Source organism: Mucilaginibacter aquaedulcis (assembly GCF_030409325.1).
GTDB lineage: Bacteria > Bacteroidota > Bacteroidia > Sphingobacteriales > Sphingobacteriaceae > Mucilaginibacter > Mucilaginibacter aquaedulcis.
Map to the genome: position 1 here is coordinate 575864 of NZ_JAUFPR010000001.1, position 55990 is coordinate 631853.

Genomic DNA, 55990 nt, shown 5'->3' on the forward strand with positions numbered 1-55990 from the left:
CGCTTTCAAAGGTAACGTCAATTGATGGCTTTGAGTACCAAACCGCTTCAGAAACATCCAGGCTAAAATACCCGTCTGTTTCAATAAGGGTATGATAGTTTGCCGGCGCTATATAAATAGTATTCTTTTTAAGAATATCCTTATCCTTTATTTCGCGCAGTAACATACGGCTGTTCTCAGCAAATAGTTTTTCTATTTCGCTAAAAAAATTCTTTTTCCGGTGGATAATAATGATCACAATTTTATCAAGATCAGCAGGCAGCAGTTTTACTATCTCAAACATGATTTTAAACGAACCGGCCGAACCACCTAACAATAAAATATCGGTAGTACGCCAGCGTTCGATCAAGTTTTTATCAGGTCCCAATTTTTTGATAAATATTTTCTTTCTGGTTGATCACCTTAAACTTCTTTTTAAAAACGTCTGACCGTATGGTTTCCTTGCTGCCCAGGCATAAATACCCTAATGGGCATAAGCTTTTATAAAACAGATCCAGTATGCGCTCCTGCAACTGTGTTTCAAAATAGATGAATACATTTCGGCAGCTGATGAGCTGAAACTCATTAAACACATCATCTGAAACCAGATTATGCACAGAGAATAAAGTATTCTGCTTTAACTCATTATGTATTGACGCCGCATCGTACAAAATGGTAAAGTTATCAGATATGGAACCCTTTAACCCTGTGTACTGGTAATTCTCTGCATAACTCTTTATACTGCGCAGGCTGTATATCCCCTTGCGCGCCTCTTTTAGTACCTCGGTATTAATATCGGTACCGTATATGAACGATTTTTTACTGAGCCCTGCCTCGCGCAATAATATGGCCATTGAGTAAACCTCCTCGCCTGTTGAACAACCCGCGCACCAGATTTTGGCATGCTGATAGGTTGAAAGGTAAGGTATTACCTGTTCATTGAGCGCTTTGTAAAACGACGGGTCACGAAACATTTCGGTAACGTTCACCGTGATCTCCTCTAAAAAATCCTGAAAAAAGTGCGGATCATTCACCAAAACATGTTTCAGATCATAAAACTCCAGCTTTTTAAGCTGCATGATCCTTACTATGCGCCTTTTTAATGAGGCCTTTGTATAACCTGAAAAATCAAACCCATGTACTCTTTTTACCAGATCAATGAGTTCAGTTATTTGCAGGGATGTTATAATAACTGCAGTATCACTCATAGTTAACTTTCAAGCCACAATTGCATTAACGATATAAGCCTGTCCATATCAACCGGTTTGGTGATATAGTCATTGGCGCCAGCCTCAATGCACTTTTCACGATCATCTTTCATTGCTTTGGCTGTTAATGCTATTACGGGTAACTTGGCCCATTTGTTTTGCTTACGGATATATCTTGTTGCTTCGTAACCATCCATCTTAGGCATCATGATATCCATCAGTACAATATCAATGTTACTGATCTCTTCCAGTTTGGCAATGGCCTCTTCACCGTCGTTGGCAATCTCTACATTAAGGTCATAGCTTTGAAGGGCGCTGCTCAGGGCAAAAATGTTGCGCATATCGTCGTCAACAATCAGTACTTTTTTGCCTTTGATGGCATCCTTACCTTTGGCAGGTGCCTTTGCCTTGGTAAATGCCGGGGCCTGGTCATTTTGATTCACCGCTGTTTCGCTGATCTTGTTCAGGAACAGATTTACCTCATCAATTAACCTATCGGCAGATTTGTTGGTTTTTACCACCATGGCATTGGCATACTGCATTAGCCTGTTAACAGATGTTTTATCAAGCTCCATAGCAGTATTCACAATTACCGGGAGCGATGCAAAACGATCAACCTGTTTGATCTTATCTAACAGATCAAGCCCTGAAATATCAGGCAGGTTAAGATCAAGTATCACACACTGGTACTCGTTTTCATGCAACATCCTGAAAGCCGATTCGCCGTCAAAGGCCTGATCAACGGTGATACCCTGACCCTGCATCATATCTTTCAAAGCCTGGCTTTGGGCCTTATGATCTTCAACCAGTAATATTTGTGTAAAGCGGGTGCCGCTTTGCAGCATAATATCACCAAAAAGCTTATCAAGGGTTTCTGTATTGATCGGTTTTTTGAGGAAGCTGATGGCGCCCTCTTTACGCACGCGGTTGGCAGCAGCCTCACCGGCCGACATCAGGTGAACCGGGATATGCATAGTTTGCTCATCTGCCTTCAGCTCTTTCAATATTTGCCAGCCATCTTTACCAGGTAGCATAATATCCAGTATCACGGCATCGGGCATGGTTTCTTTTACAGTTTCAACCGCGCCGGTACCTTCATGCACCATGACTGATTTATAACCATGCTCGCGGGCATAATCCTGCAATATGTTGGCAAAGTTTTTATCATCCTCCACAATTACCACCAGTGGCTCACGGTTATCTTCGCGGGTAATAGTTTTGGCCGGTTTTAAAAACTCACCGTTTGATTTAAATGTTTTCGGCTCCGGTAATACCTCCGCCTCAACAACAGGAACATGTTTTGCAGCAAAAGGAATGTTAAGCACAAACTCGCTGCCAACACCCTGTTCGCTGGTAAGGCTGATGGTACCGCCCAACAGCAGGGCCAGCTCACGGCTTATTGACAGGCCAAGACCCGTACCTCCGTACTTGCGGCTTGTTGAGCCATCGGCCTGTTGAAACGCTTCAAATATGATGCGCTGCTTTTCGGCAGGTATGCCAATACCCGAATCTTTAATGGCAAAGCTAATGCTATCCGGATTTTCGTCTGGCCTGGCGGTGATTGAGATTGAACCGTTTTCTGAGGTAAACTTGAACGCGTTGGAGAGCAGGTTTTTAATAACCTGTTCAACCCTTACCTTATCGGTAAATATGGTTTTAGGTAAACTTTTGTCAACGTTGGTGCTGTAATTGATTTTCTTGTTTGTGGCAAATTCGGCAAACAACATTTCCATATCGCCCAAAATTTCGGCTACCTTGATATCCTCATTTTGCATATCCAACTTGCCCGATTCAATTTTTGAAAGGTCAAGAATATCATTGATCAGGGTAAGCAGGTCATTACCGGCGTTAAAAATCACGCTGGCATATTTCACCTGATCTTCGGTAAGGTTGTGCGGTTTGTTATCCTTCAGGATACGGGCCAGTACCAGGATACTGTTAAGCGGTGTGCGCAGCTCATGGCTCATGTTGGCCAAAAACTCCGATTTATATTTACCGGTAGTTTCCAGCTCATCAACCTTAAGGTTGATGGCGGCGCGGGCCTGTTCAATAGCCTGGTTCTTTTCTTCGAGCAGGCTGGCTTTTTCTTCCAGTTCGGCGTTAATGGTGCGCAGTTCTTCCTGCTGTACCCGAAGCTCCTCTTCTGATGCCTGCAACATTTCTGTTTTGTTCATCAGCTCTTCGTTGGTAACGCGCATTTCTTCCTGTTGTGCCTCCAACTCCTCGGCCTGTTGCTGAGTTTCCTCAAACAGATCATGCATGATGGTACGGGCCTGCGCGGTGTTGATGGCTATACCAATGTCATTAGCGGCAACACGAATGTATTCGCTGTCATTAACCGCCAGTTCATTGGTGTAAGCTATTTCCATTACACCCTTCAGTTTTTTATCAAAAAAGAAAGGAACTATAAAAGTTTCGGTAAGGGTTTCTTTTAATACGGATGATTCAAGGTCAAACCTTTCATTCAGTTTGCCTTTAACAACTTTTGCTTTTTTGTCTTGCGCCACCTGTCCCAGCCAGCCTTCGGCAAGCTGAACGGTTTTCTTTAAAAAGTCGGGGTTATGGAAAGCGTACGAAGCGTAAAGCTCCAGGCGATGCTGAGTTTCATTGAATAAATAGAAAGTACCGGCTGATGCTTTAGTGTAAGTACAAACCTCGGTCAGTATATTTTCTGAAAGTTCCTTTTCACTTTGCTGGCCCTGCATTTTTTCGTTAAGGAAACCAGTGCCGGTAAGCAGCCAGTTTTTAGCCTCGTTTTCGGCCAGTACCTTGCCCAGTTCAATATTGGCTACCTTGATTTCTTCCTCAATTTTTTTCTGCGTATCAAAAGTAGTTTGAATGTAGAAGAACAATACAAGGATAATCACCAGGAATATCAATGAGCCGCCAACCAGGATAATAATGGTTGTACTTGATGCCGACTCCGAGCTATCCTTACGTACCTGAAGCACGTTATTTTCAGAATCAATGATATGAGTAAGCAAGCCCCTGATCATATCCATGTTTTGCTTACCATCAAAAAACATGCGGTTGGCAAGCATAAATTCAAGGCCCTTGGCTTCGCGGGTATCAATATTATTTTTAAGGATGATGCGCTGCGCGGCAACGTATGATGTTAACGAATCTATTCGCTTTTGCTGTAACAGGTTATCCCTGGTAAGATCACGTAATGATTGCAGATCAACACTGATACGCGGCAGCGCCTCATTGTAGGGGTCAAGAAATACCTTGTTGTTGGTTGCCCCATAACCACGCATACCGGTTTCGGCATCAATCAGGTGCTGCAGCAGGCTATTTGATGATTTGATAACATTCTGGGTATGATCAACCCAAACGTTATCCTCTTCAAACTGGCGAATACTTTTATACGACAATATACCCACCGTTAAAACAAGTATGATGGATACAACAAAGCCCGCTAAAACCTGCTGGCGGAAGGAGAATTTAAACATGCAGACGTATTAATTGTTTTGATACAAATATGTTTAAAAAAAACCTTTTACTATGTAAAAAGCTTAATAAACATTTGAGGAATAATTTCTTAGCTACTAAACTCGGCGTTTTGGATATAATTTTTAGGTTTGCTTTTTAAGGCTCCGCCTACCGAAAACGCTACTCCGGCAAACAGCACATACCATCCCCATTTAAATTTAACCTGCCTTGCCAAAAATGATTCAAACTTATGAAAAGGTATAAAGCTAAAAGTAAAGTGAATTTTCAGGAACGCGGCAATAAGCAGCATTACCACCAGGCCGGCAGACACCCAGGCAGCTGCCTGTATAATTTTAGGCTGATTTAAAAACGACGCCGCGATACCTATAATGGCCACCAACAGCATCACCAAACCGTAAGGCTGGTTAAGCTGGTAAACATTCCAGTTAAACAAACCGAACGGCCGCAGCAGCGGGCAGTACGTACCGGCAAAAATCAATACAAAGCCTACAAATGATAAAATAGAACTTATACGCATAAGGTGAATGGTGAGTAGTGAGTTTGTGGGTGCTGAGTAGTGAGTAAGCAGTAGTGAGTTATTTATCAAGAATAATAAAACTCATCACTCATTACTCCAAACTAAAAACTCAATACTGAAAACTCAGAATCTGAAACTAAAATTATTGCTTTATCTCCATTTTATCGGCAAAGTGGGCACAGTAGTCGCGCAGGTCTTCTACAATGTTTTTTTCGCCGGTGGCACGTAAAAAGCTGTCGCCCATGGTTTGCAGGGTTTCATAAAAAAAGCGTTTCATTTCGTCAACCGGCATATCTTTTGTCCAAAGATCAATACGCAGGGTATTTTTATAGCTCTGATCCCAAAGGGCCAGCATGAATGATTTTACAGGCAACGCCTCTTTGTTGTTTGAATCGGTTGATTCCCACATAATGGTTTCCGGAACATTGTTATCGTCAAGGCTAACGGTTAGTTTTATTTCAGCAGTTTTCATTATAAATTCTCTTTTATATCAGTAATTATTTCAACCCGCAAGTATCCCATTTTTAGTCGGACCGGTTTATAATGGTTTTGTAATTTTTAAAATCATAATAAACCGTGGGCCAAAGCTTAGGTAATATTTATTTAACGATCAAAAATATGATGACAACCAGGGCTATAAAGCAAAGCTCAACAAGCCATAGTTTTTTAAGCTCGGCAAAAAAGTTGCGGAATATCAGATCGAGGAAAAACACCACAAACGCAAACAGCAAAAATATCCAGCCAATGGTACCGCTCCAGTTTTCGAGCGGGCGGCCTATAGTGTGTGCGCCGTATATCCAAATGTATGCCGCTACTAAAATGAAAAAGGTTGTAGCAAAGTTTAAAGGTGTAATGCGGAGTTTCATCCGGGATAATTATTGATTTATTGATTTATTGAATTATTGAGTTATTGATTTTATCAGATGGATTTCTTTTGGCAGTATCATCTGCACATCCGAAATCCGCACATCCGCATATCCATTTATCGCTTTTTTCTTGATGATGACGACCTACCCTTTGAGCCGGCTTTTGAACCGGGCTTGCCGGCTTTGCCATACCTGGCTTTTTCTTTGGCGGCATCAAATTTTTTACGCTGGTTCAAAGTCTTTTTTTCGTGAAAGGCACCTTTAAAATCCGGATCTTCCTTTCGCTTTTGCATGTCTATTTCTTTATTCTGCTCCTGGCGCTCATCGTACCCGGTTTCTTCAATAAACACATCATCGGGTATAGCAGATACCGGAATAGTTTGCTTGATCAGCTTTTCTATCTTTTTAAGATAATACTCTTCAGCAGGGCCGCAGAAGGTAATAGCTTCGCCCGATTGCAGGGCTCTGCCTGTACGGCCTATCCGGTGCACATAATCTTCAATAACCACGGGCACATCAAAATTGATCACATGGCTCACATCGCTCACATCAATACCGCGCGATGCCACATCCGTAGCCACCAGTATTTTCACCTCATCGTTTTTAAACGAATTGATGGAGTTGATGCGGGTGTTTTGCCCTTTATTGGCATGCAGCACACGTACCTCATTTTCGCCAAACTTACGCAGCAAAAACTTATACACATCTTCGGCCGCTATACGGGTTTTGCAGAATATAATTAGCTTGGTAATATCGCCTTCCTGATCAAGCAGTTTTTTGAGCAGGTTTATCTTAGTCTTGTTATTGGGCACATGGTACAAATGCTGATTCACCGTTTGTGCCGGGGTAGCCTGCGGGGTTACCTCGATAACCGTTGGGTACTCCAGAAAATTGTTCGACAATTCGTGAATCTTATCACTCATGGTAGCCGAAAACAACAGGTTTTGCCTTTTAACAGGAACAACTTCCAGTATACGGTTTATCTGGGGCATAAAGCCCATATCCATCATTTTATCGGCCTCATCAAGCACCAGCACCTGCAGGGTTTTGGTAACTATATGGCCAGCCAGGTAAATATCCATAAAGCGACCCGGAGTGGCCACAATAATATCAACTCCCTTGTTAATTTGCTCTATCTGCGTTTTAGGGCCTAAACCGCCGTAAAGCACCACCACACGCAAATCTGTATTGGCGGCAAAGGTTTTTACGTTTTCCTCGATCTGCATGGCCAGTTCGCGTGTTGGCGAAATAATGAGCGCCCGCGGACTCTCGCCCTGGGCATACTTCAGCCTCATGATGATGGGCAACACATAGGCAGCCGTTTTACCGGTACCTGTTTGCGCTATACCCATAACATCCTGCCCGTTTAAAATTGGGGGGATGGCCTTTTGCTGTATAGGAGTGGCTTCGGTATAACCGGCATCGGCTATAGCGTTCAGTATTTGCCGGTTAAAATTAAATTCTTCAAAAGTTACAGCCATGGCGCAAAGATAGGCTTTTTGTTGAAAGAGATTTGCGATGTGCGATTTTGTATGAACAAGGGTATTTTGTCTGGTTCAGACAAAATCTCAAGCCTCGTTTAAAAACCTCACCCAACCCTCTCCAAAGGAGAGGGCTTTAAAAAATATTTTCAAGTCTCCCCCTTTGGGGGAGATTTAGAGGGGGCTTATCACTTCGTACATCAATGATGCGCATTTTTCCCAATCCCTCTTTCCGGCGAAGCTGAAGAGAGGGGGATCCAGCGAAGCGCAGATCGGGTGAGTTGAATTACCTCCCCAAACCAACTTCTCATTTTTATATCCTAAATTTGCCCCATTAATAAATCCGAAATCAACTTATGTCAACAATCCTCATCAAATCAGCTACCGTAGTTAACGAGAATAAACAATATGTTACCGACATTCTGATCAAAGATGGACTTATTGAACGCATTGATACCAGCATTGATGCTCACGCCGATGAGGTGATCAATGCGGAGGGCCTGCACCTGCTGCCCGGCTGCATTGACGACCAGGTGCACTTTCGCGAACCGGGATTAACACACAAGGCTAATATCCATTCAGAATCACGCGCGGCAGTGGCCGGAGGCATTACCTCCTTTATGGAAATGCCAAACACTGTACCCAACACGCTTACTCAGCAATTGCTGCAGGATAAGTACGATATAGCTGCCCGCAGTTCGCTGGCCAATTACTCGTTTTTTATGGGTGCATCAAATGATAATCTCGACGAGGTGCTGCGTACCGATACTGCCAATGTTTGCGGCATCAAAGTGTTCATGGGTTCATCTACCGGGAACATGCTGGTTGATAATCCGCGCACACTGGATAACCTGTTTGCACAAGCGCCCATGCTTATCGCGGTGCATTGTGAAGATGAGGCCACTATTCAAAGCAACCTTGCCCATTACAAACAATTACTGGGCGATAATATACCGGTGAAACTGCACCCCAAGATCAGGAGCGCGGAGGCTTGTTATCTGTCGTCGTCGCTGGCGGTTGAACTGGCTAAAAAACACAATACAAGGCTGCATATTCTGCACATATCAACCGCGCTTGAGCCGCACCTTTTTGATAACAAAACACCGCTAAAAGATAAGCGCATTACTGCCGAGGCCTGCGTGCATCACCTGTGGTTTTCTGATGCCGATTATGACACCAAAGGCAACTTCATTAAATGGAACCCGGCAGTAAAAACAGCCGACGATCGTGATGCTGTTTTGCAGGCTGTACTGGATGGCCGCATTGATGTAATTGCCACTGACCACGCCCCACATACCCTGGCCGAAAAAGAGCAGCCATACCTGCAGGCACCATCCGGTGGGCCGCTGGTTCAGCATGCACTGCCGGCCATGTTAGAGTTGTATCACCACGGCAAAATAAGCCTCGAACAAATAGCTGAAAAAATGGCCCATAACGTGGCTACCTGTTTCCAGATTGACAAACGCGGCTTCATCCGCGAGGGCTACTGGGCCGACCTTGTGCTGGTGAATTTGAACAAACCATGGAACGTAAATAAGGGCAATATTTTATATCATTGCGGCTGGAGCCCATTTGAAGGGAGCACTTTCCGCTCACAAATTGCCTACACCTTGGTTTCGGGAAATATCGCCTACGCTAACGGAAGTTTAATTGAAGGTAAACCCGGCAAACGCCTGAATTTTAACAGGTAATAAATTTTTAATTTTTCAATTACAGAAATTTCTGTATAGGAAAAATACCCATTTTGCCATTGCAAGGAGGCTTTGAGGAAGCAATCGCAAATTTGCCTGAACCAGGATTAAACAGATTTAGGGATCAAAGGATTTTACTTTACCTTTCATAAAATCCAAAAATCCACCAATCCCCAAAATCGTGGTTCAGACAAAGTTCGCAATGATAAAAATCTTAAACTGCTTTTTTTTGTCATTGCGAGGAGGCACGACGAAGCAATCGCGAACTATGCAAGTTCCCCATGTAAAGTGCGCGATGCCACACTTCGTTCGCAATGACAAAAATGCTTAACTCCCCTCTTACGCCACTCCAACATATATCTCCACCCGGGCATCTTCGGGGTTGTGCGCCTTAATTCCATACACATCAAAATCGGCAATATACTGGCGGTTGCGGCAGGTGTTCCAGATGTGCTGCCAGGTTTCGCCAACGCGGTTTGGCATCCAGCTTTTGGCGGTATATTTTACATACGTTCCAGGCGATACTACATGGCTCACCAACCCGAGCGGAATGTTATCAAGCGAGTTTACCCGGCAGCCCAGCAAGGCCGTGTAAGGCCCTGTATGGTCAGTTTCATAATCGGTATAAACACAGTACACCTCATCGCTCGTTCTGTCCACTATCTGCGTTAAAATATTGTTATCCATAAAGCGACACCAAAGCTCCTCAATATCCTTTGCCGCCTGGCCATTATGGTTAGTGGTACGTACCGAAATTCCCAGTAAAAAGAAACCGTTTATGTGCATCCTGTTCATTATCCTAAAGTTATCATTTTGGCACCTATATACAAACTTAAACTATCTAAAATAGTGCCCGGTATTGTATATGGTTTCCATTGTTTTTTTATTAAATTATTAGTTTGTAGATTGTGTAAAGTCAATTAAACCCAATTGTCATGGATGAAATAAAATTTGATAGTCCGCATGCTTACCGCGGCTATTTAATTAACAAGTTTTGTGAGTTGGAGATCAAGATATCAAACTACCTGGCCCTCACATTTGGTAATGGCAATGATGATATTTTAACCATACTGGTTGATAGGATAACTTTTGAGGCCAAAAGGTTAGCCTATAAAGATCTGTTAAACCGCCGCGAAATTGCCAATGGCTTTGTTAAAACAAAAAGCAATAAATATCCCCACACCTTTTGGATGAACGAACTGCGGGAACTGATCGAGATCAGAAATCAGTTTGCCCACTTTATTCTGGCTCAGGATAATGAACGCGAATGTGTTATTGCCCTCATTGAATTCCGAAACTCGGCCGGTGTTATCATTTATACCAAAGATATGTACGATGCTATTTTAGAGCGGATAAATCACGTTGAACATTTTATTGAAACAACGTATAGCCACTTCAACAATCACCCTTAAAAGTCGGTTATATCACTATCACTTTTTGTTATATTGATTTTTAAATGGTTTTATACCAAAAATTTATAAGCTTTATATAAATAAATTATTTAATATATCAATTACTCTATCATTTTCCTCAAGCCATCAAAAACACCCTGCCAGTTTTGTTCAGAATGGTGCTTGGCTTCTTCATCCTTAATGTTATCCTGTGTAATGATCAGTGTGGTTATACCATCATTTTCATCTAACGAATAAGTAATGGTTGCATAGTTTTCGGGCTTATCTTCTGTGCCCGACATGCTGCTCCAATACGTATATTTTAAAAACCAACCGGGGTCTATTTCCAGTATCTTGCCATGGTCTTCATACTTTTTGCCATCCCACTCACCGCTGAAAACTATGGGCTCCCCTACCCTCCAGCTCGATTGTAAATTGGTTCCAAAAAAGTACGCTTTTACCATTTCCGGGTCGGTAAGGCCTTGCCATACTTTTGATGCAGGTGCCTTGAACTTTAATTCGGTGGTTAATGTCAGCTTTTCCATAATGCAGTTTTATTGATGGTTTAATTTAAAAACATGCGCAAAAACATGGCCACAAAACCATGATCTGCCGTTCATGTTCAACAAAGTAAACACTGCCGAATGACAGCCCTATGTCAGCAGGAAAAAACTGTTAATTATTTCTTTGGGCAATGGCCGCCGCAATGTTTTTAACGCGGCCTGCCAGCTCCTGCGGTTTCAGGATTTCGGCCTGGTCGCCAAACATCATGAACCATCGCGCAAAGCCTTCTAAGGAGGCGCTCAAAAACGTCATTTCAATTTTATTACCGATGGCTTTTTCAGATACGAAACCGCAATAATATTTTTGATAATCCAGGTGGTGGGCTATCTCCTTATCAATCCGGATCACTACTGTTTCCAGTTGTTTTTCCTGAGCGGTTTGAGCTATGTAAGCTTTTAATGTGGGGTGCTTGCTGCCGTTATAATTAATATCGGTGATCACTACTTTGCGCATTCGGTCAACCCTGAAATCGCGGTAGTCGTTACGTAAACGGCAAAAGGCTATCAGGTGCCAAAAGCTGTCGAGAAAGAATACGCCAACCGGCTCTACATCGCGCTTGGTAAACTCCTGGCTATGGCCTGCGAAATAATCAATACACAGCAGCCTTTTTTGCACAATACTATCCAGTATGGTTTGGATGTGATCGGTATTGTTATCTCCCCGCTTTTGGCTAAAACCCTTTAATACTTCAATGCTACCGTCAAGGTTTTCCAGCGCATCCTTTTCAGCGGTTTTTAAGATGGCCCTTACCTTGTACATGGCCGATTGATGATGCTTCATGGTGGTGCTATCGGTAAGCTTCTCCACAAATTTTTCGGCAGTTAAAAAGGCGGTGGCCTCCTCGCGGGTAAACATTACCGGGGGCAGGCGGTAACCATCCATGATAGAATAGCCAACCCCGGCCTCGCCAATAATGGGTATACCGGCCTCTTCCAGGGTTTTCACATCGCGGTATACGGTACGTAAACTGATATCAAAGCGCTCGGCAATGTCAGAGGCTTTTACCACCCTGCGCGACTGGAGCTGTATTAAAATAGCCGAAATACGATCGATGCGGTTCATGCCATCAAATTAAGCAAAAAACAAGCTACCTTTGGTAGATTATTTCGGATTTCGGATGTTCGATTTGGGATTTAGTAATTTGAATTTGTCTGAACCACGATTAAACAGATTATGAGATTATGGGATTTCTCAATTTATAATTTCGGGTTTTAGCCGTTCGATCTGAAATTCGTTTTTATTTTTTAACCATGCTAAGTTTTCTAAATCCGAAATCGAACATCCGAAATCCCAAATCAAAATAAATCAAAAATACACTATGGCTACCGAAAACAATGATAAGATCATCACATTAGAAACCTATTATGATGTGATGCTGGCTCACATTATCCGCACCAAGCTGGAAGATAATGGCATACCCTGCTTTATTGCCGACGAGAACACCATAGGCGCCAACCCCTTATATAACCAGGCTGTAGGCGGCGTTAAATTGAAAATTTTTGAACGCGACCTGGAAAGATGCCGCGAGATACTGGCCACCCAGGGCGACCTGCACGATCAGGATCATGTAGAGATTGATGAGGAGCTTGACCAGGTGATTATTTGCCCTTACTGCGCATCAACCAACATCGGCCCTGCCGATCCGGGTAAATTTTCATCTTTTCTATCGGCTGTTTTTCCTTTTCACAATACCAAGGCCTGGCACTGTTTTAACTGCTTGCAGGATTTTGAATAAGGCCGTTATCAGGCCCTGCCTTTTATAGCTGATTTTTCTATATTAGCGGTATGTATAACCGCCGTAAGTTCATCAAACTATCAGCCGCCGGAGCCTCACTGGCAGCACTCTCTAATTCAGCGTTAGCAAACACTATTATAGCAAAACCCGAAGCCACCCTGCCCATCGTAATATCTACCTGGGATTTTGGCATTATAGCCAATAAAGGTGCCTGGAAGGTACTTTCTGCCGGTGGCCGCGCGCTTGATGCCATTGAAGCCGGTGCAAGGATTCCAGAAGCTGAAGATATTACCAACCATACCGTTGGCCGTACCGGACTGCCTGACCGTGACGGCCATGTTACGTTAGACTCCTGCATTATGGACGAACTGGGTAACTGCGGTTCGGTTGCCGCTATGGAAGATATAGCACACCCCATTTCAGTAGCCCGCTTGGTAATGGAAAAAACCCCGCACGTAATGCTGGTTGGCGATGGCGCTACCCAGTTTGCAGTTGAACAGGGCATGAAGAAAGAAAAACTACTTACGCCCGAATCTGAAAAGCTATGGAAAGAATGGCTTAAAACAGCTAAATACAGCCCGGTTATGAACATTGAAAATGGCAACAAACCAGGCAATAAATACAACCACGATACCATTGGCATGCTGGCCATTGATGCCAAAGGCAATATATCAGGCGGGTGTACAACCAGCGGTATGGCCTTTAAACTTCACGGCCGTGTTGGCGACAGCCCTATCATTGGGGCAGGTTTATATGTAGATAACGAAGTGGGCGGCGCTACCTCAACCGGTGTTGGCGAAGAGGTGATCCGCAATGTAGGGAGCTTCCTGGTGGTTGAACTTATGCGCCAGGGTCTGTCTCCGGAGGATGCCTGTAAAGAAGCTGTTCACCGTATCATCAAAAAGAAACCCGAAACTGCCAAACAGATACAGGTAGGCTTTTTAGCCATCAACAAAAAAGGCGAATATGGTGCCTACGCCATACAAAGCGGCTTTTCTTTTTCGGTTTGTAATGAGCACCAGCAGGATCTGCTTATTAAGGGGAAAAGTTTTTATTCTTAAGGGGAGCGGGGAGCGAGGTTCCGGGAGCGAGGGGTGTGAGAAACAGGGAGCGAGGTTCCGGGAGCGTGGGGTGTGAGGAGCAACTACACTATCCCTCAATCATACTGATTTAAACTTTGCATATATCGCTAATTTTCAATAAATTACAATCAACAAAAACTTCTATACCGAATATTTTAAAACTATGAGCAACCCTGTTTCTCTTGAGGTTTGCGCCAACTCTTTGGCTTCGGCACTGGCGGCCCAGGAAGGCGGTGCCGTACGGGTTGAGCTGTGCGAAAACCTGAAAGAAGGCGGCACTACACCATCTGCCGGGCAAATACTGCTGGCCCGCAAATTACTTCACATCAAACTTTACGTACTGATACGCCCCCGTGAAGGCGACTTTTTATATAACGATCTCGAATACCAGATCATGCTGGCCGATATCCGCTATTGCATTGAGGCCGGCTGCGATGGTGTGGTAATAGGCATGCTTAATGCCGATGGCACCATTGATAAGGAACGCTGCGCAGAAATGGTGAGCCTGGCCAAACAATGGGGCTTAGGGGTAACCTTTCACCGCGCTTTTGATATGTGTGTTGATCAGTTAAAGGCCCTTGAAGACATTATTGAGATAGGATGCGAGCGCATACTCACCTCGGGCGGCAAGAGTACCGCCATGGAGGGTGCAACCATCATTAATCACCTGGTTGAGCAAGCTGCGGGCCGCATCAGCATTATGCCCGGCAGCGGCGTAAGCGAGGCCAACGTTGCCGACCTTGTACACTTTACCGGCGTAATCGAAGTACACTCCTCGGCACGCGGCCGTGTAAAAAGTAAAATGCAATACCACAATGACCACATCGTGATGAGCACCGTTCCCGGCGATGAGTATAGTATTGATGTAACAGATACAGGCAGGGTTATAGAGCTGATCAGGCTGGCAAATAGTTAGTTTTTTGTGTTGGTGGCAACACCATTCCTGTTCGGAAGTTTTTTCAGTTCCCTCCTTCGGGAGGGGCGCGAGGGAATTGTGTAGTGGCAGGGAGGGGTTTATACGTGTACCTATTGATCAAACCCCTCCCTAAACCCTCCCAGGGGAGGGAATCGCACAATCCTAAGCTTTTTTATTTATTTCGAACACTATGGTGATAACTCAGTTACCGCGAGATTAGCGAAGCGTATCTCGTGGTTGGCATATAGTAAGCTTTCAGCTTACATCAGCTGAAAGCTGTGGCCATAACATGTAACGAGCTTTAAGCTTGCTGCAGCAACAGATTTATTAGATTAAAGGATTCTACTTTGGTTTTTAGATGAATCGTGGCAATCTTTTAATCTTAAAAATCGTGGTTCAGACAATTCCCCCCTCCCCTAAAAAATCGTAACCGGCAATACCAGTTCAATGCGATTGCGGCCAGTGCCCCCGAAGAAATCATTATCAAGCAAGCGGCTGTACCTTATGCCGAATGAGATACTGTTCTGGTTAAAGAATTTGGTATCAAAAAACACCGCGGCACCTGTTGAACGGAAGTTTTGCTTAAAGCTGCTGCCGTTGGTGAAAAAGTTATTGGCCGTGGCGTGGGTATAATCAAAAAACAAAGCTCCACGCAAACGCAGCAAATAAATCAGGTTGCCAAAACCAGCATCAGGGTAGGCAAAGGGGAAATGATAGTTTACGCCAACCTTATTCATATCATCCAGGTTTTCGGCCGTGTAACCCTTACTGAACGGAAAATTATTGGAGAAACTGATCACATTGTTTTTGCCCTTTTCCTGATGCGCCACATTGATCACCAGGCTGTGGTTGGTAACCAATCCGGGGAAATAAAACGTACCTAATGCCAGCAATTGTGTTGAGCCAGCCCCGGTAATTGACGACTTATAATTTACGCTGATACTCTGCGCCAGTTGAGGGTATATATTTTGTTTGGCAGCCTGTGTTTGGTTGCTGAACGAGATATAGTTATTCAGATAAGTATAACTGCGGTCGGCAATTTTCAACAAGTTCCGCTGCTGAAAACTGGTACTGTTAAAATATACGTCGGTACCAAAGCTGAGACCGGTTATATGTTTGCCTCCGTTAAAGTTGAGGGGTACCTGTAAACCGCCATGCAGCGAAGTTTCGTTCCAATACACGTAGTTGCCCCGGTAAAACTGGCGCCGATCTAAAGTATAATCGGCTCCTGCTGATATATAGGGGAATAAGGCTCCGTAAATAGCATCAAATCCAAACTGCTTGTAACCTTCATTGGTGTTATAATCAAATGATAACTGCGACTGGAAGGTATTCAGCACATTTTCGCCGGTAATGGCAAAGGAGTAATTAGGATCGCTGATGTTGGGGATAATACTGTGAAAGTTAAAAAGCCCATGCGTCTTGGAATAAGGAGTAACCGGTAAGGGGTTATCAACCACACCGGCCAGCATATTGGCAGACGAATCACGTGCCAGTGCCGGGATCTTCATATCCGGCAAACTATGAGGGTACTCCTCCCGGGCATCTATCCATTTCAAGTCTTTTTTATCAGCCTCTGTTATCTGGTACCCAAACGCGGTAAAACCTACCCAGGCCAGTTTATGATTGCTGATGGCAGGCTGGTAATGACCAATACCCGCATCGTTACCTGTTGGCAATAGTTCGTAAAAACGATTGTCGGTATGCTTGAGCACAAACAAACGATCATTAACATCCTGGGTTTGGGCAAAGTATATATCCTGGTTTTTTACCTTGGTAAAACCGATAGGCCTGAAACTGAAAGGCATCGAATATTTGGCACTTCCGGTTTCTATATCAATCAGCGCGAGTGTCATTTTACCTTCCGGGTTGCGTACGGCAGCTACCAGTTTATCATCGCCATAAAACTGCGGGTAGGTGTAAAACAGTTTCAGCGGGTTGGGGAGCATCTTAATTACCCTTCCCTCTGCATTTAATATATGCAACTGGCTTGCTCCCGATGGGTTAACCTGTACCACCACAATCTTGGAGCCATCGGCACTAAAGGCGGGCGAAAAATATTTGGTTTTGCGGGTAATGCTATGCTCCTTACCGGTGCTCACATCTAAAAGCATCAGTTCGCTGTAATTACGGTAGCTCCAGCGCAGGTCGGGCCGGTAGGCTGCGTAAACTACCCTGCCATTGTTGTAATTAAAATAATTATCAAGTGATGATGAACGCGTGCTGATCTGCCTTTCATGATCACCCGTTTTTATCACAAATGCCGGGATATGATCATAAGTACTCTTCATATAAATGAGCGTACTATCATTGATGTATTCAGGATATTCCCTGTCGGCCTCAAAATGTTTAGCCGTTTTCGGGATAGCTTTTACATTGGCATCGGTGCCGCTAAACTGTTCCCGAAAATGATCGAGCCCTTCGTTTCTAAATGTATTGAAATCGGTACCTGCGTATTTTTTCACCGCGCGTTGAAATGGGTAAAAACCACCCTTAAAGGCAGCCGCATTGTGCGTTACATTTTTCCAGAAATCATCGCCATATTGCTGCCGCCCGTAAGCAACCAGCATATAGCCCAGCGGGTAATGATCGGGCGTATAATCTACATATGATCCGTTCCGCAGCTTCATGTAGCTATAGTTCCTGTCGGCAGCCCACAATGCCCTGTAACCGTTAAAAAAATAAGGCAAGCGACCCCTACCCTGTTCGCTTACATGGGTTTCGTTAAAAACGGCATCGCCCTCAAAAAACCAGTTGGGTACTGATAGATCGTTACCCAGCGCCTGCCCGCCTTCGCCAAACAAAATGCGTAAAGCACGTGAAAGGCCTACGTTAAAGTTGTTATACTGCTGCACATGCCTAAACTCATGTATGGCCAGTTGCTGCGCCCATGGCAGGCTGCCTATGTCGAAACTGTTTTGTTCGGGTGTTAAAAAAAATTCGCTCCGGAAAGGTGCCAAGCCCACATAACCATTGGCAATAGTGGTTTGGTTTTGCAAAACAATGTTCACCTGCCTTTGCTTAACACCAATTGTTGGCTTTATTAACCCGTTCATTTGCTGCACAATATTGGCCACACGGATACCGGCAGAATCCATGCCGGCAGGGAATATGATACGCGCCGGCAGCGTGTTTACCTGTTTCCACTTTAACGATGGCGGATTGCCCCCAAACTGCTGTGCCCTGGTGATGGTTGCCATTAACAGCAAAGCCGGTAGCAACAGCTTTTTCAGCGTTTTATTAACAACGGGGTACTTGTTCATTAAGGGTTCAAAGTAAGTATATTTTTGGGACTTTTGAGACTTGGGTACTGTGGGATTATGGGATTTTGGCACGAAAGGACTTGGGGATGAAAAGATAATGGACATATGCCTCACCCACCCGTTGCTACGCTTATGCCCCCTCTCTTCGGCTTCGCCGGAAAGGAGGGTGCAGGAACAACTTTACAATTGCGAGGAGGAACGAAGAAGCGATCGCGAACATTGGCAAGTTTTTACTCACCCTTCCACATAATTCACTTAATTATTATGCTTACCATAAGTTTTCATGGTATAAACAAAGTGATAAGTACCTGAGCCGATGCTCATTTGTGCATCGTTTCCTGTTTTTTGAATATCGGTAATTTCCTTCACGGTATTAATATCCAAGCCGCCTTCGGTTATCTGATCAGTTACTGATGGTAGTAAAATACTGGCCGTAGTATTTGGAGGAATAATAACATCCAGTGTAAATATGCCATTATCAATACTCCAGGCAGATTTCACCTTGCCGTACAATGTTTCCAACTCGGCCTGCGCGCTGCTTAGTTTACCACCCGGCCTTGGGGCAATCAATATGCTGTGGAAACCGGGATCGCTCTCATCAGTATTTATACCGGCTATAACGCGGTACATCCAATCGCCAATAGCACCGTAGGCATAGTGGTTAAAGGAGTTCATTTCCGGGTCCTCAAAACTACCATCGGGCTTAATGCCGTCCCAGCGTTCCCATATGGTGGTGGCCCCGTTTTTAACAGGATACAGCCATGACGGATACGATTCTTTCATCAACAGGTCATACGCAATATCGGTATGCCCGAAACGACTTAGAACATGGCATATATAAGGTGTACCCAAAAAGCCGGTGGTGATATGCTCATCGTAATCCTCAATATTATGCACTAACCTCTTAGCCGCCGACTCGCGCAGGTTTTCGGGCAGCATATCAAAATTAAGTGCCAGTACGTATGATGTTTGTGTGCCTGATATCATACGCCCGTTAGGAGTCACATACTCGGCCATAAAGGCTTTTTTGATGTTATAAAGCAGCAGTGTATATTTCTGCACATCATCGTTCCGGCCCAGAATTTTAGCTGTCTTGATGAGCAATTGGGTTGAATAGGCATAAAACGCCTGCGCTATCAGGTTTTTATCGGTAAGGGCGGCGCCATCTTCATAGTTGGTACCGGCATAAAACAGCCAGTCGCCAAAGTGGTTACCGGTATCCCAGAGGTAATTGCGGCTATGTTGCTGAATGTAGCCCACCCAGGCTTTCATGCTATCATACTGCTGCTGTAATACCTGTTTATCGCCGTAGGCCAGGTAAATATTCCACGGGGCAATAGTTGCCACATCGCTCCACCCCGAGGCCGCTGCTGATACGCTATCCAGCACATTAGGAATCACGTAAGGTACCGCCCCGTCCTTATGCTGATCGGCCGAGAGATCTTTTAGCCATTTGGTGAAAAAGCCTGCCACATCCATATTAAAGGTGGCGGTACCGCAAAAGGCTTGTGCATCACCTGTCCAGCCCATACGCTCATCGCGCTGAGGGCAATCGGTAGGTACATCAATAAAATTACCCTTTTGCCCCCATTGAATATTATGTTGCAGCTGGTTAACCAGCGGGTTTGAGGTGGAGAATTTGCCGGTTTGCGCCATATCTGAATACAGGGCATAGGCAGCAAGATTAGTAGAATCAAGCGGGCCCTTGTACCCAACAACCTTTAAATATCTAAAACCCTGAAAGGTAAAATGCGGCTCAAAGGTTGCGGTGCTGTCATCCTTAAAAACATAGGTGATCTCTTGTTTGGCGGTGCGCAGGTTCTTGGTATAAAAGTTACCTTTCTGATCAAGCACCTCGGCATGGAAAAGTTTAATGGTATCGCCGGCTTTAGCCTTGAGTTTAAACTGTACCCAGCCTACCAGGTTCTGCCCAAAATCAACCACACGGTCGCCCTCGGGAGTGTTAAACACCTTGAGTGGCAAAAACTTTTCATGTTTTTTTACAGTTGGGCCTGATGTCGCTATCAGGTTATCCTTGATGGTTTCGTCGGTTTTTACCGTATCCCAGGTAAGGTTGCGGTAGGTGGGCTCTGTCCAGCCGGTTTTTTCCTTACGGGCATCGTAAACCTCGCCATCAAAAAATGAAGAGGAACGGATAGCTCCGTACGCCACACGCCAGCTTTTATCCGAAGTGATGATCTGACGTTTGCCGCTGGTGTAAACTACCTCCAGCTGATAAAGCAGGGCCAGTTTTTTACCGTAAACATCTTTTCGGCGGTTGTAAGTATAGCCGCGATACCAGCCATCGCCAATAGTTACGCCTGTAGCGTTATCTCCCTTTTTTAGCAGCGAGGTAACATCATACACCTGATATTGCAGGCGTTTGTTATAGCTTGTCCAGCCGGGGGTAAAATAATCATTACCTACCCGTTTACCATTTATAAGAGCCTCAAACACACCATGGGCAGTAATATATAAATGCGCCGCCCTGATCTTATGATCCAACACAAAACTTTTGCGGAACATGGGGCTGGGGCCGCCGGTTGTATCTGACTGATAATTGTTCTGGATCCACTTGGCTGTCCAATCGGTGGGTTTCAATAAACCCATTTTCCAGAAATTTACCATGCTCCAGGGCGTTACCTGGTTTTTGTTGTTCCATACACGCACCTGCCAATAGCATTTTTGGCGCGAGGTAAGCGGAGGGCCACCATAGTACAAATGCACTGATTGATCAGACAATACCTTGCCCGACGACCAGATGATGTCTTTTGCTTTGGTGAGTGACACGGCATTACTGCCAACACGTATCTCGTATGCTGTTTGTTCAATATTCCTGTCGTTGGTTATCAGTTTCCAGCTCAGGCGGGGATTGGCCGCATCAACAGCAATGGGGTTAATTTTATATTCGCATATCAGGTTATCAACACGGAAATTTACGGGAACATTTTGAACCTGGGAAAAGCCTTTTAGTTGAAGAAAAAATAATATAACGATACTTAAGCATGCCTTTGGGAGCACGCCCTTTTTGGTTATGTAATTCATGCTATTAAAATATAGCTTTAGAACGATTTTGTTTGGCCATACTGCACTTTTTTTATCTGATAAACCCAAATATGTTTCATTTGTTACAATACCCATAAGCAAAAGTATTGATGGCGCCATTAATGTTTATACGATGCCATCAACCATTATTGTTGCAATTATTGTGCCTTGCAAGTATAGTTAAAACAAAAACAGTTCCATCAAAGAGTAATGGCCATTAAAGGTAGTTGCATCAAATCAGACTGTTTATCGGCTCATCCGCCCGTTGCTACGCTCTGGCACTCTCTTTCCGGCTTCGCCGGAAAGAGAGTAAATATACAAAGGAAGATTCCGTCCCCCTCTATGCGCAAAGCGGAGAGAGGGGTGACAAGCGAAGCGGCATCGGGGTGAATTTATTTTTCTCAAAATAATTTAAAATGTTTTAAAAGCACAATCGTCTATATCTTTATAAGAAGCAAAAAATTGATCACCGCACTAATGCCCGAAGATAAGAACAGTCATATTATACATACTATTAAGGAGTATGGTAAAAACCTGTTGGGTTTTATCAGGCGGAGAGTAAAAAGCGATGCCGATGCTGAAGACATACTGCAGGATGTTTGGTATCAGTTTAGCTCGGTTATCAACTCGGAGCCTATTGAACAAACCAGCGCCTGGCTTTACCGGGTTGCCCGCAATAAAATAACTGATAAGCATAAAAAAAAGAAGGAAACCCTGCTTGATGATATGCTTGGCCCCGATACTGATGAAGAGGACACCTCAGATTTTAAGGACCTGCTGTTCGCCGAAACCAGTACTCCCGAAACTGAATATGTACGCAGCCTGTTTTGGGACCAGTTATTTATAGCGCTTGACGAATTGCCCTTTGAACAAAAGGACGTATTTGTTTGGCATGAGCTGGAAGACCTATCGTTCCAGGAAATAGCAGACCTTACCGGCGAAAAAATGCAAACGCTGGTATCGCGCAAAAGATACGCGGTGCTGCACCTGCGCAAACGATTACAACAATTATACAAAGAGATAACAGAATATTAAAAAAATGGCCTCTGCTTAAAACCAGGGCCGCACATTAAAAAAATTAAGAAAATGAGAAGGATATTTTTTGAGAGGCCATACAGGTTCATATTTATCCCTGTGATAGCCGTTGCCGTACTCTCCCTGGTGAGTTTTGTGGTGATGCAGTTATGGAATAATTTATTGCCCGATATTTTGCATGTAAGTACCATTACCTTTTGGCAGGCGGCAGGCATATTTATTTTATGCAAAATACTGTTTGGCTTTGGTAAAGGAGGCAGGCCCGGCTGGGCTGGCGGTGGTGCGCCATGGATGCGTAAACGCATGGAAGAGCGCTTTAAAAACCTGAGCCCTGAGGAACAGGAAAAATTCAAGGCCAAAATGCGCGATCGTATGTGTAACTGGGAAAACCGGGGCGGCTTTGGCAAATTTGGCCGCCAATGGGAAAACGACTTTAAAACCGAACCGGAAGATAAAGACCAATAACCTATAAACGACATAAACATGGAAGTGCTGGTATTTTCAACAAGCGTTAAGGAACCGCGGCAGGTAAGTAAGGTAACTGCCTTGCTTACCAAGGTTCCGACTATTGCACAATGGAACTTTGACCTGGAAGATTGCGACAATATACTGCGCATAGTGGCAAAAGGTCTTTCGCCCCAGTATATTGAAACACTGTTAGGGAAAGCCGGTATCCATTGCCAGGAACTGAAATACTAATTTGATACCTCATGACAGGCTGTTTATCGACTCACATCGACATCGCTACGCTTGTCGCCCCTCTCTTCGCCTGCGGCGAAAAGAGGGTGAAAACAATTTTGTCATTGCGAGCATAGCGTGGCAATCGCGAACTGTACAGATAAAACCTGCATAGTTCGCGGTTGCTTCGTCGTGCCTCCTCGCAATGACAATTATCCATTTTACCGTCCCCACTTTCCGCCGCAGGCGAAGATAGGGTGGTTCAGCGAAGCGTAGGCAGAGTGAGTCGTTCGCATACCATGCTAATCAAAGATTATGCGTTTGATGAACTATTACTTAAAAGCAGCTAAAGAAACTTTAAGAAAAAATTAAAGCTAAATTTTACTTCGCAAAAACGCGGGGAGAGTTGCCCTGGTCGGCTCCATAACGCACCGTGTTGTTCCGGTTCCAGTCGTCAATATCAATCAGCCCTGCCCGGGTTTGATAGTGCCCGTTATCGTTGGGACATTTAACCACATAAAGCCCCGCCTTATCAGCCTCAAGTACAGGCCGGGCACCACATATTTTGCAGAATTTGCAATATATAGTCTTCGGAATAGTTAAAGAGCCGTTCATAAAACGTTTATTACGGATAAATTCTTATTTTGGTTACTTGGTAATCTAATTTAGTAAATATAGATCACATTTATTGAGTGCATTTTATTCATTTAATACCTGATAATATTACATTTAATAAAATATATAATATGCCACAAACCCTAACCCAGCGTATTACAAAGCCATCGGCCACTATCACATTTTTATTAATGGTATTGGTATGGTTTGGTTTGATATTGCAGTTTTGTATTTCCATGCAAGCCTACCTTCACGATGGGTTAAGTTTGCCCAACGCGTTGGTGCAATTCTTTAGTTATTTTACTATTCAGAGTAATATTTTGGTGGGGGTATGCCTCATTGGCCTGTTATTGAAACCGCAAACGTGGCTTAATGATTTTTTCTCTCGGGGTTATGTATTTACAGGTGTTGTTTTCTATATTATTATTGTGGGTTTAATTTATAATACCATATTGCGTGGTATAGGGAAACCCGTAGGTCTGTTCAGGTTGGCCGATGAATTATTGCATCTGGTTAATCCTGTGCTTTTTGTAATTTACTGGCTAATTTTAATTGATAAACCGACATTGAAGTGGAGCCAGGCACTTAACTGGCTTTGGTATCCTTTTATATATGTGATATATACCCTTATTCGCGGGGCACTGACAAATATTTACCCCTATCCTTTTATTGATGCAGGTAAATTTGGTTACAACAAGATCATGATCAATTCGGTAGTGTTGCTGGTGGTTTTTCTGGTGCTGGGTTTGCTGCTGATATTTATTACGCGCAAACTAAGTTCCAAAAAATACTAACCGATAATACCTGATAAAAACAGAAAAGCCCTGCTTTACAGCAGGGCTTTTCCTCTTTATGGTGTATTAACAGTTTCTTAAATTATTATTTAATGCTTAATCATTCCACAAATAATTATTGTGAAGCGACTGAGCCAGTTTATTTCTCATAAAGAAATCTTCTTTCTGAAGGCATTCATTAGTATGGATGTCTTCATCTGCGTTTACTCTTATTACGCTGCCTGCTACCTGTTCAATGATGCTTGATAGGGTGTGTACTTCGCTGTCTGGGATCTGAATTGTTAATATTGCCATAGTGGTAGATGTTATTGATGATGATAATTCAAAAATATGCAATTACGATTAGTACAATGTTTTAAAAAAGTAAAATTCAGACTTATGAAACATTATATTTTTGCGTTTTTTGCATTTATAAATCTTAAACGCACTATGTATAACCTGTATTATTAACAGTGTTTAGTTGTTACACTTCTTTAACAAACTTTAACAATTATGGCTGTTTACTGCTCCGGGTTACCAATACCCAATCAACAAATACTTTAGCGTTACCAGCCTTTATCTTGTTTACGGTACTTTCCGCTATTCCAAAGTATGGATCTTTGATCTTATTATATCCGCCAGGGTATCCTCCGCCTAAAGCAAAATTAAGGATGATGAACTTTTTATTATCAAATGCCCAGCGGCCATATTTTTCAACCATAGGTTTGGTTACGGTGTAGGTTACCTTGCCGTCAACCTTAAAAATTAAACTGGTTGGGCTCCAGTCAACCGTGTAAACTTGCCATTGGGTAACATCAATACCCGCGGCAAAATGCGCCCGGTACACAAGCGGCGTGTCGCCAAAATAGTTTGGCCCATGCAGGGCATGGCTTACCCAGCTCGAGTCGCCAATGGTTTCCATTATATCTATTTCGCCGCAATCGGGCCAATTACCATTGCCCAGCGCCCAAAACGCGGGCCACAAACCGGCACCGGCGGCCATTTTCATACGTGCCGAAGCACTGCCATAAGTAAACTCCATTTTGGCGCGGGTATTTATCCTGCCCGAAATAAAATCGTACTTCTTTTGCTCCTTACTGGTAAAGCCCGGCCTGTACAGCGCCTTTAATACCAATGCTCCGTTAGTTGCCCCTTCTGCATCGCTCCCCTTAACCATATATATGGTAGCAGCCGAATCTACATAGGCCTGCTGTTCATCATTCACTGTGTTGCCGGTTATCTCTACGTTCCACTTACTGCGGTCGAGCGTTTGCTCATTAAAATCCTCAAAAAACAGGGTATCTGTTTTAGGCCGATGCTGCGCGTTGGCATGCCCGGCCACGAGCAATGCTGCTGATAGTAATAGGAAATACGGTTTCATGGTATGGTTTATAGGTCACTAAAATAATGATTTATGTTTAATACATTTCCGTCCTCTAATTTTTACATTTATATTACTGCAGCTTTCATAAATTGCAGACTTATACATCATTATATGCACAACAGCGGCTTTTTCAAGGTATTTTTAATCATATCGGCAATTAGTTTATTGTTTGACTGGTATGTATTTTCAGGTCTGAAAACATTAAGTTCCGATTGGCCATCGCAGTTGTGGCGTAACGTCATGCTGTTTGGCTACCTCTTGGTATCCGTTGGTGTTGTCGCTTTATTCCTGGTAGGTTTTGGCAGCTTTAGTACAGGCACAGGTATGCGGCCATTTCATGAATGGGTGCTAAGCCTTTTCCTTACCTTTTTTATTACCAAGCTGTTCTTTGTGATCATTTTATCGCTCGGCGATCTGGGCAGGTTTGTGGTAGGTATGTTTAATATGGCCAGCGGTACCAAGAGCCAGCCCGCGTTTCCGGCACGCCGCAAGTTTATCAGTGAGATAGCTATCCTGGTGGCCTCGGTTCCGTTCACCTCCTTGTTTTATGCCATGATCAAGGGCAAATATGCTTACAAGCTGCATACCAAAACCATATACTTTAATGATCTGCCCGATGCGTTTGACGGGTTTACCATTACCCAGCTGTCAGATATCCACTCGGGCAGTTTTGATAATACCGAAGCCATGCAGCGCGGTATAGATATGGCCAAGGCTCAAAAAAGCGATCTGTTTGTTTTTACCGGCGACCTGGTTAATAACGTTGCCACTGAAATTGAGCCTTATATTAACCGCTTTAAACAAATTAAGGCCCCATATGGGCAGTTCTCGATATTAGGCAACCATGACTATGGCGATTATATAAAATGGAACAGCGAACAAGAAAAAGCAGCCAACCTTGAACTATTAAAACAACACCATAAAGCGCTTGACTACCGACTGCTGCTTGATGAAAATGTAACCATCGAAAAAAACGGTCAAAAAATAGCACTCATAGGCGTTCAAAACTGGGGGCGCGGCTTTATACAGGTTGGCAATCTGAACAAGGCCCTGGAAGGTGTGCCTAAAGATGCTTTCAAGATACTGCTCTCGCACGACCCAACCCACTGGGAAGAACAAGTGCGTTATCATGACACCACCGTACACCTTACCTTATCGGGCCACACACATGGTGCCCAGTTTGGTGTGGAAGCCGCTGGTATTAAATGGAGCCCGGTAAAATACCGCTACCTGGATTGGGCGGGTCTTGTTAATGAAAAGAACCGCTACCTGTATGTAAACCGGGGCTTTGGCTTCCTGGCATTTTCGGGCCGTTTGGGCATATGGCCCGAGATAACGGTAATTACGCTTAAGAAAAAGGCTTAAAAAGTATCAGACGCCGGATATTGATTTTTTGGCAGGATTTTTATGCCTGTTAGGTGTTGAACTTACATAGTTTATACATCAACCTTAAATATCAAGACATGGCATCTCGTGAAATAAAAAAAGCAGACAACCCGAATCCTGATGTACAAACCGGACATGGCAATGCCTGGGAAGTAATGAAACCATTTGTTCATTTCGGGATAAAAGCAACCGGACTGATAGCCACTACGCTGATAAATGTTATAAAAAACATTCCCAAACCCGAAACTAAAAGTACACCGCACCGTAAAAACGACCGGATCATCAAAATATAAACGATTGATGCGCCGATACTATAACCAGTAGCAATCCGTGAAAACACTGTTTTTACACATTAAAAATACAGTGTTTTCACGGATTGACGTGTTGGTATATATTGCTGACTTTGGCCGTGAATCCCTGATATATTGACTATGCCCTTACGAATAACAGGAGTAAACACCAATAATGGTGAATACGATAACCCATACCTGGCCATTAATTCATTAGTATGGATTGATGACCATACCCAAAACCGTGGTATTACCACCCGTGATGTGCTTTTTGACTGGATAAACGACAATGGCACCGCCTACGTTTTGGATGAAGAAGGAAATAAAGCCAAACTGCTTACCGCAACTACAAAAAACGGCTATAAATACGTTAAAACGGCGTTTGATGAAACCAAGCCCGACAAATTATTAAACCTGCTGATGTTAGGATAAATTAAGAAACCAAAACCTTATCTGCTTGCACCTGTCATAATTTGATGGGTGTTTGTTTTTATACCTTTTGTACCCCCGTTTGCCATCTGCTCTGATTGGCTTATTACTTTTTTACAGATCTTCATTATAATTTACACCCGGTTGATGTTATCGGCGCTTTTGCCGGTTGCTTTTCATGCCTGCTCTACTTGCTTTTTTAATATTTTCCTAATCCACTCTTACACATCTAAAATATACGTTTAAACACTAATATTATAGTTTTGTTGAATTAAATTCATTTATTAAATTTTATTTTGAATTTAATTCACAAAAAAGCTAATATTACAGTATGATAAATGAAGCAGAAATAGTTTTAGATAAAATTGACCTTCATATTTTGCGCCTGATGCAGGAGAACGCCCGCATATCAAACGCCGATCTTGCACGCGAACTTGGCATGGCACCCTCGGGCATATTGGAACGTGTAAAAAAACTGGAGCAAAAAAAGGTGATCCAACAATATACTACCCGAATAAATCCGGTTGCATTACAGCAAAAATTACTGGCATTTGTATTCATGAAAGCATCTGACGGACCGGGCAGCAGCAATGCCACCATTGAGCTGGCCAAAATACCCGAAGTGCAGGAAGTACATCATGTAGCCGGCGATGATTGTTACCTGGTTAAGGTACGCACCTATGACTCGGCTTCCTTAATGCACATTATGCGTACCCAGTTTAGCAAAATACCCAATATTTTAAGCACACGCACCACTATTGTGCTTGAAACCGTGAAAGAACAACAACAATTGGTTATACCCGAAAAATAAATATCATCATGACCTTAACTCCACAAAAATCCGCATCGCCCCTGTTAGTGATCATAGCTTTTGCTATTGTTTACCTGGTTTGGGGTTCTACCTACTTTTTTATAAAAATAGCAGTGGTTGGTTTTCCGCCGCTTTTGCTGGGTGCCCTGCGCTTTATTACAGCAGGCATTTTATTATTGATATGGTGTACTATTAAAGGCGAAAAGATTTTTGTTAAGCGTAACATGATTCATGCCGCGGCCAGCGGTTTCTTTCTACTGGTTATCGGCAACGGTGCCGTGATCTGGGCCGAACAAACATTGCCAAGCGCCATGGTGGCTATCATGGTGTCATCTCCCCCAATATGGTTTGTACTGCTCGACAGGCAAAACTGGAGCGTAAACTTTAAAAGCACGTCAACACTGGTTGGTTTACTAATCGGTTTTATAGGGGTGATATTATTATTCAGCGAACAATTACAGGGATTGTTTGGCCCATCAACAGGCAATTCAAAGCTGCCGGGTATGTTGCTATTGCTGGTAGGTTCCATTTCATGGGCCGGAGGTTCCTTGTATTCCAAATACTTTAACACCCAAGGTTCGGCACCTGTAAATACGGCCTGGCAAATGCTGGCAGCCGGTTTTATCTTCCTGCCATCAAGCTTTTTGCACCACGAAGTACAGAGCCTGCAATGGCAAAATATCCCTGCCAGCAGCTGGTATGCCTTGTTTTACCTCATCATTTTTGGATCAATAGCCGCCTTTAGCGCCTATGTATGGCTGCTGCAGGTTCGCCCGGCAACGCAGGTAAGTACCTATGCCTATGTAAACCCGGTTATAGCAGTTATTCTGGGCGTATTGTTTGCCGCTGAGCATATTACCCTTTTACAAGTAGGCGGCCTTGTTATCATATTAGGCAGCGTACTCCTGATAAACCTAAGCAAATACCGTAAGGAAAGACAAGCTAAAATGGCATTGGCTGCAACGGAATAAGGTGTCTTGACTGCGAGGCACTATACAATCGATCTTGACTAAAATTCACCATTCTGAACGATAGAGTGAAGACTTACGAAGTTTTAAAAACTTCGTAAGTCTTGCATAAGCTTAATCAACTGAAGTTTATTTATCTGCAGTTTTAAGTACACTGATATCTTTGGTGGCTAACAGTTGCTGATAATTAATAAGCTGGAACTTTTTACCAATCATACTTTTAAACTCGGGCGATAACAGCGCGGCCAACTCAGTTTGGCGGTGAAGGCTGGTTAGCGGCTTGCCCTCCTTACTGTTCATCATGTTGCTGTTCATATCAACCAGTACATCCATTTCAGGGCTTGGGGTGGCTACGTGCAGCACCATCAGATTAGGGCGATCAGCATCCAGTTTGGTGTTCAAATAATCCAGGAACGCCGATTTTTTGGTGGCGATAGGCTCACCCCACATTTCCTTATAGGTTTCGCCAAAGTAATTAACGCTGCTTAATATAGATATACCCAGTTTATATTTATGGGCCAGTTTTTCGGTCAATGCCCGCAATTCCGGGGTGGACAGGGCTATCCCCATATGCGGGTCAATATAGCTGATTTTTAAGCCGGAGGCCAAAGCGCGCTCAATTTGTGCCGACAGTTCTTTTTCAACCTCGTCAATCTTATACCCGCTTTTGGCAAATGCCCGTGTTGATTGCGGAAAGTACCCGTTGCTATCAACCAGGCTTGGTACAGCAGTGCGTCCCAGTACGGGACCCCAGCGGTAGTTTTTCCACTCAGATGTCAGCGTTAAATGCACTCCCACGCTTACCTGCGGATATTTTTTCAGTATCTCCACCGCTTCCTGGTACCACGGGCAGGCAAACTGCAGCGACACGGAAAAGGGCATCCCGGTTTCGGCTACCTTTTTAGCGGCCATATTAACAGAGTGGTTCATCCCGATATCATCAAGCCTGATGAGCAGTTTTGGTAGTTTATCTGAGGTTTGCGCTTTGGCCGAAGAGGTAACTATAGCCAATAAAACGAGGCATAAATAAAAGGCAGTAACTTTTTTCATACATGAACTAATTTCAGGAATACGTTTTGGAAATACTTTAGGATCAATATTGTGGAGGTTAAGATAATAAATTTCGAAATACAAAAGGCCGGTTACACAATAACCGGCCTTTTGTATTAATAATTATACATTGATGCTTATTCGTTCTATAGGTGTTCAAAAATAAATTCACAAAAGTGTTGTCATTTCGACGAATAAGGTGGTATTGAGCGTAGAGTGAGGAGAAATCTTACATAACATACATAATGATTTGCAGATCTTATAAGATTTCTCCTCGTTCCTCGTCGAAATGACAAACTTTTTGCTTCTCCGAACACATATAGTGCTTACTCCAGCAGCAAAGCGTCTTCGTCGTCGGTTAGGCTAAGTTGTATGGTATCATTACCGGCAATGCCTTCAATGCTGCCTTTAATGTGGGCAGCATTTAATAATACTTTTTCCAATTGCTTTTCGCGGGCCTTCCACATTTTTTCCATGGCATCGCGTTCTTTCTGGATAGACAGGCGCATGCTCATGTAGCCCTCGCGGATGGCTTTCCATTGTTCAGAAAATTCGCTGCTGGTTAAATAATCATATAGCAGATGCATTTTATCACCCTTATTTTCCTGAGAGCGTGCCTGGTTAGATAGTTTGATCACTCCATCCCGCAGGATGTATGATACCGCCTTTACCTCGTCAAAACTACAGATCCAAACACCATCCTTTTCGCCAAAGCAATCCATTCCCTTAGGGTAGCATTGGGTAACAATAACGGCCACATCAACACCAACGCCGCGCATGTCTTTTTTAAGTTTCTCAATCCAGTCGGCACCAAAGGTTGCAGTGCGTTTGCTTTCATAAATAATGCGGCCGCACTCCTGGCCAAACTGGTTGCGCACGGTTTGTATACAATCGGCACCGCGCACACCTTTGCCCACTTCGCTGATCACATCAAACGGGAAATAATTACGCAGCAGCTCTTCCAATATCAACTCCTGAGCTTCGCCCTGTAGTTGCATGGAGCCTTGTTCGGCTTTACGTTTCATCTCTTCGGCCAGTTTTTTCTGATCGTCGAGCTGTTTTTCAAGCTCCTTAACCTTGAGCTGGTATTCGGTATCCTTTATGCTGTGGCGTTCGTTTTCCTGCTTGCGTATCTGCTCGCTCAGTTCGTTGCGCTGCTCCTGTAGTTTGCGCTGCAGGGCCAGTTCCATTTCTTCTTCTTTCTGATGCAGTAACTTTTCGCGCTGTAAAAACTCCAGCTCTTTCTGGCGCGAAAGTTTTAGTTTTTCCTCACTTTCCTGTGCCGATGTTTTAAGCATCAGCAACTGGTTTTCAAAATCCTCGCTGATCGATTTGCGCAGGTTTTGCTCCATGGCCTGCTGCAACTGCTTTTTTTCGTCGGTTAAGCGTTGCTCAAAAGCTTCCTTCTGCTGGCGCTCCTTAGTTAAAAATTCCTCATCCTTTTTACGATATTCCTCCTCCTTTTGGCGGGTATAATCCTGCATTTTAACCCGGAGTTCCTTTTTGTACTCCTCGGCCATCACCTCCTCTATCGGAAAACCAAAACCACAACTTGGGCACTTAACTTCTGTAGCCATAATGTAAAATATTGCGAAAAAATAGTTCCGCTGACCAAATATAGCTAAATTACTTAGTGTGTATAATACTATAACCCGCAAGGTTGCAGTTATCAATTATATTAGCTAAATTTAATCAATGCAAATTTTACAAATAGGTAAAGCGCTCTGGAGTTACGATTACGAAATTGCAGGCTATACATTGGCTGATGGAGCGGGTACCCTATTTTCGCTCACTCCACCCCCTCACCACCGCGAAGGCGAAATTATATTAACAAGCGATAGCCTGGTTATCGACGGCTACAACTATCTTCATATTCCGCTTGAAAAACTGGAACAGGTATATCTTGGCTTTGATGATATATATAAAAGATCATTCGTAAAAAATTACGGTATGTTTTGCCAGCCTTTAAGGCTCAGGTATAAAACCAAGGAAGGTTCAAACACCATATATCTTATTGTTGATCATAAATTTTTCAGCACCAGCAATCAGCTATGGTTTGACACCCTAAAACAACTCCTGGCCGACGAATAAAATATTTAAGCCACATTAAAAACAAACGGCGTGCCCATTTACATGAGCACGCCGTTTTGCGTATATATGTTAATAGTAATTATTTAGCTTTACCAAATTCGCCGTTAGCTTTGATAGCAACTTCGTCGCTAACAATAGCAGCAGGGATTGACGGACCGAAAGTAAAATCAGAACGTTTGATAGTACCTGTTAACTGGAAGCCAGCATCATCAGCTTTGCTCATTGGGTTAACAATTGTACCGCGGTACCATAAATCAAAAGTAGCAGGTTTTGTTACACCATGTAAAGTAAGGTTACCTGTAAGTTTGTAGTGTTTATCAGATGTTTTGGTGATAGCAGTGCTGGTGAAAGTAAGTGTTGGATATTTAGCCACATCAAAAAAGGCATCACTTTTAATGTGACCATCACGTTGATCCTGATCTGTAGTTACAGAAGCAGTTTGAATGCTGATCTGGAATTTAGCATCGCTAAAATCAGGTTTTGAAGTAGTGATAGTTGCATCATAGTTTTTAAAAGTACCATCAACATCAGACACCATTAAGTGAGTTGCAGTGAATTTAACATTTGAGTGAGCTTTGTCAACAGTCCAGGTAGTTTGTGCTGATGCGGCTGTGTACAAAAATGCCGATGCCAACAGGATAAAGATCTTTTTCATTGTGTTTTAATTTTTAAATTTCTTTTTTTTATGGCCCAAAAGTAGATAAATGATTTTAATCTTTTCAAGAATATATGTTTAAACATCTTTTTATTGAAATTGCATGACAAAATCACTACCATTTTACTGGACTTTAAAAGAAAACGCTCTGAAAAACTACTGATTATCAACTAAATGATCGTCGATGGCAGCTCCTATTTGCTCAAGCGGGATAACAGCCGTTAGTGGCTCGTGCTTAATGTATACCCAATTACCCGCGTCTGTTTTGCCGATGGTGTAGTTCACGTTAAGGTTAAAAACATCAAACAGTTTTGGAAACCCGGAATGAAGACTTACCTGGTAATCTATTTTATCGATGGTTACTGTAAAAGGTTCCACGGTAATTATTTTTTATACTAAGCTAAGCAAATGTTGGTATAATTGGTAGCAATCAATTTGTTTAGGAGTACAGAAGAAATAAACGTTGTGGTATGCCTTATCGCCCTTCTAAATTATCGCGGTATTGTTTTAAGGCCCTTAGTATTGACCTGGCTATCTCACTTTGGCCTGCACTGGAGTTCAGGTATTCCTCGTCGGATGCGTTGTTGATAAAGCCCGTTTCAACCAGTACGGCAGGCATACCACTTTGAGCCAGCACCAGTACGCCTTGCTCTTTTACACCATGACTGCGGCGGCCATCGGTCTTTTTAAATTCGGTGGCAACCAAATCGCCAAACTGGATGCTCTGTTTGCGGTATTTTTGCTGAAATGCGTTCAGTACAATGGTATTTACAACGGCATCGTCACCATAACCGTTGTATTTATTTTTGTAATCCTTTTCTATATAGATAGAAGCATTTTCGCGCAGGGCCTCGCGCTGCTCCTGGCTACGGTGAAAACCATAAACCAGCAACAAAGGCCCGCGTTCGGTACCATGACGCTGCGGCGAGGAATTACAGTGGATAGATATAAACAGGTTGCCATGATTATCATTGGCAATATCGGCACGCTTGTGCAACTCCACAAAAACATCGGTACTGCGGGTCATCACCACTTTTATGCTGGGCATTTGATCGTTAATCAAATCGCGCAGCTTTTTGGCTACACCAAGGGCCACACTTTTTTCGTTGGAGTAAGCACCATGGGCACCCGGATCTTTACCCCCATGCCCGGCATCAATAATTACGGTTTTAAATTTAAAGGTACTTGAAAGAGTTTTGCCTGCCGCATCCTGCTGTGCCGCGGAAATAGTAGTGCTGAATAAGCTGCCTACAAAAAAAAGAAATGCTATAATGTAGTTACTTTTTAGGCAAATGGCAGGCATGAAAAATATATTGATACTGGTAGCAAAACATGTTATTATAATCTCTTTATTATGATATTGTTTTACGTATGTAGTTAAAAGTGTTTAAGTTAATAGTTGCAAAGGTAATATTAGTTAGCGTGTTAGCACAAGATTTTTAAAATACACCAACTTTTAACCGTACCCCTATTTTAATATGGCCATAACCTTATCGTGTTAAAACTATATATTAGCTATTAATTATATATCAACACGCTTAACCTTTATGCAAATTCAAAAATTACGGTTAGCATTTATGCTGCTTGCCGGGCTGATTATATGTTCGTGCAACCGCACCTCAAAGGTTAATTATGGCGATAACGCCGCGGTTGGTAAGTATTATAACGTAAGAGGAATTAAATTATATACTGAAACATACGGAACGGGTAAACCCTTGCTGCTCATTCACGGTAACGGCGGCAATATCAGCGCATTTAGCCATAACATTCCTTATTTTTCAAAAAAATATAAAGTTATTGCGGTAGATAGCCGCGCTCATGGCAAATCGCGCGATGACCGCGACTCGTTAAGCTTTGAGATGATGGTTGATGATTTTGCAGCCCTGCTGGATACCATGCATATTGATTCGGCATATGTTATTGGCTGGAGCGATGGCGGTATCAACGCGCTTGAACTGGCTATGCGCCACCCCGAAAAGGTAATTAAGCTGGCCTCAACAGGTGCCAACTTATGGCCCGATTCAACCGGACTTATCCCTTCGTACTGGAAAGGAGAGCAAAAGGAATATAACGCCAAAAAGAACACGGTATTTAAAACCGCTAAAGAGAAAAACGACTGGAAAATATTTTTGCTCGACTGGTTTCAGCCTAACATTAAACTATCGGAATTAAAGGCTATAAAATGTCCCTCACTTATCATAGGTGGTGATCATGACCTCATCCCTACCCCGCATACTATACTCATTTCGCAAAATATCCCTTCGGCAAACCTGTGGATCGTTCCAAACTCAGGGCACGAAACACTGATTCAGCACAGTGATGAGTTTAATAAAAAAGTGAACGACTTTTTTGAACAGCCTTTTCGTAAAAAATAAACCGGGATTGTAATTCCTTTAAAGCTTAACCACTACACCGGCCTGAAATGCTATTGAAGTATAAAAACTACCGGAGCTTGTATCATATTGCGATTTGGTAATGGGAGTATAAAAGTTATACTTGCCATCTAACGTTATGCCAATTTGATTGCTTACCGAAAAAATGAGCCCAAGCCGTGGCGCTACATAAAAATTCCTGATGTGCTGTTCAAGCGGAACAACAGTATCATCAGTGGTAAAATATGGGATGGTATTTTCGGTATAGTAAAGGCCTAAATTTAAGCCGCCGTAAAGCCTTGCCCCTTCTGTTAAATCAATGTTATAAACACCACTGGCATAGCCTTCAAAAACTTTGAGTTTACTAAAGTAGGCGCTGTAATCAGTTGTTTCTGTAGTGCCGTCGTTGTTACCCACAACACTTACTAAGTCATCCTTAGGTTTGTAAGCGTGGTATCCTAAGTTCAGCCCCACGGTAAAATCGCCCAGGAAACGGGATACACCAAAATTATAAGCTACGGTTGGTTTATAAATATCTTTTAAATAATCGAGCGGTAAATCATAACCAACTCCAAATGTAATGCCATAGCCCGATTCAAAATTACTATCGCCATTGCTGCCGCCGCCATAGGTTAACGCAGCGGTTGATCTGTGCTGGGCCATAGCCGGGCCGATAAAACATGCAAATACTAAAATCAGGATACTTTTTGCAAAAAGTTTATTTATTAAAAAGCAGGCTTTGAAGGAGATAGCAACCCGGTTGCCACGATTAAATTGATCAAGGTTCATCGCGGTAAAAATATAAAAAAACCTCAACTCGCAATACCTATTAATAAAATGCCGGTTATAATAAAACAAGACAAAAAAAAGCCCAGCTCTCGCGAGCCAGGCATAGGGGTATTAAATTTAGGTATATAATTGGTTAGAAATAATGATACGTTTTTTGTACAGGTTAATTTGAACCCGCTAACTGGATGTCTGCATTGCTTTTACCCTGTTTTTGCTTGTACCAGATACCTCCGGTGCAAATAATTACGGCTATCAATAAAAAGCTTTCGATATACAAATGAGTGGGTGAAATGCTTTTTGCAGGATATATAAATAGAGATGAAATATCTGGTATCAAAAGGCCAAATAAAGGAAAACTTGAAAATATTCTAAAAATTGCTAATTGTTCCATATATCTAACTAAATATAGGCCTAATTTACACCTTTTAGGAATACAATGCAAGTAATTTTTGCTTAAAACGTAAAATAATATTTCAACAAGGTTAATTATATTACTACATACAGAAAATATTTAAACGTAACGATTGATTTATTAAATCATCAAAAATAAAACGTTTTAGTTTATTAAAAACACAAATAACTACATATCAATAAGTTATAAACTTATTATTGAAATGGCATAGCCCGCACAAGTTCTAATACATTGCCCTGAATAGCCGGATCATTATTAATAATGTGCTCTAATTCAAGATCAGATGCTACGTAAACAATCACAAAATTGCGGGGTTGATTCCAAAAACTACCATTTAGTAGCACCTTACCACTGTTCTTCAGGCTTTCATAGTAATTAACGTGTTCTGAAATGCAATGCTGGTGCTCATTTTTATTTTCCCTTTCTTCAAAAAACAGCATTACATGGTGGGGTTGTTTATAAGCCGACTCTTCAATCATGACATAAAATAATTTACGTTTTGATTTTATGATTCACTGATTGTTACAACCGGATTGTAACTCATAGTAAAATCGGTTCTGTATTTAAAGAAAGCTTTTTATTGATGCGCCAAAATCAGTGCGTAAAGCCTAAAACAATTTTTAAAACGGTTTGTAGTATCAATATCTAAGCGTAGAATTGTTTAAATAGTAATAAAATTATTCATAACTTAGAATTATTCTACTAAATGTTAATAATTATGGAAAAATTAATAATATTAAGAATGTTCTTTTGTTTCCCCCTATTTGGCCTGATACTGCCTGATGCCGGTAGTTTATTTTCAAATAACCAGGAACAGATTCCAATGAGTCATATTGCAATAGAGGTGGCACTTATATTTTGCATAGTTATTTGCACAGCTGCTATTGCCTACAAAAAACGCTATCAAAATAATTCAAGTAAAGCTATGGGGCCACATTTTATTAAGCCGATCCAATTTTAATTAACCAACTACAATAGCTATAATATAGCTAAACGCATAATTGTGACAAAGCCTATCTTTTAAATAAGTTTAAAAGGAATACTCACAAATAAGAAGGGTCATCTATATAGATGACCCTTCTTATTTAATATTTACCCTGCTTTTTGATCAAGGTGCAATTGATCGCGCAGTTCTTTGATCTCCATTTCGTAAGCCCTCATACGAGCGTGCAAAATGTCAATTTCGGTACGCATCATCTGTATTTCGGTAATTAGCTTCGGCGATTCCTGTTTATCTATCTTTTTTTCGCCGGTTCCTAAAATCAACCATTCGGGCGAGTACTTCAGCTGAAAACAAAGCTTACGGATAAGGTAGTAACTGATATCCTGTTTTTGATTGATCACTTTACTGATAAAGCCTTGGTCAACACCAATTGCTCCGGCAAGCCCCAACTGACCGCCGTGCTCCTTTACAATCACCTTTAACCGTTTTATTATTGCTTCGTCAGACATATACGACTGCAATAATAAACAATTTGTTTATTTGGCAAATATTTATTTGCTTTTTGAGCCTTCTCGCTAAAGTGCAAACATCAACATAAATACAGCGCATTTAACTTCCCACCTGGTTTAGAAGTCTGTTTGGCAGGTTGCTGATGGTTTATACATTGATATGCCGACTGCTAAAACCGGGGAGTTGTTTTTTGAAGTTTACAAGCGTATTTTTTACAATGTTGATTTTTAATTTCCGGTTAAAAAACCTGTACTTTGCACTGTATAATTGCTGCCCATTACCAGGCGGCTTTAGCAGCTATAGTATTATGAAACCAGGAGATAAAGTAATTTGCATAAATGACAGGATTGATCCTGAAAAAAGCGAAGAAATAAGGCGGGATTTTGAGATCTGGATCACTAAAGATAAAGAATATACTATCCGCGAAATATTAGATAATAATGGTATTGTAACCGGTGTACTGCTGGAAGAGGTGCATAACTTCCCCAAATTTTTTAAGCTCATCAACCGTTTTCAAGAGCCGGCATTTGCGCAATGGCGTTTCCGCAAGCTCAACTATGCAAGTCAACCCGCCGAAGCCATCAGCGAGGTTGAAGAATTAGTTGAAGTTGAACAAGAACAAGAGGAAAAGAAGCAGGTAAGGGTAAATTAACTGTGCTGCTTTTTGAAGCTGTAAATTCAGCATCTCCTAATTTAGCATATGGTAAGTAATAACAAGCTCAAAATAACAGCTTGGTTATTATTTGCCATACACTAAAACAAGCCAATCGTAACAAACTCATTTTAAATACTTAACAAGAACACGTATTGATAATTTCAACATTATTAAAAATGGAATAAATGCCATTTGGCATAATAAGGATCTTAAAAAATTCTATTCATAAACGCGGGCAGCCTCAGTTTCAACAAGCTGGGTAAGTATGGTTCTTAGTACTGCTTCACGTGCCCATTGCTGCTCAATCGTGGAGGCATCGTCCTGGTACCATTTTAATGGCGCGTTTATTTCAATCCTGGCTTTGTATACAAAGTTTTTTGTGGGATGCATTTTGCTGCCTTCATAACTATTTAAATTTTCAGTCTTTATTATTTTGGCAAATTCACGGCTTTTAATATCAAGCTGCAAACATTCATCGAGCGAGTTTTTAAAATCGTGTTTGTCTTCCAGCCAAAGTGTAAGCGTATCATCGGTAAGGTCATGATCGGCAATGGCAATGCGGCTGTATTCGTAATCAACTGAAATAATGAGCCACCATAGTTGATCTTTTAATTTTTGGGTAATCTTTATCATTTTATTAGTTTTTAATTTACTGATGCTGAGGAATTATATGGGAGGGTATATATGGAGGGGTATTACCTGAAAGCAGGCATCCAACCGGGAAGGAATTTCTGTATATCAGCAATTTCTTTACTGTATTTAGCACAGGCGGCCAGATAGGCCTGGTAGCGTACGGAAGGTTCATGAAGCGATTGGTCAGTTTTATTTTGCTGATTGTCAGCACTTAGTGATTGCAGGGCGGAATAGGCTATGTACATTCTATAAATAATTTTCTGTATATAAATTTCTTTAATTCTGTAATAAACATTTGTTTATATAAAAAAATGTATTACTTTAGCAGAATTAATGAAACAAATATACAGAAATATCTTTATCAATATCAATAAATATCTTTAATAAATTTATCAACATGAGTGATAGCCTGAAACCCGGTAAAATAAAAACCATCCGCCCAGAAACACTGGAATTTATTATACTTTACAATCAACTTAAAGGAAAAGCATTTGTAGGTAACGCCCAACTGGCCGAAGCACTCGGGTTTAATTCACCAAGCTCTATTACTGAAATTGTGAAGAGCCGCCAAAATATCGATCCTGAAAAACTCAGAATTTTTAAAGAAAAATACAGAGATTTTATTAATAACACACAACCCGTCGTAAATACAGAAAATCAGCCAGCAATTAAGCCTGATGGCATCCCGATGTATGAAATTTCGGCTACCGCTTCAGGGGTGGAGGTATATAATGATATTAATGATTCTATGCCGGTGGGTCGAATGAATTTTCCCGGTATTGAAGATTGCGACTTTGCATTGCCGGTTTGGGGCCACTCCATGTATCCCTACCTTGAAAATGGCTGCTGGGTAGCTTTAAAGGTGATTCATGATAAAAAGATATTACCTGGCGAGGTATATTATATTGAATGGGGCGAGTACAGGATGTATAAACGCCTGCTGGCCGGTGATAACCAGGATGAGGTGATTGCCCACTCAGATAATACTACAGAGATGGTTGGCAGCCGGCTCAAGTATGCTCCGTTCATCATCAAGATAGCTGATATAAAAAAACTATGCCTGGTAAAGGATATTCACAAAAAACACAACCATTAAAAACAGTTAACAATTGTTAAAACATAAAAGCCGGTGATGTATTTATATCACCGGCTTTCCCTTTAGCTCTATCCTGAATATCATGCAATCAATATCTGTTTTCAGGCTATCTGCCATTTCTTCCAGCTCGGCTTTTGAAAGATCATCCCTGAAATCGTTGCGCCTGGTAGTATCAATATATTGCAGATATGGAGCAATCATCAAATTGTGTTTTTTGTTGAGCCTGTCGCCATCATAAGCTATTATTTTAAACAACTGATCTAAATGAACAAAATAATTACGCAACTTTAAGGTATCTACAACTTCCGATTCTTTTTTTAACCGCTTCAAAAATTCATCAAGAGTCATATTTTATTATCTTTAATGTATTAATTATCAGGCAGAAAGTAAATATATAAACAATAACGTGCATTAATCAGATTTCGGAACACTTATTGTAATATAGTTTTAGTAGATATGAATACCAAAACATTATATTTTGTTACTGAGCAACTTAGTGTTGGTAATACTATGCAAAACATTGCATTTTACACCCTCACTACTTTGATGCTTGGGGTTATCATAGTGCAGTTGAAAACAAAACGATACCAGTCTGTTAAACCCTCCGGAGCTAAATAACAGATCATATCCAGTATACTATTTTTGATCAGTTATTCCTAAGTCCTTATAAATCCACATGAAATAGGCTATCCGGTTTATAAGATCCATTTTTCATATTTTTGGGCTCGTCAACTTAATTATGGATACAATACTTATTCGCCGGGCTGCATTAACTGATATACCTGATATTTTGCAACTTATTGCCGAAGTAGTACCAGCCATGATAGCTTCCGGTAATTTACAATGGGATAATAATTACCCAAATGCGGGAGTATTTACCAATGATATTGAGCAAAACCAACTTTGGGTGGCGGAGGTTGACAACCAGGTAGCCGGTGTTAGCGCTATAACAACCGATCAGGAAGCCGAATATGAAAAAGTTGGCTGGGATATTTCCGAACCTGCCATTGTTACCCACCGGCTGGCAGTGAGTTCACGTTTTCGGGGCTTGGGTATAGCTGCAGCCTTGCTTGGTGAAGCGGAAAAGGAGGCGATCCGCCGAAATATAAAAACCCTCCGTATTGATACCAATACCAACAACCAGGCTACACAAAAGCTATTCCCAAAACTGGGCTATATCCTTGCAGGCGAAATCGATTTGAGCTTTCGCCCCGGGTTAAGATTTTACTGTTACGAAAAACGGATTTAAGTAATTATTTATAGTTCCCAAATACTTATAAACAATTTTTAACCCTTAGTATAACAGCCCACGCCAAATATTTATCAACATTTATGAGTTTTATTAACATTTAAGTATAAAACAAAAAATAATACTCATATATTTATTTTAAATAAGCGCGTAAGCAATCCCCTGGCCAGCGTTAACCTAAGTTGTAATTTAAACCTATAAGAAGATGGAACCTATTATGATGTTTGTAATCACTGCTATTGTAGCTGCTATATTTTTAGTCTCATTCTATAAACAAGAGCAAAATAAAATACGTAATCATCTGTACATCAATGATCTACAACATTTTTATCTATTAACAGCCGCTGAGTATAAAATTAAAGCCTTAGAACAACACGAACAGCTTAACATGCCAGGAAACATCAACACAACTAACACGCCCGATATTAGCCAGGAGGTAAGCAAGCTCACCACAGCTTTTGAAAATAACAACATATCAATCAAGGAGTTAAACAACAGGCTTGATTATTTATTAAATACTTTCAATATAAATAATAGTGTAATAATACAGCCGTACAAGGCAGTTTAAACTTTTGGTCTAAGAAAATTAATATTCAAAAAAAAAGCCGGTCAAAGCCGGCTTATACTTAAAAAAAGAATAATTTTTTTATTCGCTATTGTTAGTTACGTCTGAAGTTACCTTTACCTCCACCGTTGCCATTAAAGCCCGGTCCTTTATCTTCGGCTACGTTAACTGTAATTCTGCGGCCATAATAACTCGCGCCATTCATGCATCTAATTGCTTCCTTCGCCTCGTCATCATTAACCATCTCCACAAACCCAAAACCCTTACTCTCTTTTGTTTCGCGATCTTTAATGATTCTGAGCGATTTAACCGGCCCAAAGTCACCAAAAACAGCTGTTAATTCGGCTTCATTTACTTCTAAAGGAAGCCCTGCAATAAATACTTTCATCAATGTCTTTAAAATTTATATAAAGGTACGAAAAATTGAGCGCATTTTGGCAACCGGCTACAATAGCACGGTCTTTTTTACCTTTAAATTACCTAATGAAATAATTATTTGAGTTGTAGTTCAAAACTACCTTCAACCCTGTAAAATGGAGAGTTCGCCTTATCATCTTTAGCCAGGAAGGTAAAAAAGGTACCTTTGGCTATAAGGTTGTCATTATTATATTTTTCAATACTTATTTTTCCGGAATCGTCCTGCCCTACAAACTGGGTAAGCGTGTATTGCAGTACCGGCTTTTTATCATCGGCCTTAAATAAAAACTGGCTGCCCGCAACCCTGCTGGTGGTATTAGCCGAAGCAAAACCAATGGAGCTGATACCAAAACTCATGGTATGCGCTTTGTTTATTGCAGTGATACCAAAGTATTTACTTTCACCACTGTGCACGTTTATAAAAGCAACGGAATCTGTAGCCGCATCAAAAGTATAAGTAGAATCCTGAATGGTGATTTTTAAGATGCCCTTACCTGCTAAAAAATTATCGGGATTATTAACAGTATTCAACGCAGACGTACTATCAACAGCAGCGGCCACCTGCGGTTTAGCGGTATCCAGGTCTTTTACGCTCTCATCTTTCTGGCATGACGATATCGCCACCATAAGAAGTAAAAGACTGGAAATAAACAATTTATTAAACCGCATATTATCAAAGGCCTATTGATGGTTAAAGCTAATAATAAATATTTAAAAATTTCAGCACCGCAATCGATTTAAGTTAAAGTTTAACACTTTTTTACATATGCGAAACAGGAGAATAATAGCGAATGTTTATTTTTTTATAAAAATTGATAATTAATGAGCATTTATGAGAAATGCCGAAACTAAAAACACCTTATTTTCGGTTACCGAAAGCTAAATACGAGCTATAATTAGCACTCACCTAAAAAACCTCACCAACATTGATAAACAAGCCTCTTGAGCCCTGGCGGCCAAAGCCATAATCAATAGCAATATTGGTTTTTGATACCTTATTAAGTTTAACACGCAGGCCCGGCCCAAACCCTGGTTGTATGCGTTGTAACGGAGTACCCGGTGCCCCCGAAAAAGATTCGGCATTAATAAATGCCACACCGCCCAGCAAGCCATTCCTGGTTATTTTAAAACGATATTCACTTTCGAGATATACCATCTGCGCCCCTCTGAACCTGCCCTGTATATAGCCGCGACCCGTAGTATTTCCAGGATCATGGCCCGTTGCCGGCAGATCAAGATAAGCTGGCCGTCCGTTAATTACCAACCAGTTGTATGACCAGAAAGCAAGCACATTATCAGACCCTTGCGGAAATTTGTAATACTTGCGAATATCAACAATTAATGAACGCCATCCGGTTGTGCTCCCTAAAAAGGTATAATTGTCGCGGTATTGCAAAGAGGTATAAAATCCGCGCGAAGCATTTATGGAATTATCACGGCTATCAAACAAAGCATTAAAGGTGACACCTGTTGAAATCGACCGTGTTCCGGATGCATATCTTTCAAAATCAGACACCTGCCCGTTGGCCTGCCCCTTTTCAGACATGTTCCATCTATCATCGAAAATATAACCCAGGCCTGCATAAAAGTTACCTGTAATTTGCTTTAACACGGTTTCGTAAAAGCGGAAAAACGTGTAATCAAGCGGATTTTCATTCGCCTTGTCGGAGTTACTTCCTAAACCAAAGCTGCTTTGCGGGTATTTGTAAAACCTGAAATCGCCTATAAAATCATACTCGTTATCTTTTGTCCAGATGTTTGACTGCAGCGGTATGATCACCTGTTTCTTTTGAGTGTATGCCGGGTTTACAGTTATTGTTGATATGCGGGTATTTGGAGCGGTACGAAAAACCACATTGCCCGAAAGCGTACCCGCCAGATCGGTTTGCAGGGTATACCCTACTGCAGGCACAATAGATATCACTGGTTTGGTAGTTACTGAATCGGCTTTGCCCTGTTTGTAGTTTTTTACAAATATTGATCTGATCACATCAAACAGATCTTTTTCAAATGTAGTATCGGGATGGGCAACCAGTAAAGTATCCTTATACTTTGTACGGCCTATTGGTATGTAGCGTTTATCCTGCGCGTAAAGCCTTGTATTACTAAATAATAAAGTAGTTAAAACAAAACCTATAAGAGCTATTTTTTTCCTGCGCATTATGATGATTACCGGTATACAAATGGACTCATAATTTGCAATTATAAATAATTATTCAAATAATATCCCCGAAAGGTTGTTTGAATAAACTAATTTATCGTGCCTTTAAGCGTGGATCAAAAGTAAATTTGCTTACACTGGTTATCTTTATTTTTTCAAAATCGGGGTGTGCCGGGTTTAGCAAATAATTATACTCCAGGTCAATAATAGCCGATGGTACTTTTAAAACCGCCGTCTCCATTTTACGCAGCCAGGTATCGCCCATAAGTTGGGTAATGGGGTAATTAATTACCTTGTGCCAGTTGGCATTTAATTTGGTGAGCCGGGCCACGGTGATTTCAAAAACAGGCACGGTATCGGGTATATTGATGATACTCACCGAGAAATCGCCGCTGTATAAGGATGTACCTGGTGTATGGGCCAGTTTTTCGAGGCAGGAAAGCGCAAGCGACCCTCCTGTGTAAATAAGGTATTGTCCTTGCGAGTTCCATCGGCCGTCAACGCCAGATCCCTTACGGTCATTGGCATATTTGGTTTGGCTTATGCGATATACGTTCAAATCAGTCTTTGAGTGCTAAGTTCTTGATAATGGATTATGATGATTTTGTAAGCGATAACAGGTTGTGGTTTATAAACCGCAAACCTGTTAGGCCAATACGCCGTAATCTATACGGATAAGCTGATTAAGCACTATACTTATACCGGTTAAGGTATCAAGCAACTCAAACGGAATGGCGTCAATACCCGGGTTATAATGCTTTAGCCAGCTCTTAAACTCATCAAGGGTACCAAAGGTATCAAGGCCTTTATCAAAAAGTTCAAATAACTGTATAATATGTTCGCTAAGGCCGCGGTTTAACTCACGTGAACCTTGTATATGCTTGCGCAGTGTAGGCTCAGTAATATCAAGCCATTTAGCTATATCAATTTGTGTAGCGCCGGTAACCTGCAACAGATCGGTAATGGCATCTGAACGCAAGCCCTGCTTAATGGCCCCTAATTTAGCCAGCGGCGATTTAAAGTATGCTTCATAAGGCATTAACAGATCATTTACCATTGTTTCTGTTTCGGGCATTACATAAGGCCTTGGTGTTGCGCGTTTAGCCTCAACTCCTGTTTCATGACTTTTAATTGCTTTGTTCATACACAAATGTAATTATTTTCTATTTAAAACAAAAATATTTTGCTTTTATTTATCTCTCCTGTTTAAATTAAAGCCCGGATGTTTAAAACACCTGCCGACGATTATTTGAAAATGATTATTTACTAAAATAATTAGTAAATTCAATTTATTTCTTTTACCTTTGAGGGTAATTATTCCAATTATCATTTTAATCATAATGAAAACACAGTCTTATTATTCTAAATCGGCTGCGGTTTTAACCCAACGTATTGATGAGTATTTTATTTATATCGAGGGCGAACCCGATGCAGAACCCCTACCCGTTAAAGAAAATTCTAAAAGCGCAGCAGTGCATAAATCCTGGTTACGCGAACCTGAATTTGCTACCATATCGGGCATGGCCCTATTTTTAGGCTTTACCTGCAAGCAGGAGTTTGAGGCCTATGAACAGAAAGGCAAGCACGCACGCATACTCAAACGCGGACGTTTGCGGGTTGAGGCCGCCTACGAGGCTCGCTTACACCAAACGCCAACCGGGGTAATATTTGCCCTTAAAACCCTCGGCTGGAATGATAAGCCCGAAATTATCAAGCCCGCAACCAAACCCGACGATACGCTGAAAATAGAAATCTTCAATAGCGGCCCCATGCCGGCGGCTAATGAAAAAGATGTCGCGCTTTAATTTCCTGTGCTTCACTCCTATTGTAACCAAGGCCCTTGTTAATAAATAATTCAAAAATATATTTTGATTTTAACTAATTATTTTAGTATTTTTGAATTCATTTATGCCAATTAGCATTTTAAGCATAACTCAATCAACGGAGATTGATCCTACAAGAAATCCTTATTAAGAAGGTCAACTCTGTTGATAGCCTATTTTTTTTTCTCATAATACTTATATTATGCATACTGATATTAACGCCCCGCCATTCAAAGGCCTGGGTAGCTCTGTCCTCTTCAGGCAAAACTATTTTTCAAACGCCCATGTGGTTGTTAACCAAGGCGGTACAAGCTCGGGCAAAACCTACGCTATTGAACAGGTATTATTCTGTTTAGCATGCCAAACACCTAAAGCTGTTATCACGGTAGTAGCCCAGGATATTCCTAACCTCAAAGCTGGTGCGCTTCGCGATGCACAGCATATTTACGATAACTCGGTCGCCCTGCAAACCCAGGTAAAAAGCTATAATAAAACCGACCGGGTATTTCAGTTTAACAACGGCAGTATTCTGGAGTTTAAAAGCTATGATAATGCCCAGGATGCCAAATCGGGCAAGCGCGACTATCTATTTATCAACGAAGCCAATGGTATTACCTGGGATGTGTACACCGAGCTGGCGCTGCGTACCAAACAGCGTATCTTTATTGATTACAACCCCAGTACAGGTTTTTGGGTGCATGAAAGGCTAATCGGACAACCAAACGTTCAACTCATTATATCCGATCACCGGCACAATCCTTTTTTAGAACAAAAGGTAAGGGATAAAATAGAATCACTGAAGAAGGAAGATATTGAGCTGTGGAAGGTATACGCACGCGGCGTAACCGGAAAAATAACAGGTTTAATATTGAATAACTGGTACATCTGCAGTCAGATACCTCCTAATGCGCGGCTTATAGCCTCGGGATTGGATTTTGGCTTTACTAACGACCAAACAGGCTGCCTGCAGGTATTTCAGCAAAACGGCGAACTCTGGATCAATGAGCTATTTTATGAAACCGGCCTAACCAATACCGATATAGCTCATAAGCTCAATGAATATGGTGTGAGCAAAAAAACGGAGATAGTGGCCGATAGTGCCGAACCCAAATCAATAGAAGACCTGAAGCGGATGGGCTGGTACATTACCGGCGCAAAAAAAGGCGCCGATAGCGTTAAAAACTCCATTGATATACTTAAGCGCTACAAAATAAATGTAACCCGCAGCAGCATTAATTTACGAAACGAGCTTAATCGCTACAAATGGCGGGTTGATCGTAGCGGCAAAACCATTAACGAACCTATTGATGCCTGGAACCACTTGATTGATCCTTTGCGTTACGTTGCACTGAATAAATTAAGTACTAACGGTCAGGCAAAAATAAAGTCGCGTATGCCCTTTATTTCAAAACCAACTATTACTTCCAGTTTTTTCGAGGGCTTTGCGGGTTAAAGACACTGGCTAAACACTTCTCTTCACACTTAAACCGCACTGGCGGATAAACAATTAACAAACATCCGCCAGGGCGGAAACTCCATAATTATGATTGAAAAAACATTGCAAACAACCCAGGGCAAATTGCGGGTACAAATACCTGATCAATTAAGCGAATTAACACTCGGCCAAATGATGGCCCTGCAGGAAAAGCCAAACCTAAACGATGTGGAGGCTATCAGCATCCTTTCGGGTATCGCCACTAATGAACTGTATAACGTAAAGAATATTGATGATTTTCAAATCTTCAGCGAGGCTGTATTAGCTTTATCCTACCAGATCAGGTATTTATACAACAGCGAAACAATACCTAAAGAGGTAACTTTTATGCTGAATGCAGGGCATGAAAAGTCAGTATCCAAATCAATTCAAGTGATCAAAAACCTTTCGGTTGAGCCTGCCGGAGCCTTTATGGCCGCAAGAGATATTATCGCCGATGAAATTAATGAGCATATCAAAAAATATGGCGATGAGGATTGGAAAGAGAACTTTAACCCTTCATTAAAGGCCTGTTGCCATGTGCTGGCTCATTACTTTTTTTGCAGGGCCACCGGTAAAAAGTATGATGAGTACCAGGCCGAGGAGTTTTGCACCGAAATAGAAAAGATGCGGGTAACGGAGGCACTGCCCATTTCATAGTTATGTCGGTAATGACAACTTATTTCCAACTTAAAAGTGATATTAAAGATATACGCTCAACTCAGGAAACACAAGCCAGGGTAAATGAGCTTCGGCTTAAAATTTTAGAGGGACAGGTTGCTGTGTTACAACAAGAGGTAAACAAACTTAAAGAACACAACAAATCATGAGCTTAAAATCTTTTTTAAATAGAATATTAGATCATATCAAAAGTTTATTTAACACAATACCGAATGAAATAGCCACGGCTCTCAAAATAGGTATCTCCGTAACCGAAAATATTAAAAACTTTGTTAACTCCCCTGCCGCGGATGTTTTAACTGCAATAATTCCTGGAGATCTTGACAACACCATCAAAGAGAAACTTCAACTATCAATACCTGTTATTTTAACGGAATTGAAACTGATAGAGAGTTCCCTTAAATTAACCAAGCCTAATGATATTGCAAGCGCCGCGATAGAAACAATAACGGCGATGGATAAAAACATCAGATGTGGCGTATTGCACCAGTTATCGATTCTAATAACACAAAAAGTAGCCGATGGAAAATTAAGCTGGAGTGATGGTGTGTATTTATCTCAATGGTATTATGAGCATAATTTTAAACTGCCGATACGAATATCGTTTAGTAAATTACTGTTTTGATGTGCCCAGGAGCAGATTCGAACTGCCACACCCTTACGAGTGCCACCCCCTCAAGATGGTGCGTCTACCAATTTCGCCACCTGGGCCTTTGTTACAAAAGTAAGGTCATAAGCCTTTGAGTTTTGACTTATGACCTTTTTTCAAATCCGGCGTGCCCGAAGAGAGACTCGAACTCTCAAGAGACAATTCTCAACGGCTTCTGAGACCGCAACGTTTACCAATTTCGCCATCCGGGCTTATGATGCTCCGGTACTTCATTTGATAAGAAGTTTATCCTCTTACCTAATAGCGGCACCGTTTTATTAACAAGCGTGCAAATATAAACGTTTCCATTAAATTGCAAGTAAATAATGCAAAAATTGAGCGCTTGTTGTTACTTGTGGTATTAAAAATTAATTTCGGGTAAACATAATCCCTTATGCCGAAGCAAATGAAGAACAACTACCCGCTCATTTTCAGTATTTTATTTTATAGCCTGTGCTTTCCTTTAATTATAAAAGCCCAAAGCATACAACTTTTGCAACAAAATAAACCTTCTGTTTTACGGGGTTTATCGGTACTAAATGATAAAACCGCTTGGGCAAGCGGCAGTAATGGCTACGTAGCCATTACTAAAAACGGCGGAAAAACATGGGACTGGCAACAGGTAAAAGGTTATGAAAAATCAGAATTCAGAGATATTGAAGCCTTTTCTGATCAGGAAGCCATAATCATGAGCTCGGGCACACCGGCGTTAGTATTGAAAACAACAGATGGCGGAAAAAGCTGGCAGGAAAAATACCACAAAACCGATTCTGCATATTTTTTTGATGCGATGGATTTTACCGATAGCAAACATGGTTATATACTTGGCGATCCCATCAATAATAAGTTTTTATTAATGGAAACAAAAGATAGTGGTGAAACATGGAGTAACGCTGATAATCTTCCTGATGCCCTGCCTGGCGAAGCAGCTTTTGCCGCCAGCGGATCTTGTTTACGATCAAATAACGGCGACTTGTACATTGTTTCGGGCGGAAAAACCAGCAGGATGCTGACATTAAAACTTAATAGCAATGTTTGGAATTACGATAATTTTCCACTTATTAACGGTAAAGCAAGTGAGGGTGCATTTTCCATAGCAATTGGGAAGAGTGAAGAAATAATAGTTGGCGGCGATTATCAGAATGATAAAAAAACAGACTCTGTTGCTGTTATATGTACAGCGAACTCAGCGACCAAATTTATCAATCCACTATCCGGACCAGCTGGTTATCAATCATGTGTGGAATTTATCAACAACAAAACCTATCTTTCAACCGGTACCTCCGGAACCAATATCACAACAGACGGAGGTAAAACCTGGAGCAAAATTGACGCCTTAAGTTTTAATGTTTGTGCCAAAGCAAAGCACGGAAAACTGGTGCTGCTTGCCGGAAATGATGGCAGATTGGCCATTTTTAAAATATAGTTTACTGGTGTTGAGAGCCTTAAAAAAGACTTTTAAATTAATTAAAAAAACGTTTGCATCGTATTCTAAATCATTCTATATTTGCACCACTTTAAACGGAAACGGTAGCACTACCGAAGAAGTTAAAAGGATGATTCCGTAGCTCAGCTGGTAGAGCATAACACTTTTAATGTTGGGGTCCTGGGTTCGAATCCCAGCGGGATCACGAAAGCCTCTCTAAACGGAGAGGCTTTTTAATTCAAATAATACAATATAATAACGGGTAAATGATTCCGTAGCTCAGCTGGTAGAGCATAACACTTTTAATGTTGGGGTCCTGGGTTCGAATCCCAGCGGGATCACAAAGGGGAGTAAGATCGTTACTCTCCTTTTTTTATGCCAAAAATTTAAAATACAAAACACACCTACCTCATATACAAATAATTATATAATTATATAATTACCTAATTAAATCATAGTACTTTTTGAATTTAGGAAATGGGCTGGTGAATTATTTTAACCAATCAGTAATTTTAAACTGATTTCGATAAATTTATAGCATGAATTTTATCACTATAAATTTACTTGCCCCCCAAGTATGGGGAACTGTGTCTGATTGGTTTGTTGTCACCGGGACTTTTTTAACTGCTATTTTACTTTTCCTAACTTTCAGATCACAAATTGCTGTTCAAAAAAATCAGCAAAGGATTGCAGACATGGAAGCCGAACGATTTAAGTTCGAGCATAAGCCAACCCTTAATTTGACTAATTACTCTATTGTCAATAAAGAGATTGATTCTATGATGCACTCGACAGTTAGTTTCAAATTGAATTTAAGTAAAAGGGATTGCAAAAATCTAAATGTAAAACCGTTTAACACAGCCTCTACAATCGCAGATATATCGATAAGTAAAAACCACAATGGTTTAATTCTTCCGATTCCGCACGCTTATGAACCTATAACATACGAATTGCACTTTAAAATATTGAGCAATCCGGTGTTGTTTTCGCAAGAGGGCGCGACAATTATATTTTACCTTGAATATGAGGATGTAATCGGCAATTGTTACAGTCAAGAATATATTTACACTTTTACTGATAAAATTGAGGTGGAGTTTATTAAAAATCCACAACTAATATCACAAGTAAAATAGCCCTTAAATGTAATATTGTCTGAAACGTTTAAAAATTAACTACCAAGCTAAAACGCCCATCTGGTAACCAAAACATTAACTTATACTATTCGAATCCCAGCGGGATCACAGAGGGACAAGTCAGATAAAAATGATTTGTCCCTTTTTTATTTCCAATAATCATTCTTTAAATTACCTCCTGATAAGGCTTATCAGTTTCAACCTAATATAAGTCGCAATTCCCCCCTTAACTTGTCGCCTTTGCACATTGCAAGCGTGGGCTGTTCCTGTACCTTTGAATAAAAATAAAACATTATGAGAAAAATAATTTCGTTTATGCACATTTCGCTCGACGGTTTTGTAGCCGGACCGAATGGAGAAATGAACTGGATTAAAGTTGATGAAGAAATTTTTGATCATGTAGGTAAGCGGATAAGCGAAGGCAATGCCGCATTATACGGACGGGCAACTTATGAGATGATGGAAAGTTACTGGCCTACTGCAGGAGATGAGCCAAATGCCTCCAAGCACGATATTGAACATTCCAAATGGTATAAAAACGCGCACAAAATCGTGTTATCAAGTACAATGAATGATGAAGGTTTAACTAACACAAAAGTCATTAACGAAAACCTATCTGACAGAATAAGTGAAATAAAACAACAAGCAGGTAAAGAAATCTTGCTTTTTGGCAGCCCAGCGGCTACACATTCGCTCATTCAGCTAAACTTAATTGACGGCTACTGGCTACTTGTTAATCCAATTATTCTTGGGCAGGGTATTCCATTGTTTGTAGACATCAAAGACAAAATAAAACTAAATTTATTAACTACCAGACAATTTACTTCCGGAGTAACTGAGTTGAATTACATAGTTGACAAGCAATAACAAAAACTACAAATAGCTCAGATTGCCTCACCAGGTTCCACTGTTTTATCTCAGCGGGTTCATAAAATCCTCTCTGATCTCTTAGAGGGGATTTTATGATTACTCTCCTACTCGCTCCATCTCCCCAGCTTCTTTAATACCTTATCTATATAATCAACATACTTTTACCGAAAAAAATCATGTGAAAAATTTGCGTAGTTAAATAGCTACATTTATATTTGTAGTCAAATGACTACATAATGAATTTACGAAGAGATGTTTTCCAGGCCATTGCCGACCCTACCAGAAGGGCTATCCTTTTGCTGGTGGCTTCACAAACCATGACAGCAGGCGCAATAGCCGCTAATTTTGATACCGCCAGGCCAACCGTTTCTAAACATCTGCAAATACTCACCGAGTGCGAATTATTGAAACAGGAACAAACCGGCCGGGAGATCCACTATCATATCAACGCAAAAAAAATGAAAGAAGTAGCCGACTTTATTGAACCGTTCCGCCAGATGTGGGACGACAGGTTTAACAAATTAGAAGCCATCATGAAACAGTATAAAAACAAATAGTATGGAACTGAAAACAAAGATCAATGCAGAACCAGGCAAACATGACCTCACCATCACCCGTGAATTTGATTTACCGGTAGAGTTGCTATTTAAAGCCTACGCCGAACCCGAAATTGTTGCGCAATGGATGGGAACCAACGTGCTGAAACTTGAAAACAAACAGCATGGCGGCTATCAATTTGAAACAACAGATGCCAAAGGCAACGTGGTATTCAGGGGCAATGGTGCCATCCATGAGTTTTGCCCAAACCAAAAAATCACACGTACCTTTCAGATGGAGAATACCCCTTTTGATGTTCAGCTTGAGTTTTTGGAGTTTATAAAACTAACCGATGATACCAGCAAAATAAATATACATACAGTGTATCGCTCTGTTGTTCTTCGCGATCAGATGCTGGCCTTACCATTTGCGCAGGGCATCAATATGGCGCATAACCGTTTACAGGATATTGTTAGCAAACTAAAGTAACACACCATGCAAAAGAGAAATAAAATCATTTATTGGATAACCACCATCTGGCTTGCATTAGGAATGGTATCAACCGCGGTAGTGCAATTGTTAAAAATGAAGGACGGACAAGGTGGCGCTGATAGTATCATACATTTAGGCTACCCTATTTACTTGTTAACAATTTTAGGCGTTTGCAAAATTGCCGGAGTTGTGGCCGTACTTATTCCCAAAATGCCATTACTCAAAGAATGGGCATATGCAGGCTTTTTTTTCATCATGTTTGGAGCAATACTCTCTCATATCTTCTCGGGCGATGCTGTTGTAAAAATATTACCGTCATTGTTACTGCTTATCTTAACCATGCTATCCTGGTATTTCAGGCCGGCGGATAGAAAAATTATTTCTGTTAATTTTAGTAAATCAATATCGTAAATCTTTTATTAGTAAGAGTATGAGTACCAAAAAGCAATTATCAGCAGAACAAAGCGAACAACTTTTAAAAACTCTGAAAACCCGGTTTGAAAAAAACATGAACCGGCACCAAGGTATTGAATGGACTAATGTACTGGCAAAGTTAAATGCTGACCCTGAAAAACTTTGGTCGCTGGATGAAATGGAGCTAACCGAAGGCGAGCCGGATGTTGTTGGCCAGGATAAGGATACAGGTGAATACTTTTTTGTTGATTGTGCCCCAGAAAGCCCTAAGGGCCGCAGAAGCATTTGTTATGACCATGCGGCACTAAACGCACGAAAAGAACACAAACCGGCTAACAGCGCTGTTGATATGGCCGCCGAAATGGGTATTGAGCTTTTATCTGAAGAGCAATACCGCGAATTGCAGCAACTCGGAAAATTTGATCTCAAAACCTCCAGCTGGATAAAAACACCGGCAGAGATCAGAAAACTCGGAGGCGCCATTTTTTGCGATCGCCGTTACGATACTATATTTGTTTACCACAACGGGGCCGATTCTTATTATGCGGCAAGGGGTTTTCGTGGTTTGTTAAAGGTTTAAGTTTTATAAATATATGAATCCAAAAGTTGATTTTTATTTTAATAAAGCCGGAAAGTGGCAGCAGGAAACAGAACGGCTAAGAACGATCATTCTTGATTGCGGACTTACCGAAGAACTGAAATGGGGTTGCCCCTGCTACACGTTTCAGAACCGTAACATTGTTTTAATACATGATTTTAAAGAGTACTGCGCGCTTTTATTATTTAAAGGCGCCTTGTTGAATGACCCGCATCATATCCTGGTTCAACAAAGTAAAAATGTACAGGCAGCCCGCCAGATCCGTTTCACCAATGTTCTGGAAATTATAGAGCTTGAACCCGCTATCAAGGCCTGTGTTTTTGAAGCCATTGAGGTTGAAAAAGCAGGCTTGAAGGTGAATCTTAAAAAGACCGAAGAGTTTACCATGCCCCAGGAGTTTCAATATAAGTTAGATAAAATTCCGGCCTTGAAAACAGCTTTTGAAGCACTAACTCCGGGGCGGCAAAGGGCATACCTGCTCCACTTCTCATCACCCAAACAATCCAAAACCCGCGAATCAAGGATTGAAAAATATATTCCGCAAATTTTAGATGGGAAAGGGTTGAATGATTAGTTATCCGCATAAGAACAAATTAATCCATCCTCCCACTTCTTTAGTGTTTGAACTAAGTTTATAATAATTTAACACATTTGTTATTAGGATTATATTTTGATAATGGTTATTTTTAATTGTATAACCATAAACTTATCAAACTCCTGTCCTTATGCCTATTG

At 41.5% G+C, this 55990-nt stretch carries 65 protein-coding genes and 4 tRNA genes (2 of these 69 cut by a window edge); 36 read left to right on the forward strand and 33 right to left on the reverse strand.

The annotated features are described in order from the left end of the window. From QWZ01_RS02320 to QWZ01_RS02350, 7 genes are all read right to left on the reverse strand, one after another. On the reverse strand, positions 1-349 hold the 5' portion of the coding sequence (locus QWZ01_RS02320) for a chemotaxis protein CheB (protein ID WP_290321607.1). 221 nt of this gene lie to the left of the window's left edge; only the first 349 of its 570 coding nucleotides appear in the window; it begins with the start codon at positions 347-349; the stop codon falls past the left edge of the window. A gap of 7 nt (positions 350-356) precedes the next feature. Then, positions 357-1187, reverse strand: a complete 831-nt coding sequence (locus QWZ01_RS02325) for a CheR family methyltransferase (protein ID WP_290321608.1) — start codon at positions 1185-1187, stop codon at positions 357-359. A 2-nt stretch (positions 1188-1189) separates the two neighbouring features. Then, positions 1190-4639: a response regulator gene (locus QWZ01_RS02330; RefSeq protein WP_290321609.1), complete on the reverse strand. Its 3450-nt coding sequence runs from the start codon at positions 4637-4639 to the stop codon at positions 1190-1192. Positions 4640-4728: 89 nt separating this feature from the next. Then, positions 4729-5157: a hypothetical protein gene (locus QWZ01_RS02335; RefSeq protein ID WP_290321610.1), complete on the reverse strand. Its 429-nt coding sequence runs from the start codon at positions 5155-5157 to the stop codon at positions 4729-4731. A gap of 142 nt (positions 5158-5299) precedes the next feature. After that, a complete protein-coding gene (gene gldC / locus QWZ01_RS02340; RefSeq protein WP_290321611.1) occupies positions 5300-5629 on the reverse strand; it encodes a gliding motility protein GldC in 330 nt (109 codons plus the stop codon). Positions 5630-5756: 127 nt separating this feature from the next. Beyond that, positions 5757-6023 carry a hypothetical protein gene (locus QWZ01_RS02345; RefSeq protein ID WP_290321612.1) on the reverse strand — a complete coding sequence of 89 codons (267 nt, stop codon included), beginning with the start codon at positions 6021-6023 and terminating at the stop codon, positions 5757-5759. 116 nt (positions 6024-6139) lie between these two features. Further along, complete coding sequence (locus QWZ01_RS02350) at positions 6140-7504, reverse strand: DEAD/DEAH box helicase (protein ID WP_290321613.1); 1365 nt, start codon at positions 7502-7504, stop codon at positions 6140-6142. 356 nt (positions 7505-7860) lie between these two features. Between QWZ01_RS02350 and QWZ01_RS02355 the strand changes: the two genes are divergently transcribed. Continuing rightward, positions 7861-9195 carry a dihydroorotase gene (locus QWZ01_RS02355; RefSeq protein ID WP_290321614.1) on the forward strand — a complete coding sequence of 445 codons (1335 nt, stop codon included), beginning with the start codon at positions 7861-7863 and terminating at the stop codon, positions 9193-9195. 339 nt (positions 9196-9534) lie between these two features. Here the strand turns inward: QWZ01_RS02355 and QWZ01_RS02360 are convergent, their stop codons facing one another. Further along, positions 9535-9990: a GyrI-like domain-containing protein gene (locus QWZ01_RS02360; protein WP_290321615.1), complete on the reverse strand. Its 456-nt coding sequence runs from the start codon at positions 9988-9990 to the stop codon at positions 9535-9537. 140 nt (positions 9991-10130) lie between these two features. On the opposite strand from QWZ01_RS02360, the gene QWZ01_RS02365 reads away from it, so the two are divergent. Then, entirely contained in the window at positions 10131-10607 is a 477-nt protein-coding gene (locus tag QWZ01_RS02365; protein WP_290321616.1) for a hypothetical protein, read from the forward strand. Positions 10608-10708: 101 nt separating this feature from the next. Here the strand turns inward: QWZ01_RS02365 and QWZ01_RS02370 are convergent, their stop codons facing one another. Together QWZ01_RS02370 and QWZ01_RS02375 are read right to left on the reverse strand one after the other, a co-directional pair. Next, positions 10709-11131, reverse strand: a complete 423-nt coding sequence (locus QWZ01_RS02370) for an SRPBCC family protein (RefSeq protein WP_290321617.1) — start codon at positions 11129-11131, stop codon at positions 10709-10711. 130 nt (positions 11132-11261) lie between these two features. Further along, the gene (locus QWZ01_RS02375; protein WP_290321618.1) at positions 11262-12212 is read right to left on the reverse strand and encodes a helix-turn-helix transcriptional regulator; all 951 of its coding nucleotides are present in this window, start codon (positions 12210-12212) and stop codon (positions 11262-11264) included. A gap of 256 nt (positions 12213-12468) precedes the next feature. Between QWZ01_RS02375 and QWZ01_RS02380 the strand changes: the two genes are divergently transcribed. The 3 genes from QWZ01_RS02380 to QWZ01_RS02390 all read left to right on the forward strand — a co-directional run bounded on the left by QWZ01_RS02380 (position 12469) and on the right by QWZ01_RS02390 (position 14883). Continuing rightward, a complete protein-coding gene (locus QWZ01_RS02380; protein ID WP_290321619.1) occupies positions 12469-12885 on the forward strand; it encodes a putative signal transducing protein in 417 nt (138 codons plus the stop codon). 50 nt (positions 12886-12935) lie between these two features. Continuing rightward, on the forward strand, positions 12936-13946 hold the full coding sequence (locus QWZ01_RS02385; protein ID WP_290321620.1) for a glycosylasparaginase: 1011 nt from the start codon (positions 12936-12938) through the stop codon (positions 13944-13946). Positions 13947-14130: 184 nt separating this feature from the next. Next, the gene (locus QWZ01_RS02390; RefSeq protein ID WP_290321621.1) at positions 14131-14883 is read left to right on the forward strand and encodes a copper homeostasis protein CutC; all 753 of its coding nucleotides are present in this window, start codon (positions 14131-14133) and stop codon (positions 14881-14883) included. 416 nt (positions 14884-15299) lie between these two features. Here the strand turns inward: QWZ01_RS02390 and QWZ01_RS02395 are convergent, their stop codons facing one another. Both QWZ01_RS02395 and QWZ01_RS02400 read right to left on the reverse strand, forming a co-directional pair. Then, positions 15300-18146: a hypothetical protein gene (locus tag QWZ01_RS02395; RefSeq protein WP_290321622.1), complete on the reverse strand. Its 2847-nt coding sequence runs from the start codon at positions 18144-18146 to the stop codon at positions 15300-15302. A gap of 255 nt (positions 18147-18401) precedes the next feature. Next, the gene (locus tag QWZ01_RS02400) at positions 18402-21191 is read right to left on the reverse strand and encodes an alpha-L-rhamnosidase (RefSeq protein WP_290321623.1); all 2790 of its coding nucleotides are present in this window, start codon (positions 21189-21191) and stop codon (positions 18402-18404) included. Between the two features lie 462 nt (positions 21192-21653). Between QWZ01_RS02400 and QWZ01_RS02405 the strand changes: the two genes are divergently transcribed. From QWZ01_RS02405 to QWZ01_RS02415, 3 genes are read left to right on the forward strand one after another with little or no spacing between them, the layout of a single operon-like run. Beyond that, positions 21654-22226, forward strand: coding sequence for an RNA polymerase sigma factor (locus QWZ01_RS02405; RefSeq protein ID WP_290321624.1), 573 nt, complete (start codon positions 21654-21656; stop codon positions 22224-22226). 51 nt (positions 22227-22277) lie between these two features. Continuing rightward, on the forward strand, positions 22278-22691 hold the full coding sequence (locus QWZ01_RS02410; RefSeq protein WP_290321625.1) for a hypothetical protein: 414 nt from the start codon (positions 22278-22280) through the stop codon (positions 22689-22691). A gap of 18 nt (positions 22692-22709) precedes the next feature. Next, positions 22710-22925, forward strand: a complete 216-nt coding sequence (locus QWZ01_RS02415; RefSeq protein ID WP_290321626.1) for a hypothetical protein — start codon at positions 22710-22712, stop codon at positions 22923-22925. A 360-nt stretch (positions 22926-23285) separates the two neighbouring features. Here QWZ01_RS02415 and QWZ01_RS02420 read toward each other — a convergent pair whose 3' ends face one another. After that, on the reverse strand, positions 23286-23519 hold the full coding sequence (locus QWZ01_RS02420; protein WP_290321627.1) for a hypothetical protein: 234 nt from the start codon (positions 23517-23519) through the stop codon (positions 23286-23288). Positions 23520-23650: 131 nt separating this feature from the next. Here QWZ01_RS02420 and QWZ01_RS02425 point away from each other — a divergent pair, with 131 nt between their 5' ends. Then, a complete protein-coding gene (locus QWZ01_RS02425; RefSeq protein ID WP_290321628.1) occupies positions 23651-24313 on the forward strand; it encodes a Pr6Pr family membrane protein in 663 nt (220 codons plus the stop codon). Between the two features lie 96 nt (positions 24314-24409). Here the strand turns inward: QWZ01_RS02425 and QWZ01_RS02430 are convergent, their stop codons facing one another. Both QWZ01_RS02430 and QWZ01_RS02435 read right to left on the reverse strand, forming a co-directional pair. Next, the gene (locus QWZ01_RS02430) at positions 24410-24607 is read right to left on the reverse strand and encodes a hypothetical protein (protein ID WP_290321629.1); all 198 of its coding nucleotides are present in this window, start codon (positions 24605-24607) and stop codon (positions 24410-24412) included. A gap of 196 nt (positions 24608-24803) precedes the next feature. Further along, entirely contained in the window at positions 24804-25673 is an 870-nt protein-coding gene (locus QWZ01_RS02435) for a glycoside hydrolase family 16 protein (RefSeq protein ID WP_290321630.1), read from the reverse strand. A gap of 114 nt (positions 25674-25787) precedes the next feature. Between QWZ01_RS02435 and QWZ01_RS02440 the strand changes: the two genes are divergently transcribed. The 5 genes from QWZ01_RS02440 (at position 25788) to QWZ01_RS02460 (ending at position 29563) form a co-directional block, all read left to right on the forward strand. Further along, positions 25788-27041, forward strand: a complete 1254-nt coding sequence (locus tag QWZ01_RS02440; RefSeq protein ID WP_290321632.1) for a metallophosphoesterase — start codon at positions 25788-25790, stop codon at positions 27039-27041. 98 nt (positions 27042-27139) lie between these two features. Continuing rightward, positions 27140-27355 carry a hypothetical protein gene (locus tag QWZ01_RS02445; protein ID WP_290321633.1) on the forward strand — a complete coding sequence of 72 codons (216 nt, stop codon included), beginning with the start codon at positions 27140-27142 and terminating at the stop codon, positions 27353-27355. Positions 27356-27493: 138 nt separating this feature from the next. After that, on the forward strand, positions 27494-27784 hold the full coding sequence (locus QWZ01_RS02450) for a DUF3892 domain-containing protein (RefSeq protein WP_290321634.1): 291 nt from the start codon (positions 27494-27496) through the stop codon (positions 27782-27784). A 328-nt stretch (positions 27785-28112) separates the two neighbouring features. Then, positions 28113-28592: an Lrp/AsnC family transcriptional regulator gene (locus QWZ01_RS02455; protein WP_290321635.1), complete on the forward strand. Its 480-nt coding sequence runs from the start codon at positions 28113-28115 to the stop codon at positions 28590-28592. An 8-nt stretch (positions 28593-28600) separates the two neighbouring features. Then, positions 28601-29563, forward strand: a complete 963-nt coding sequence (locus QWZ01_RS02460; protein ID WP_290321636.1) for an EamA family transporter — start codon at positions 28601-28603, stop codon at positions 29561-29563. 126 nt (positions 29564-29689) lie between these two features. Here the strand turns inward: QWZ01_RS02460 and QWZ01_RS02465 are convergent, their stop codons facing one another. Continuing rightward, positions 29690-30610 carry a ChbG/HpnK family deacetylase gene (locus QWZ01_RS02465; RefSeq protein ID WP_290321637.1) on the reverse strand — a complete coding sequence of 307 codons (921 nt, stop codon included), beginning with the start codon at positions 30608-30610 and terminating at the stop codon, positions 29690-29692. Between the two features lie 326 nt (positions 30611-30936). Continuing rightward, positions 30937-32187 carry a DUF2130 domain-containing protein gene (locus QWZ01_RS02470; protein WP_290321638.1) on the reverse strand — a complete coding sequence of 417 codons (1251 nt, stop codon included), beginning with the start codon at positions 32185-32187 and terminating at the stop codon, positions 30937-30939. Between the two features lie 118 nt (positions 32188-32305). Between QWZ01_RS02470 and QWZ01_RS02475 the strand changes: the two genes are divergently transcribed. After that, positions 32306-32701, forward strand: coding sequence for a hypothetical protein (locus QWZ01_RS02475; protein WP_290321639.1), 396 nt, complete (start codon positions 32306-32308; stop codon positions 32699-32701). 79 nt (positions 32702-32780) lie between these two features. Here the strand turns inward: QWZ01_RS02475 and QWZ01_RS02480 are convergent, their stop codons facing one another. From QWZ01_RS02480 to QWZ01_RS02490, 3 genes are all read right to left on the reverse strand, one after another. Beyond that, on the reverse strand, positions 32781-33356 hold the full coding sequence (locus QWZ01_RS02480; protein ID WP_290321640.1) for a YceI family protein: 576 nt from the start codon (positions 33354-33356) through the stop codon (positions 32781-32783). Between the two features lie 156 nt (positions 33357-33512). Next, on the reverse strand, positions 33513-33734 hold the full coding sequence (locus QWZ01_RS02485) for a hypothetical protein (RefSeq protein ID WP_290321641.1): 222 nt from the start codon (positions 33732-33734) through the stop codon (positions 33513-33515). 97 nt (positions 33735-33831) lie between these two features. Beyond that, complete coding sequence (locus QWZ01_RS02490; RefSeq protein ID WP_290321642.1) at positions 33832-34659, reverse strand: N-acetylmuramoyl-L-alanine amidase family protein; 828 nt, start codon at positions 34657-34659, stop codon at positions 33832-33834. A 244-nt stretch (positions 34660-34903) separates the two neighbouring features. Between QWZ01_RS02490 and QWZ01_RS02495 the strand changes: the two genes are divergently transcribed. Next, positions 34904-35731, forward strand: coding sequence for an alpha/beta fold hydrolase (locus tag QWZ01_RS02495; RefSeq protein ID WP_290321643.1), 828 nt, complete (start codon positions 34904-34906; stop codon positions 35729-35731). An 18-nt stretch (positions 35732-35749) separates the two neighbouring features. On the opposite strand, the gene QWZ01_RS02500 is transcribed toward QWZ01_RS02495, so the two are convergent. Beyond that, on the reverse strand, positions 35750-36517 hold the full coding sequence (locus QWZ01_RS02500) for a hypothetical protein (protein WP_290321644.1): 768 nt from the start codon (positions 36515-36517) through the stop codon (positions 35750-35752). Between the two features lie 606 nt (positions 36518-37123). Beyond that, positions 37124-37408 (reverse strand): YciI family protein, encoded by a 285-nt coding sequence (locus QWZ01_RS02505; protein ID WP_290321645.1) that lies wholly within the window; start codon positions 37406-37408, stop codon positions 37124-37126. A gap of 239 nt (positions 37409-37647) precedes the next feature. Between QWZ01_RS02505 and QWZ01_RS02510 the strand changes: the two genes are divergently transcribed. Further along, the gene (locus tag QWZ01_RS02510; RefSeq protein WP_290321646.1) at positions 37648-37890 is read left to right on the forward strand and encodes a hypothetical protein; all 243 of its coding nucleotides are present in this window, start codon (positions 37648-37650) and stop codon (positions 37888-37890) included. Positions 37891-38021: 131 nt separating this feature from the next. Here the strand turns inward: QWZ01_RS02510 and QWZ01_RS02515 are convergent, their stop codons facing one another. Then, positions 38022-38381, reverse strand: coding sequence for a helix-turn-helix domain-containing protein (locus tag QWZ01_RS02515; protein WP_290321647.1), 360 nt, complete (start codon positions 38379-38381; stop codon positions 38022-38024). A gap of 308 nt (positions 38382-38689) precedes the next feature. On the opposite strand from QWZ01_RS02515, the gene QWZ01_RS02520 reads away from it, so the two are divergent. After that, positions 38690-39034 carry a hypothetical protein gene (locus QWZ01_RS02520; protein ID WP_290321648.1) on the forward strand — a complete coding sequence of 115 codons (345 nt, stop codon included), beginning with the start codon at positions 38690-38692 and terminating at the stop codon, positions 39032-39034. A 222-nt stretch (positions 39035-39256) separates the two neighbouring features. Here the strand turns inward: QWZ01_RS02520 and QWZ01_RS02525 are convergent, their stop codons facing one another. Both QWZ01_RS02525 and QWZ01_RS02530 read right to left on the reverse strand, forming a co-directional pair. After that, positions 39257-39670, reverse strand: coding sequence for a hypothetical protein (locus tag QWZ01_RS02525; RefSeq protein ID WP_290321649.1), 414 nt, complete (start codon positions 39668-39670; stop codon positions 39257-39259). Positions 39671-39732: 62 nt separating this feature from the next. Beyond that, positions 39733-39915 carry a hypothetical protein gene (locus QWZ01_RS02530; RefSeq protein WP_290321650.1) on the reverse strand — a complete coding sequence of 61 codons (183 nt, stop codon included), beginning with the start codon at positions 39913-39915 and terminating at the stop codon, positions 39733-39735. Positions 39916-40067: 152 nt separating this feature from the next. Between QWZ01_RS02530 and QWZ01_RS02535 the strand changes: the two genes are divergently transcribed. Next, a complete protein-coding gene (locus QWZ01_RS02535) occupies positions 40068-40766 on the forward strand; it encodes a S24 family peptidase (protein ID WP_290321651.1) in 699 nt (232 codons plus the stop codon). A 42-nt stretch (positions 40767-40808) separates the two neighbouring features. Here the strand turns inward: QWZ01_RS02535 and QWZ01_RS02540 are convergent, their stop codons facing one another. Beyond that, positions 40809-41114, reverse strand: coding sequence for a hypothetical protein (locus QWZ01_RS02540; protein WP_290321652.1), 306 nt, complete (start codon positions 41112-41114; stop codon positions 40809-40811). 391 nt (positions 41115-41505) lie between these two features. Between QWZ01_RS02540 and QWZ01_RS02545 the strand changes: the two genes are divergently transcribed. Further along, positions 41506-42015 (forward strand): GNAT family N-acetyltransferase, encoded by a 510-nt coding sequence (locus QWZ01_RS02545; RefSeq protein ID WP_290321653.1) that lies wholly within the window; start codon positions 41506-41508, stop codon positions 42013-42015. Positions 42016-42220: 205 nt separating this feature from the next. After that, positions 42221-42583, forward strand: a complete 363-nt coding sequence (locus tag QWZ01_RS02550; RefSeq protein WP_290321654.1) for a hypothetical protein — start codon at positions 42221-42223, stop codon at positions 42581-42583. 91 nt (positions 42584-42674) lie between these two features. Here QWZ01_RS02550 and QWZ01_RS02555 read toward each other — a convergent pair whose 3' ends face one another. The 5 genes from QWZ01_RS02555 to QWZ01_RS02575 all read right to left on the reverse strand — a co-directional run bounded on the left by QWZ01_RS02555 (position 42675) and on the right by QWZ01_RS02575 (position 46302). Then, positions 42675-42968 (reverse strand): RNA recognition motif domain-containing protein, encoded by a 294-nt coding sequence (locus tag QWZ01_RS02555; RefSeq protein ID WP_290321655.1) that lies wholly within the window; start codon positions 42966-42968, stop codon positions 42675-42677. Positions 42969-43072: 104 nt separating this feature from the next. Continuing rightward, positions 43073-43624, reverse strand: coding sequence for a hypothetical protein (locus QWZ01_RS02560; RefSeq protein WP_290321656.1), 552 nt, complete (start codon positions 43622-43624; stop codon positions 43073-43075). A 280-nt stretch (positions 43625-43904) separates the two neighbouring features. Beyond that, positions 43905-45158, reverse strand: a complete 1254-nt coding sequence (locus QWZ01_RS02565; protein WP_290321657.1) for a BamA/TamA family outer membrane protein — start codon at positions 45156-45158, stop codon at positions 43905-43907. Positions 45159-45252: 94 nt separating this feature from the next. Continuing rightward, on the reverse strand, positions 45253-45717 hold the full coding sequence (locus tag QWZ01_RS02570; RefSeq protein ID WP_290321658.1) for an RES family NAD+ phosphorylase: 465 nt from the start codon (positions 45715-45717) through the stop codon (positions 45253-45255). 87 nt (positions 45718-45804) lie between these two features. Further along, complete coding sequence (locus tag QWZ01_RS02575; RefSeq protein ID WP_290321659.1) at positions 45805-46302, reverse strand: Xre family toxin-antitoxin system antitoxin; 498 nt, start codon at positions 46300-46302, stop codon at positions 45805-45807. Between the two features lie 196 nt (positions 46303-46498). On the opposite strand from QWZ01_RS02575, the gene QWZ01_RS02580 reads away from it, so the two are divergent. From QWZ01_RS02580 to QWZ01_RS02595, 4 genes are all read left to right on the forward strand, one after another. Beyond that, positions 46499-46963: a terminase small subunit gene (locus QWZ01_RS02580; RefSeq protein WP_290321660.1), complete on the forward strand. Its 465-nt coding sequence runs from the start codon at positions 46499-46501 to the stop codon at positions 46961-46963. A 220-nt stretch (positions 46964-47183) separates the two neighbouring features. Next, positions 47184-48434 (forward strand): PBSX family phage terminase large subunit, encoded by a 1251-nt coding sequence (locus tag QWZ01_RS02585; protein WP_290321661.1) that lies wholly within the window; start codon positions 47184-47186, stop codon positions 48432-48434. A 90-nt stretch (positions 48435-48524) separates the two neighbouring features. Further along, positions 48525-49115, forward strand: a complete 591-nt coding sequence (locus QWZ01_RS02590) for a hypothetical protein (RefSeq protein WP_290321662.1) — start codon at positions 48525-48527, stop codon at positions 49113-49115. A 166-nt stretch (positions 49116-49281) separates the two neighbouring features. Then, a complete protein-coding gene (locus QWZ01_RS02595; protein ID WP_290321663.1) occupies positions 49282-49761 on the forward strand; it encodes a hypothetical protein in 480 nt (159 codons plus the stop codon). Positions 49762-49763: 2 nt separating this feature from the next. Here QWZ01_RS02595 and QWZ01_RS02600 read toward each other — a convergent pair. Both QWZ01_RS02600 and QWZ01_RS02605 read right to left on the reverse strand, forming a co-directional pair. After that, a tRNA-Leu gene (locus tag QWZ01_RS02600) sits at positions 49764-49847 on the reverse strand. A gap of 66 nt (positions 49848-49913) precedes the next feature. After that, positions 49914-49997, reverse strand: a tRNA-Leu gene (locus QWZ01_RS02605). 194 nt (positions 49998-50191) lie between these two features. On the opposite strand from QWZ01_RS02605, the gene QWZ01_RS02610 reads away from it, so the two are divergent. The 11 genes from QWZ01_RS02610 to QWZ01_RS02660 all read left to right on the forward strand — a co-directional run. Then, positions 50192-51211: a WD40/YVTN/BNR-like repeat-containing protein gene (locus QWZ01_RS02610; RefSeq protein ID WP_290321664.1), complete on the forward strand. Its 1020-nt coding sequence runs from the start codon at positions 50192-50194 to the stop codon at positions 51209-51211. Between the two features lie 132 nt (positions 51212-51343). After that, a tRNA-Lys gene (locus QWZ01_RS02615) sits at positions 51344-51416 on the forward strand. Positions 51417-51479: 63 nt separating this feature from the next. Further along, positions 51480-51552 (forward strand) — tRNA-Lys (locus QWZ01_RS02620). 198 nt (positions 51553-51750) lie between these two features. Next, entirely contained in the window at positions 51751-52344 is a 594-nt protein-coding gene (locus QWZ01_RS02625; protein ID WP_290321665.1) for a hypothetical protein, read from the forward strand. Between the two features lie 294 nt (positions 52345-52638). Beyond that, entirely contained in the window at positions 52639-53211 is a 573-nt protein-coding gene (locus QWZ01_RS02630) for a dihydrofolate reductase family protein (protein WP_290321666.1), read from the forward strand. 239 nt (positions 53212-53450) lie between these two features. Next, positions 53451-53771: an ArsR/SmtB family transcription factor gene (locus QWZ01_RS02635; RefSeq protein ID WP_290321667.1), complete on the forward strand. Its 321-nt coding sequence runs from the start codon at positions 53451-53453 to the stop codon at positions 53769-53771. A 1-nt stretch (position 53772) separates the two neighbouring features. Beyond that, positions 53773-54240 (forward strand): SRPBCC family protein, encoded by a 468-nt coding sequence (locus tag QWZ01_RS02640; RefSeq protein ID WP_290321668.1) that lies wholly within the window; start codon positions 53773-53775, stop codon positions 54238-54240. 6 nt (positions 54241-54246) lie between these two features. Further along, on the forward strand, positions 54247-54654 hold the full coding sequence (locus tag QWZ01_RS02645) for a DoxX family protein (protein WP_290321669.1): 408 nt from the start codon (positions 54247-54249) through the stop codon (positions 54652-54654). Positions 54655-54673: 19 nt separating this feature from the next. Next, positions 54674-55237, forward strand: a complete 564-nt coding sequence (locus QWZ01_RS02650) for a DUF4256 domain-containing protein (RefSeq protein ID WP_290321670.1) — start codon at positions 54674-54676, stop codon at positions 55235-55237. 13 nt (positions 55238-55250) lie between these two features. Beyond that, positions 55251-55829, forward strand: coding sequence for a YdeI/OmpD-associated family protein (locus QWZ01_RS02655; protein ID WP_290321671.1), 579 nt, complete (start codon positions 55251-55253; stop codon positions 55827-55829). 151 nt (positions 55830-55980) lie between these two features. Beyond that, a protein-coding gene (locus tag QWZ01_RS02660) for a phospholipase D-like domain-containing protein (protein ID WP_290321672.1) crosses the window boundary here: on the forward strand, positions 55981-55990 show its beginning. 1703 nt of this gene lie beyond the right edge of the window; only the first 10 of its 1713 coding nucleotides appear in the window; its start codon is at positions 55981-55983; its stop codon lies off the right edge, out of view.

Coding starts and splice junctions, on each gene's coding strand:
- QWZ01_RS02325 (WP_290321608.1), bottom strand. CDS start 1,187: ATGAGTGATACTGCAGTTATTATAACATCCCTGCAAATAACTGAACTC.
- QWZ01_RS02330 (WP_290321609.1), bottom strand. CDS start 4,639: ATGTTTAAATTCTCCTTCCGCCAGCAGGTTTTAGCGGGCTTTGTTGTA.
- QWZ01_RS02335 (WP_290321610.1), bottom strand. CDS start 5,157: ATGCGTATAAGTTCTATTTTATCATTTGTAGGCTTTGTATTGATTTTT.
- gldC (WP_290321611.1), bottom strand. CDS start 5,629: ATGAAAACTGCTGAAATAAAACTAACCGTTAGCCTTGACGATAACAAT.
- QWZ01_RS02345 (WP_290321612.1), bottom strand. CDS start 6,023: ATGAAACTCCGCATTACACCTTTAAACTTTGCTACAACCTTTTTCATT.
- QWZ01_RS02350 (WP_290321613.1), bottom strand. CDS start 7,504: ATGGCTGTAACTTTTGAAGAATTTAATTTTAACCGGCAAATACTGAAC.
- QWZ01_RS02355 (WP_290321614.1), top strand. CDS start 7,861: ATGTCAACAATCCTCATCAAATCAGCTACCGTAGTTAACGAGAATAAA.
- QWZ01_RS02360 (WP_290321615.1), bottom strand. CDS start 9,990: ATGAACAGGATGCACATAAACGGTTTCTTTTTACTGGGAATTTCGGTA.
- QWZ01_RS02365 (WP_290321616.1), top strand. CDS start 10,131: ATGGATGAAATAAAATTTGATAGTCCGCATGCTTACCGCGGCTATTTA.
- QWZ01_RS02370 (WP_290321617.1), bottom strand. CDS start 11,131: ATGGAAAAGCTGACATTAACCACCGAATTAAAGTTCAAGGCACCTGCA.
- QWZ01_RS02375 (WP_290321618.1), bottom strand. CDS start 12,212: ATGAACCGCATCGATCGTATTTCGGCTATTTTAATACAGCTCCAGTCG.
- QWZ01_RS02380 (WP_290321619.1), top strand. CDS start 12,469: ATGGCTACCGAAAACAATGATAAGATCATCACATTAGAAACCTATTAT.
- QWZ01_RS02385 (WP_290321620.1), top strand. CDS start 12,936: ATGTATAACCGCCGTAAGTTCATCAAACTATCAGCCGCCGGAGCCTCA.
- QWZ01_RS02390 (WP_290321621.1), top strand. CDS start 14,131: ATGAGCAACCCTGTTTCTCTTGAGGTTTGCGCCAACTCTTTGGCTTCG.
- QWZ01_RS02395 (WP_290321622.1), bottom strand. CDS start 18,146: ATGAACAAGTACCCCGTTGTTAATAAAACGCTGAAAAAGCTGTTGCTA.
- QWZ01_RS02400 (WP_290321623.1), bottom strand. CDS start 21,191: ATGAATTACATAACCAAAAAGGGCGTGCTCCCAAAGGCATGCTTAAGT.
- QWZ01_RS02410 (WP_290321625.1), top strand. CDS start 22,278: ATGAGAAGGATATTTTTTGAGAGGCCATACAGGTTCATATTTATCCCT.
- QWZ01_RS02415 (WP_290321626.1), top strand. CDS start 22,710: ATGGAAGTGCTGGTATTTTCAACAAGCGTTAAGGAACCGCGGCAGGTA.
- QWZ01_RS02420 (WP_290321627.1), bottom strand. CDS start 23,519: ATGAACGGCTCTTTAACTATTCCGAAGACTATATATTGCAAATTCTGC.
- QWZ01_RS02425 (WP_290321628.1), top strand. CDS start 23,651: ATGCCACAAACCCTAACCCAGCGTATTACAAAGCCATCGGCCACTATC.
- QWZ01_RS02430 (WP_290321629.1), bottom strand. CDS start 24,607: ATGGCAATATTAACAATTCAGATCCCAGACAGCGAAGTACACACCCTA.
- QWZ01_RS02435 (WP_290321630.1), bottom strand. CDS start 25,673: ATGAAACCGTATTTCCTATTACTATCAGCAGCATTGCTCGTGGCCGGG.
- QWZ01_RS02440 (WP_290321632.1), top strand. CDS start 25,788: ATGCACAACAGCGGCTTTTTCAAGGTATTTTTAATCATATCGGCAATT.
- QWZ01_RS02445 (WP_290321633.1), top strand. CDS start 27,140: ATGGCATCTCGTGAAATAAAAAAAGCAGACAACCCGAATCCTGATGTA.
- QWZ01_RS02450 (WP_290321634.1), top strand. CDS start 27,494: ATGCCCTTACGAATAACAGGAGTAAACACCAATAATGGTGAATACGAT.
- QWZ01_RS02455 (WP_290321635.1), top strand. CDS start 28,113: ATGATAAATGAAGCAGAAATAGTTTTAGATAAAATTGACCTTCATATT.
- QWZ01_RS02460 (WP_290321636.1), top strand. CDS start 28,601: ATGACCTTAACTCCACAAAAATCCGCATCGCCCCTGTTAGTGATCATA.
- QWZ01_RS02465 (WP_290321637.1), bottom strand. CDS start 30,610: ATGAAAAAAGTTACTGCCTTTTATTTATGCCTCGTTTTATTGGCTATA.
- QWZ01_RS02470 (WP_290321638.1), bottom strand. CDS start 32,187: ATGGCTACAGAAGTTAAGTGCCCAAGTTGTGGTTTTGGTTTTCCGATA.
- QWZ01_RS02475 (WP_290321639.1), top strand. CDS start 32,306: ATGCAAATTTTACAAATAGGTAAAGCGCTCTGGAGTTACGATTACGAA.
- QWZ01_RS02480 (WP_290321640.1), bottom strand. CDS start 33,356: ATGAAAAAGATCTTTATCCTGTTGGCATCGGCATTTTTGTACACAGCC.
- QWZ01_RS02490 (WP_290321642.1), bottom strand. CDS start 34,659: ATGCCTGCCATTTGCCTAAAAAGTAACTACATTATAGCATTTCTTTTT.
- QWZ01_RS02495 (WP_290321643.1), top strand. CDS start 34,904: ATGCAAATTCAAAAATTACGGTTAGCATTTATGCTGCTTGCCGGGCTG.
- QWZ01_RS02500 (WP_290321644.1), bottom strand. CDS start 36,517: ATGAACCTTGATCAATTTAATCGTGGCAACCGGGTTGCTATCTCCTTC.
- QWZ01_RS02505 (WP_290321645.1), bottom strand. CDS start 37,408: ATGATTGAAGAGTCGGCTTATAAACAACCCCACCATGTAATGCTGTTT.
- QWZ01_RS02510 (WP_290321646.1), top strand. CDS start 37,648: ATGGAAAAATTAATAATATTAAGAATGTTCTTTTGTTTCCCCCTATTT.
- QWZ01_RS02515 (WP_290321647.1), bottom strand. CDS start 38,381: ATGTCTGACGAAGCAATAATAAAACGGTTAAAGGTGATTGTAAAGGAG.
- QWZ01_RS02520 (WP_290321648.1), top strand. CDS start 38,690: ATGAAACCAGGAGATAAAGTAATTTGCATAAATGACAGGATTGATCCT.
- QWZ01_RS02525 (WP_290321649.1), bottom strand. CDS start 39,670: ATGATAAAGATTACCCAAAAATTAAAAGATCAACTATGGTGGCTCATT.
- QWZ01_RS02530 (WP_290321650.1), bottom strand. CDS start 39,915: ATGTACATAGCCTATTCCGCCCTGCAATCACTAAGTGCTGACAATCAG.
- QWZ01_RS02535 (WP_290321651.1), top strand. CDS start 40,068: ATGAGTGATAGCCTGAAACCCGGTAAAATAAAAACCATCCGCCCAGAA.
- QWZ01_RS02540 (WP_290321652.1), bottom strand. CDS start 41,114: ATGACTCTTGATGAATTTTTGAAGCGGTTAAAAAAAGAATCGGAAGTT.
- QWZ01_RS02545 (WP_290321653.1), top strand. CDS start 41,506: ATGGATACAATACTTATTCGCCGGGCTGCATTAACTGATATACCTGAT.
- QWZ01_RS02550 (WP_290321654.1), top strand. CDS start 42,221: ATGGAACCTATTATGATGTTTGTAATCACTGCTATTGTAGCTGCTATA.
- QWZ01_RS02555 (WP_290321655.1), bottom strand. CDS start 42,968: ATGAAAGTATTTATTGCAGGGCTTCCTTTAGAAGTAAATGAAGCCGAA.
- QWZ01_RS02560 (WP_290321656.1), bottom strand. CDS start 43,624: ATGGTGGCGATATCGTCATGCCAGAAAGATGAGAGCGTAAAAGACCTG.
- QWZ01_RS02565 (WP_290321657.1), bottom strand. CDS start 45,158: ATGCGCAGGAAAAAAATAGCTCTTATAGGTTTTGTTTTAACTACTTTA.
- QWZ01_RS02575 (WP_290321659.1), bottom strand. CDS start 46,302: ATGAACAAAGCAATTAAAAGTCATGAAACAGGAGTTGAGGCTAAACGC.
- QWZ01_RS02580 (WP_290321660.1), top strand. CDS start 46,499: ATGAAAACACAGTCTTATTATTCTAAATCGGCTGCGGTTTTAACCCAA.
- QWZ01_RS02585 (WP_290321661.1), top strand. CDS start 47,184: ATGCATACTGATATTAACGCCCCGCCATTCAAAGGCCTGGGTAGCTCT.
- QWZ01_RS02590 (WP_290321662.1), top strand. CDS start 48,525: ATGATTGAAAAAACATTGCAAACAACCCAGGGCAAATTGCGGGTACAA.
- QWZ01_RS02595 (WP_290321663.1), top strand. CDS start 49,282: ATGAGCTTAAAATCTTTTTTAAATAGAATATTAGATCATATCAAAAGT.
- QWZ01_RS02610 (WP_290321664.1), top strand. CDS start 50,192: ATGAAGAACAACTACCCGCTCATTTTCAGTATTTTATTTTATAGCCTG.
- QWZ01_RS02625 (WP_290321665.1), top strand. CDS start 51,751: ATGAATTTTATCACTATAAATTTACTTGCCCCCCAAGTATGGGGAACT.
- QWZ01_RS02630 (WP_290321666.1), top strand. CDS start 52,639: ATGAGAAAAATAATTTCGTTTATGCACATTTCGCTCGACGGTTTTGTA.
- QWZ01_RS02635 (WP_290321667.1), top strand. CDS start 53,451: ATGAATTTACGAAGAGATGTTTTCCAGGCCATTGCCGACCCTACCAGA.
- QWZ01_RS02640 (WP_290321668.1), top strand. CDS start 53,773: ATGGAACTGAAAACAAAGATCAATGCAGAACCAGGCAAACATGACCTC.
- QWZ01_RS02645 (WP_290321669.1), top strand. CDS start 54,247: ATGCAAAAGAGAAATAAAATCATTTATTGGATAACCACCATCTGGCTT.
- QWZ01_RS02650 (WP_290321670.1), top strand. CDS start 54,674: ATGAGTACCAAAAAGCAATTATCAGCAGAACAAAGCGAACAACTTTTA.
- QWZ01_RS02655 (WP_290321671.1), top strand. CDS start 55,251: ATGAATCCAAAAGTTGATTTTTATTTTAATAAAGCCGGAAAGTGGCAG.